Origin of the sequence: Kitasatospora humi, assembly GCF_020907985.1 — a bacterium.
Taxonomy (GTDB): Bacteria; Actinomycetota; Actinomycetes; order Streptomycetales; family Streptomycetaceae; genus Kitasatospora; species Kitasatospora humi.
Genome location: NZ_JAJJPA010000016.1, coordinates 1 through 56003 on the forward strand (window position 1 = coordinate 1; position 56003 = coordinate 56003).

At 72.3% G+C, this 56003-nt stretch carries 58 protein-coding genes (1 of these 58 running past the window's edge); 37 read left to right on the forward strand and 21 right to left on the reverse strand.

Features of this window, described 5'->3' with window-relative positions; all coding sequences use genetic code 11:
* Positions 1 to 58: 58 nt before the first annotated feature.
* A complete protein-coding gene (locus LN042_RS17110) occupies positions 59 to 1051 on the reverse strand; it encodes a hypothetical protein (protein WP_230052099.1) in 993 nt (330 codons plus the stop codon).
* A 516-nt stretch (positions 1052 to 1567) separates the two neighbouring features.
* On the opposite strand from LN042_RS17110, the gene LN042_RS17115 reads away from it, so the two are divergent.
* Positions 1568 to 1978, forward strand: a complete 411-nt coding sequence (locus tag LN042_RS17115) for a DUF4259 domain-containing protein (protein ID WP_230052100.1) — start codon at positions 1568 to 1570, stop codon at positions 1976 to 1978.
* 82 nt (positions 1979 to 2060) lie between these two features.
* Here LN042_RS17115 and LN042_RS17120 read toward each other — a convergent pair whose 3' ends face one another.
* Together LN042_RS17120 and LN042_RS17125 are read right to left on the reverse strand one after the other, a co-directional pair.
* Positions 2061 to 2645: a maleylpyruvate isomerase N-terminal domain-containing protein gene (locus LN042_RS17120; protein ID WP_308191817.1), complete on the reverse strand. Its 585-nt coding sequence runs from the start codon at positions 2643 to 2645 to the stop codon at positions 2061 to 2063.
* Positions 2639 to 3274 (reverse strand): TetR/AcrR family transcriptional regulator, encoded by a 636-nt coding sequence (locus tag LN042_RS17125; protein ID WP_230052101.1) that lies wholly within the window; start codon positions 3272 to 3274, stop codon positions 2639 to 2641. Before LN042_RS17125 ends, LN042_RS17120 begins: the two co-directional genes overlap by 7 nt.
* Positions 3275 to 3402: 128 nt before the next feature.
* Here LN042_RS17125 and LN042_RS17130 point away from each other — a divergent pair, with 128 nt between their 5' ends.
* Complete coding sequence (locus LN042_RS17130) at positions 3403 to 4521, forward strand: Gfo/Idh/MocA family protein (protein WP_230052102.1); 1119 nt, start codon at positions 3403 to 3405, stop codon at positions 4519 to 4521.
* 98 nt (positions 4522 to 4619) lie between these two features.
* On the forward strand, positions 4620 to 5483 hold the full coding sequence (locus LN042_RS17135) for a GNAT family N-acetyltransferase (RefSeq protein WP_230052103.1): 864 nt from the start codon (positions 4620 to 4622) through the stop codon (positions 5481 to 5483).
* A 12-nt stretch (positions 5484 to 5495) separates the two neighbouring features.
* On the opposite strand, the gene LN042_RS17140 is transcribed toward LN042_RS17135, so the two are convergent.
* Complete coding sequence (locus LN042_RS17140) at positions 5496 to 6173, reverse strand: alpha/beta fold hydrolase (RefSeq protein WP_230052104.1); 678 nt, start codon at positions 6171 to 6173, stop codon at positions 5496 to 5498.
* A gap of 201 nt (positions 6174 to 6374) precedes the next feature.
* Between LN042_RS17140 and LN042_RS17145 the strand changes: the two genes are divergently transcribed.
* A complete protein-coding gene (locus tag LN042_RS17145; RefSeq protein ID WP_308191818.1) occupies positions 6375 to 6674 on the forward strand; it encodes an SGM_3592 family protein in 300 nt (99 codons plus the stop codon).
* A gap of 57 nt (positions 6675 to 6731) precedes the next feature.
* Positions 6732 to 7145 (forward strand): (2Fe-2S) ferredoxin domain-containing protein, encoded by a 414-nt coding sequence (locus LN042_RS17150; RefSeq protein ID WP_230052105.1) that lies wholly within the window; start codon positions 6732 to 6734, stop codon positions 7143 to 7145.
* 118 nt (positions 7146 to 7263) lie between these two features.
* On the opposite strand, the gene LN042_RS17155 is transcribed toward LN042_RS17150, so the two are convergent.
* The 3 genes from LN042_RS17155 to LN042_RS17165 form a co-directional block, all read right to left on the reverse strand.
* On the reverse strand, positions 7264 to 8439 hold the full coding sequence (locus LN042_RS17155) for a globin domain-containing protein (RefSeq protein WP_230052106.1): 1176 nt from the start codon (positions 8437 to 8439) through the stop codon (positions 7264 to 7266).
* A gap of 129 nt (positions 8440 to 8568) precedes the next feature.
* On the reverse strand, positions 8569 to 9009 hold the full coding sequence (locus LN042_RS17160) for an RrF2 family transcriptional regulator (RefSeq protein ID WP_230052107.1): 441 nt from the start codon (positions 9007 to 9009) through the stop codon (positions 8569 to 8571).
* A 237-nt stretch (positions 9010 to 9246) separates the two neighbouring features.
* Complete coding sequence (locus tag LN042_RS17165) at positions 9247 to 9747, reverse strand: hypothetical protein (protein ID WP_230052108.1); 501 nt, start codon at positions 9745 to 9747, stop codon at positions 9247 to 9249.
* A gap of 48 nt (positions 9748 to 9795) precedes the next feature.
* On the opposite strand from LN042_RS17165, the gene LN042_RS17170 reads away from it, so the two are divergent.
* On the forward strand, positions 9796 to 10158 hold the full coding sequence (locus LN042_RS17170; protein WP_230052109.1) for a hypothetical protein: 363 nt from the start codon (positions 9796 to 9798) through the stop codon (positions 10156 to 10158).
* Positions 10159 to 10291: 133 nt separating this feature from the next.
* A complete protein-coding gene (locus tag LN042_RS17175; protein WP_230052110.1) occupies positions 10292 to 11089 on the forward strand; it encodes a DUF4389 domain-containing protein in 798 nt (265 codons plus the stop codon).
* Positions 11090 to 11107: 18 nt separating this feature from the next.
* Here the strand turns inward: LN042_RS17175 and LN042_RS17180 are convergent, their stop codons facing one another.
* Entirely contained in the window at positions 11108 to 11824 is a 717-nt protein-coding gene (locus LN042_RS17180; RefSeq protein ID WP_230052224.1) for a FadR/GntR family transcriptional regulator, read from the reverse strand.
* A 203-nt stretch (positions 11825 to 12027) separates the two neighbouring features.
* On the opposite strand from LN042_RS17180, the gene LN042_RS17185 reads away from it, so the two are divergent.
* The 7 genes from LN042_RS17185 (at position 12028) to LN042_RS17215 (ending at position 20550) form a co-directional block, all read left to right on the forward strand.
* Positions 12028 to 13575: an amino acid permease gene (locus LN042_RS17185; protein ID WP_230052111.1), complete on the forward strand. Its 1548-nt coding sequence runs from the start codon at positions 12028 to 12030 to the stop codon at positions 13573 to 13575.
* A complete protein-coding gene (locus LN042_RS17190; protein ID WP_230052112.1) occupies positions 13572 to 14930 on the forward strand; it encodes a glutamine synthetase family protein in 1359 nt (452 codons plus the stop codon). The genes LN042_RS17185 and LN042_RS17190 overlap by 4 nt, the downstream gene beginning before the upstream one ends.
* On the forward strand, positions 14927 to 15640 hold the full coding sequence (locus LN042_RS17195) for a gamma-glutamyl-gamma-aminobutyrate hydrolase family protein (protein WP_230052113.1): 714 nt from the start codon (positions 14927 to 14929) through the stop codon (positions 15638 to 15640). The genes LN042_RS17190 and LN042_RS17195 overlap by 4 nt, the downstream gene beginning before the upstream one ends.
* Positions 15637 to 17025: an aldehyde dehydrogenase family protein gene (locus tag LN042_RS17200; protein ID WP_230052114.1), complete on the forward strand. Its 1389-nt coding sequence runs from the start codon at positions 15637 to 15639 to the stop codon at positions 17023 to 17025. Before LN042_RS17195 ends, LN042_RS17200 begins: the two co-directional genes overlap by 4 nt.
* Positions 17026 to 17045: 20 nt before the next feature.
* Positions 17046 to 17816 carry a 3-oxoacyl-ACP reductase gene (locus LN042_RS17205; protein ID WP_230052115.1) on the forward strand — a complete coding sequence of 257 codons (771 nt, stop codon included), beginning with the start codon at positions 17046 to 17048 and terminating at the stop codon, positions 17814 to 17816.
* 206 nt (positions 17817 to 18022) lie between these two features.
* On the forward strand, positions 18023 to 19441 hold the full coding sequence (locus tag LN042_RS17210) for an aldehyde dehydrogenase family protein (protein WP_230052116.1): 1419 nt from the start codon (positions 18023 to 18025) through the stop codon (positions 19439 to 19441).
* A 29-nt stretch (positions 19442 to 19470) separates the two neighbouring features.
* A complete protein-coding gene (locus LN042_RS17215) occupies positions 19471 to 20550 on the forward strand; it encodes a Zn-dependent alcohol dehydrogenase (RefSeq protein ID WP_230052117.1) in 1080 nt (359 codons plus the stop codon).
* Positions 20551 to 20631: 81 nt separating this feature from the next.
* Here the strand turns inward: LN042_RS17215 and LN042_RS17220 are convergent, their stop codons facing one another.
* Entirely contained in the window at positions 20632 to 21216 is a 585-nt protein-coding gene (locus tag LN042_RS17220; protein WP_230052118.1) for a flavodoxin family protein, read from the reverse strand.
* A gap of 210 nt (positions 21217 to 21426) precedes the next feature.
* On the opposite strand from LN042_RS17220, the gene LN042_RS17225 reads away from it, so the two are divergent.
* Complete coding sequence (locus LN042_RS17225; RefSeq protein ID WP_230052119.1) at positions 21427 to 21843, forward strand: winged helix-turn-helix transcriptional regulator; 417 nt, start codon at positions 21427 to 21429, stop codon at positions 21841 to 21843.
* A 92-nt stretch (positions 21844 to 21935) separates the two neighbouring features.
* Here LN042_RS17225 and LN042_RS17230 read toward each other — a convergent pair whose 3' ends face one another.
* Positions 21936 to 22253, reverse strand: coding sequence for a hypothetical protein (locus tag LN042_RS17230; protein ID WP_230052120.1), 318 nt, complete (start codon positions 22251 to 22253; stop codon positions 21936 to 21938).
* A 76-nt stretch (positions 22254 to 22329) separates the two neighbouring features.
* Between LN042_RS17230 and LN042_RS17235 the strand changes: the two genes are divergently transcribed.
* Positions 22330 to 24351 (forward strand): NADPH-dependent 2,4-dienoyl-CoA reductase, encoded by a 2022-nt coding sequence (locus LN042_RS17235; RefSeq protein ID WP_230052121.1) that lies wholly within the window; start codon positions 22330 to 22332, stop codon positions 24349 to 24351.
* A gap of 43 nt (positions 24352 to 24394) precedes the next feature.
* On the opposite strand, the gene gcvH is transcribed toward LN042_RS17235, so the two are convergent.
* On the reverse strand, positions 24395 to 24772 hold the full coding sequence (gene gcvH, locus LN042_RS17240) for a glycine cleavage system protein GcvH (protein ID WP_230052122.1): 378 nt from the start codon (positions 24770 to 24772) through the stop codon (positions 24395 to 24397).
* A gap of 330 nt (positions 24773 to 25102) precedes the next feature.
* On the opposite strand from gcvH, the gene leuE reads away from it, so the two are divergent.
* The 8 genes from leuE to LN042_RS17280 all read left to right on the forward strand — a co-directional run bounded on the left by leuE (position 25103) and on the right by LN042_RS17280 (position 33378).
* Positions 25103 to 25798: a leucine efflux protein LeuE gene (leuE, locus tag LN042_RS17245; RefSeq protein ID WP_230052123.1), complete on the forward strand. Its 696-nt coding sequence runs from the start codon at positions 25103 to 25105 to the stop codon at positions 25796 to 25798.
* A 92-nt stretch (positions 25799 to 25890) separates the two neighbouring features.
* Positions 25891 to 26454, forward strand: a complete 564-nt coding sequence (locus LN042_RS17250) for a PadR family transcriptional regulator (protein ID WP_230052124.1) — start codon at positions 25891 to 25893, stop codon at positions 26452 to 26454.
* A gap of 347 nt (positions 26455 to 26801) precedes the next feature.
* Positions 26802 to 28757, forward strand: coding sequence for a S53 family peptidase (locus LN042_RS17255; protein ID WP_230052125.1), 1956 nt, complete (start codon positions 26802 to 26804; stop codon positions 28755 to 28757).
* Positions 28758 to 28918: 161 nt separating this feature from the next.
* Positions 28919 to 29293: a hypothetical protein gene (locus LN042_RS17260; RefSeq protein WP_230052126.1), complete on the forward strand. Its 375-nt coding sequence runs from the start codon at positions 28919 to 28921 to the stop codon at positions 29291 to 29293.
* Between the two features lie 191 nt (positions 29294 to 29484).
* On the forward strand, positions 29485 to 30003 hold the full coding sequence (locus tag LN042_RS17265) for a hypothetical protein (protein ID WP_230052127.1): 519 nt from the start codon (positions 29485 to 29487) through the stop codon (positions 30001 to 30003).
* 311 nt (positions 30004 to 30314) lie between these two features.
* On the forward strand, positions 30315 to 31610 hold the full coding sequence (locus tag LN042_RS17270; RefSeq protein WP_230052128.1) for a chymotrypsin family serine protease: 1296 nt from the start codon (positions 30315 to 30317) through the stop codon (positions 31608 to 31610).
* A gap of 278 nt (positions 31611 to 31888) precedes the next feature.
* A complete protein-coding gene (gene mscL / locus LN042_RS17275; RefSeq protein ID WP_230052129.1) occupies positions 31889 to 32281 on the forward strand; it encodes a large conductance mechanosensitive channel protein MscL in 393 nt (130 codons plus the stop codon).
* 194 nt (positions 32282 to 32475) lie between these two features.
* Positions 32476 to 33378: an adenosine kinase gene (locus LN042_RS17280; protein WP_230052130.1), complete on the forward strand. Its 903-nt coding sequence runs from the start codon at positions 32476 to 32478 to the stop codon at positions 33376 to 33378.
* 158 nt (positions 33379 to 33536) lie between these two features.
* On the opposite strand, the gene LN042_RS17285 is transcribed toward LN042_RS17280, so the two are convergent.
* Entirely contained in the window at positions 33537 to 34070 is a 534-nt protein-coding gene (locus LN042_RS17285; RefSeq protein WP_230052131.1) for a DUF3515 domain-containing protein, read from the reverse strand.
* Between the two features lie 42 nt (positions 34071 to 34112).
* A complete protein-coding gene (locus tag LN042_RS17290; RefSeq protein ID WP_230052132.1) occupies positions 34113 to 34667 on the reverse strand; it encodes a YceI family protein in 555 nt (184 codons plus the stop codon).
* 436 nt (positions 34668 to 35103) lie between these two features.
* On the opposite strand from LN042_RS17290, the gene LN042_RS37310 reads away from it, so the two are divergent.
* The 4 genes from LN042_RS37310 to LN042_RS17305 all read left to right on the forward strand — a co-directional run bounded on the left by LN042_RS37310 (position 35104) and on the right by LN042_RS17305 (position 38232).
* On the forward strand, positions 35104 to 35493 hold the full coding sequence (locus LN042_RS37310; protein ID WP_283843782.1) for a serine hydrolase: 390 nt from the start codon (positions 35104 to 35106) through the stop codon (positions 35491 to 35493).
* Entirely contained in the window at positions 35393 to 36433 is a 1041-nt protein-coding gene (locus LN042_RS17295; RefSeq protein WP_283843783.1) for a serine hydrolase domain-containing protein, read from the forward strand. Before LN042_RS37310 ends, LN042_RS17295 begins: the two co-directional genes overlap by 101 nt.
* Before the next feature lie 83 nt (positions 36434 to 36516).
* A complete protein-coding gene (locus tag LN042_RS17300; RefSeq protein ID WP_230052133.1) occupies positions 36517 to 37041 on the forward strand; it encodes a GNAT family N-acetyltransferase in 525 nt (174 codons plus the stop codon).
* Positions 37042 to 37140: 99 nt separating this feature from the next.
* Positions 37141 to 38232, forward strand: coding sequence for a monodechloroaminopyrrolnitrin synthase PrnB family protein (locus LN042_RS17305; RefSeq protein ID WP_230052134.1), 1092 nt, complete (start codon positions 37141 to 37143; stop codon positions 38230 to 38232).
* On the opposite strand, the gene LN042_RS17310 is transcribed toward LN042_RS17305, so the two are convergent.
* On the reverse strand, positions 38162 to 39025 hold the full coding sequence (locus tag LN042_RS17310; protein WP_230052135.1) for a class I SAM-dependent methyltransferase: 864 nt from the start codon (positions 39023 to 39025) through the stop codon (positions 38162 to 38164). The genes LN042_RS17305 and LN042_RS17310 overlap by 71 nt on opposite strands.
* A 141-nt stretch (positions 39026 to 39166) precedes the next feature.
* On the opposite strand from LN042_RS17310, the gene LN042_RS17315 reads away from it, so the two are divergent.
* The 4 genes from LN042_RS17315 (at position 39167) to LN042_RS17330 (ending at position 43179) form a co-directional block, all read left to right on the forward strand.
* Positions 39167 to 39817, forward strand: a complete 651-nt coding sequence (locus LN042_RS17315; RefSeq protein ID WP_372495759.1) for a transglycosylase SLT domain-containing protein — start codon at positions 39167 to 39169, stop codon at positions 39815 to 39817.
* A gap of 124 nt (positions 39818 to 39941) precedes the next feature.
* Positions 39942 to 41042 (forward strand): sugar ABC transporter substrate-binding protein, encoded by a 1101-nt coding sequence (locus LN042_RS17320; RefSeq protein WP_230052136.1) that lies wholly within the window; start codon positions 39942 to 39944, stop codon positions 41040 to 41042.
* An 11-nt stretch (positions 41043 to 41053) separates the two neighbouring features.
* Positions 41054 to 41833, forward strand: a complete 780-nt coding sequence (locus tag LN042_RS17325; protein ID WP_230052137.1) for an ATP-binding cassette domain-containing protein — start codon at positions 41054 to 41056, stop codon at positions 41831 to 41833.
* Positions 41834 to 41910: 77 nt separating this feature from the next.
* Positions 41911 to 43179, forward strand: a complete 1269-nt coding sequence (locus tag LN042_RS17330; protein WP_230052226.1) for a sugar ABC transporter permease — start codon at positions 41911 to 41913, stop codon at positions 43177 to 43179.
* Here the strand turns inward: LN042_RS17330 and LN042_RS17335 are convergent, their stop codons facing one another.
* Positions 43180 to 44562, reverse strand: coding sequence for an MFS transporter (locus LN042_RS17335; RefSeq protein ID WP_230052227.1), 1383 nt, complete (start codon positions 44560 to 44562; stop codon positions 43180 to 43182).
* Positions 44563 to 44753: 191 nt separating this feature from the next.
* Here LN042_RS17335 and LN042_RS17340 point away from each other — a divergent pair, with 191 nt between their 5' ends.
* The 3 genes from LN042_RS17340 (at position 44754) to LN042_RS17350 (ending at position 47052) form a co-directional block, all read left to right on the forward strand.
* On the forward strand, positions 44754 to 45140 hold the full coding sequence (locus LN042_RS17340; RefSeq protein WP_230052228.1) for a VOC family protein: 387 nt from the start codon (positions 44754 to 44756) through the stop codon (positions 45138 to 45140).
* 64 nt (positions 45141 to 45204) lie between these two features.
* On the forward strand, positions 45205 to 46095 hold the full coding sequence (locus LN042_RS17345) for a UTP--glucose-1-phosphate uridylyltransferase (protein ID WP_230052138.1): 891 nt from the start codon (positions 45205 to 45207) through the stop codon (positions 46093 to 46095).
* 210 nt (positions 46096 to 46305) lie between these two features.
* A complete protein-coding gene (locus tag LN042_RS17350; RefSeq protein ID WP_230052139.1) occupies positions 46306 to 47052 on the forward strand; it encodes a G1 family glutamic endopeptidase in 747 nt (248 codons plus the stop codon).
* A 54-nt stretch (positions 47053 to 47106) separates the two neighbouring features.
* Here the strand turns inward: LN042_RS17350 and LN042_RS17355 are convergent, their stop codons facing one another.
* The 4 genes from LN042_RS17355 to LN042_RS17370 all read right to left on the reverse strand — a co-directional run bounded on the left by LN042_RS17355 (position 47107) and on the right by LN042_RS17370 (position 51434).
* Positions 47107 to 48303, reverse strand: a complete 1197-nt coding sequence (locus LN042_RS17355) for a M20 metallopeptidase family protein (RefSeq protein ID WP_230052140.1) — start codon at positions 48301 to 48303, stop codon at positions 47107 to 47109.
* A gap of 81 nt (positions 48304 to 48384) precedes the next feature.
* The gene (locus LN042_RS17360) at positions 48385 to 49038 is read right to left on the reverse strand and encodes a GNAT family N-acetyltransferase (RefSeq protein ID WP_230052141.1); all 654 of its coding nucleotides are present in this window, start codon (positions 49036 to 49038) and stop codon (positions 48385 to 48387) included.
* Positions 49039 to 49236: 198 nt separating this feature from the next.
* Positions 49237 to 50574: a vWA domain-containing protein gene (locus LN042_RS17365; protein ID WP_230052142.1), complete on the reverse strand. Its 1338-nt coding sequence runs from the start codon at positions 50572 to 50574 to the stop codon at positions 49237 to 49239.
* On the reverse strand, positions 50571 to 51434 hold the full coding sequence (locus tag LN042_RS17370; protein WP_230052143.1) for an AAA family ATPase: 864 nt from the start codon (positions 51432 to 51434) through the stop codon (positions 50571 to 50573). The genes LN042_RS17365 and LN042_RS17370 overlap by 4 nt, the downstream gene beginning before the upstream one ends.
* A 160-nt stretch (positions 51435 to 51594) precedes the next feature.
* On the opposite strand from LN042_RS17370, the gene LN042_RS17375 reads away from it, so the two are divergent.
* A complete protein-coding gene (locus tag LN042_RS17375) occupies positions 51595 to 52797 on the forward strand; it encodes an ROK family transcriptional regulator (RefSeq protein ID WP_230052144.1) in 1203 nt (400 codons plus the stop codon).
* On the opposite strand, the gene LN042_RS17380 is transcribed toward LN042_RS17375, so the two are convergent.
* Positions 52783 to 54156: an APC family permease gene (locus LN042_RS17380; RefSeq protein WP_230052229.1), complete on the reverse strand. Its 1374-nt coding sequence runs from the start codon at positions 54154 to 54156 to the stop codon at positions 52783 to 52785. The two genes, LN042_RS17375 and LN042_RS17380, sit on opposite strands and share 15 nt — an antisense overlap.
* 283 nt (positions 54157 to 54439) lie before the next feature.
* On the opposite strand from LN042_RS17380, the gene LN042_RS17385 reads away from it, so the two are divergent.
* Entirely contained in the window at positions 54440 to 55561 is a 1122-nt protein-coding gene (locus LN042_RS17385) for a TIGR03364 family FAD-dependent oxidoreductase (RefSeq protein WP_230052145.1), read from the forward strand.
* A gap of 180 nt (positions 55562 to 55741) precedes the next feature.
* Here the strand turns inward: LN042_RS17385 and LN042_RS17390 are convergent, their stop codons facing one another.
* Positions 55742 to 56003, reverse strand: the 3' portion of a protein-coding gene (locus LN042_RS17390; RefSeq protein ID WP_230052146.1) for a DUF4188 domain-containing protein. 260 nt of this gene lie beyond the right edge of the window; the window shows 262 of its 522 coding nt (coding positions 261–522); the start codon falls outside the window, past its right edge; the stop codon is at positions 55742 to 55744.

Genomic DNA, 56003 nt, shown 5'->3' on the forward strand with positions numbered 1-56003 from the left:
CCCCGCAGGGGCGGCCCTGCGGGGACCGCGGCGCCCTGCCGACCGGGCGCCGGGCTGCTCAGCCGGACATGGCGCAGCCGCCGGCGTTGTTGCTCCAGGTGGGTTGCATCGCGAAGTCACCGGTGGGCAGCGAGACGGTGCCCAGGTTCTGCCAGGCACACAGGTCGCCGTCCTCCTCGCCGTCGGAGGCCACCCAGCCGCTGGACGGCTCCGGGTCGGTCAGCGACTCGGCGTACTCGTGGCCGCCGACGATGCTGAAGCCGTCGAGCTGGTTGGAGACCGAGTCGGCGCCGCAGCCGCTTCCGGCGTCGAGCACGTACGGCATGTTGGTGTAGGAGACGTTGCCGTTCCAGTCGTGCCAGGCGCAGAAGCCGCTGTTCGGGAAGCCGTCGGGGGAGGTGCCGCTCGGGCTCATCACCACGATCTGCACGTCGGGGCCGGACACACCGAAGTGCTGGGCACCGACGTTGGCTTCGGCGGCGATGTCCGCCTGGGCGGCCGAGGCGGGCGCGGCGGCCGAGTCGTCGACCCAGGTGCCGCCCAGCACGGCGCCGTTGAACGTCGGGCCGGAGCCGCTGTCGTCGGTGTACTGCGAGGTCACGGTGGACCAGGTGTCCTGCGAGGTGCCCAGACCGCTGAACAGGTTGGTCTGGTACTGCTGGACGCCGTTGCCGTCACTGTCCCACTGGTTACCCCAGAAGACCAGGTAGACGGTGACGTTGTGTTCCACCGGCCCGCCGTTGTAGGCCAGGTCGCCCGCATCGGCCGGGGAGGCGGCCTTGCCGGCGGAACCCTTGGCGGCGGAACCCTTGGCGTTGAAGCCCTTGCCGCCCTTCATCGGGACGATGCCGTGGCGGCCGTGGGTCTGGACTTCCATCCTCTGGCCGTGGGTGTAGACCGTGTGCACTCCGGCGGCGGTGCCGGCCGGGGCGGGCGCGGCGGTGCTGGCGGTGGCACCGCCGATCAGGCCGGCCACGGCGAGCGAGGCCACGGCGGCGGTGCGCCGCAGTCGACGGGAGGTGGGGGTACGGTGTTCGCGCGAGTCGCGCATCCCGGGGCTCCTTGGTGATTGGTGTGGGGGGCGCCGATGGGGGGTCGCGCGGTCGCAGGGGGTGCTTCCGGCCGCTGGGGGCCTGGACCCCTCCTGCCCATCGGCGGACGAGGAGGGAAGGCCCGCCGAGGTCATCGGCGGGGACCGCGCGGGTGCTGGGTGTGCACCGGTGGAGTGCCGGAGTCCGGCGGCAAGTCGGTGCGCCCTGGCGGGATTTCACGGTGGCCCGGTCGCTGCAGGGGGCCGGCAGTTGGGGTGCCGGGATGCTTCCGAGCCGTTTGACTGGTGTTCATCAAACAGCACGGGCGAACTCCCAGCAATACGTCAGGAAGTCTCACTTGGCAGATTTGGCGAACTGTTGACCGGGCTTGACCGGTCATTGAGCAACTGGTCTGGCCAGCCTGGCTGTTCGAATGCTCTCTGTGGGCGATGCGCGACGCGGACCGCTTTGACCGGCTGAATTGTCAGTGCAGAGTGACAGTCTGGAGGCAGTGCTTCGAACGGTGCGGAGGAAGTATGGGGACTTGGGACGTCGGCTCGTTCGACAACGACGCGGCGGCCGACTTCGCCGGTGAGTTGGACGAGGCTGCCGAGGGCGACCGCGCCGAGCTGGTGCGGGCGGCGCTGCGTGCGGTGCTCGCCGAAGACGGCTACCTGGACGGCGAATCCGGAGAGCGTGCGGTGGCTGCGGCGGCTCTGGTGGCCGCGTACTGCCCGGGTGGTGAACCGGTGAACCCTGTGTACGGTCCGCGAAGGTCAGTGCCAGGACTGGGGGGTGAGCTGCCCGCGTTGGCCGCGGCGGCCCTGGGGCGGGTGGTGGCGGGAGGTTCCGAAGTGGCCGAGCTGTGGGACGAGTCGGGCGAGGGGGAGCGCTGGCGAGGCCGGATCGCCGCACTTCAGGCCGTTCTGGCGGAGGGTGCCCGGTGACGCTGCCCGGAGTCTGACAGTTCGCTGAACGCCCGCGGCCTGACGGTGCGCCGGTGAAGCGCCGTCAGGCCGCGGTGGCCGCCTACGTCAGCGCGGCCTTCCAGACCCAGGAGGTGACCGGCTGATGGCCCGGCAGGTCACCGCGGCCGGTCTGCCAGAGCAGCACCGAGGCCGGGTCGCCCGCCGGCGCGTCCGGGAAGAGCCGGGCCAGCACCCTGGCGCACGGCTCGGCGGCCGGACGCCAGCCGAGCCCCAGGCCCTGTGCGATGTCATGGGTGTGCAGCAGCGTTTCCGCGGTGCCCATCGCGGCGAAGCCGGTCGGGTCGGTCGGCCCCCAGTGCCAGGCCCGCAGGCTCGGGTCGGCCGCGTCCAGTGCGGTGCTCAACAGCCGCCCGGCACCGGTGATGAGCTGCAGCAGCTGGTCGGGGCGGGCGGTCTCTCGCGCCTGGTAGTCGACGGGCAGATAGCCGTCCGGCGCGCCCGACGCGACTTGACCGGCGTAGGCGAGCAGGTCATGGGCGACGTGGGCGGCGGTCTCCCAGCAGCTCCAGGTCAGTTGACCGGCCGCCACCGTCCAGTCGGCGCCGGTGTGCGGGGTCAGCAGCTCGACCGCCTCGCGGACCGCGCGGTCGACGTCACGGGCGTCCATCGGGGTGTTGACTACCACGGGGCCCTCCCGGGCAGGGTGGTGGCGGTGGGGGTGCGCAGGCCGTCCAGGAGGACGCTCAGGGTGCGCCGCCACTGGTCCTCGGTGGCCTGCAGGCCCAGGGTGTGACGGCCGGTGGCGATCGAGGCCAGCAGGAACGGAACGTCCTGCCAGGCCACGTCGGAACGCATCACGCCCGCGCTCTGGACGCGCTCGACCAGCAGCCGGAACCGCTCGCGCAGTGCGGCCAGGGTGGCGTCCAGCCCTTCCCCGCAGGCGCCGCCGAGCGCCTCGCCGATGCCGCAACTCTCGCTCCGCAGCTTGACGTAGGCGGTCGCGAACTCGCTCAGCCCCTGCCACGGGTCCGGGTCGGCCAGCGCTCGGTCCGCCACCTCGATGGTCTCGCCGAGCACCTCGTCCAGCACGGCCAGCAGCAGCAACTCGCGGGACGGGATGCGGCGGTAGAAGGTACCGACCCCGACTCCGGCGCGGGCGGCGATCTCATGGGCGCCGGCGTCCACGCCGGTCTCGGCGATCGCCGCACGGGCGGCGGTGACCAGTCGTTCGACGTTCCGCCGTGCGTCCGCGCGCGGTTGACGACCCGAGGGGTCGATCAGCAGCCGGTCCACGGCGCTCATGGGCGTGTCCATGGGGCGAGTCTATCCGGCCGGGCAGATAACTGGACCGACTCTGTCCGCTTCGTTAGGCTCCCACTTGGAAGCGGACAAGTCCTGTCCGTTTGGCTGGGGCGCATAGAGCGATGGGTGGGGTTGCGATCATGGGTGAGAAGCGGATCCGGGTGGGCATCATCGGGGTCAACACCGAGCTGGGGTGGGCGAAGCGGGCGCACATCCCAGCGCTCCGGTCGCTGCCGGACTACGAGATCACGGCGGTCGGCACCAGCAGGATCGAGAGCGCCCGTGCGGCGGCCGAGTACTTCGGGGTGGCGCACGCCTTCGCCGACGCCCGGCGGCTCGCCGAGCACCCCGAGGTCGACCTGGTCGCCGTCACGGTTCGGGTGCCCCACCACTTGGCGCTGGTGCAGGCCGCGCTGGCCGCCGGCAAGCACGTCTACTGCGAGTGGCCGCTGGCCCGCACCACCGAGGAGGCCGAGGTGCTGGCCACGGCCGCCGAGGCGGCCGGCGTGCACCATGCGATCGGGCTGCAGGCCCGCTACGCGCCCGCGGTGCTGCGGGCGCGCCAGCTGATCGACGAGGGTTACCTGGGTGAACTCACCTCGGTGACCGCCCACGCAGGCCGCGCCAAGGGGGCGGGGGAGAGCATGTCCGACTGGGCCGTCTACACCCTGGATCGCGCCAACGGCGCCGGCACCCTGGAGGTGGCGGGCGGCCACACGCTGGACGCCGTGCAGCACCTGGGCGGCGAACTGACTCGTGTCCAGGCGGAGTTGGCCATCCGCCGGGCCTCCTACCCGGTGAGCGGGACGAACCAGCGGGTGCCGGTGACCAGCCCCGACCAGCTGCTGCTCGGCGGTGCGGTGGCCACCGGCGCCGTGGTTTCGGCGCACATCCACGACGGCAAGCTCGCCGGCGCCGGCACGCGCGTGGAACTCACCGGAACCGAGGGCGTGCTGCGGCTGGAGTCCACCGGACCGGCCGGGCCCGCCGGCATCCAGATGGGCGAGCTGCGGCTGCTCGGCTCCCGCGACCTCGGCGGCGAACTCGCCGAACTCCCGCTTCCGAACGAGCTTTTCGCGGTCGGCGCGGCGGACTCCGGTCCGGAGGGTTTCCATGTGGCGCAGCTCTACGCCCGGTTGGCCGCCGATCTGCGCAGCGGTGCGCGGACGGTGCCGGACTTCACGGACGGACTGCGCCTGCACCGACTGCTGGACGCGGTGCGTCGCTCGGACGCCACGGGGCGGCGGCAGCAGGTCTGACGGTCGAGTGGGCCGGGCGGAAAAGGAGTTCTCTCGGGGCTGGTCTGCCGTTGGGTACCGCACGACAGCCGTGCGTCACCCAACGCCCTGGAGCACTCTTGCGCATCATCCCCCTCGCCGACCCCGACCGCTCGCCGACCGGCCACCAGTTGGCCTGGCTTGCCGCGGCCGAGGCCGGCCATCCGCTCGGCTCGGCCTTCCTGCGGCTCCGCAGCGCGGCCAGCCAGGAGCACCTCGGTGAGCTGACGCTGGCGGTGCATCCCGCCGAACGCCGGGCGGGTGTCGGATCCGCCCTGCTGGCACAGGTGGTGGCGGCGGCCGGGGCCGAGCGGCGGCGGTGCGTGATCGCCCAGGCCGAGGAGGGCACGCCGGGTGACGCCTTCCTGGCGGACCGCGGGTTCCGGCGGGCGGCGACCCTGGAGTACGCACGCCTGGCGCTGGATCCGGCCGCGCCGTCGGCCGCGCCGGAGGGCCCGGACGGCTACCAGCTGCTGCACTGGGACGGCATGGTGCCGGACGAGCTGGCCGAGGCGTTCGTGGCCGGCCGTTCGGCGATGGACGACATGCCGGTCGGCGAGGCCGACTTCGGCCGGGTGGTCTGGGACGTGCCCCGGATGCGGGCGGCCGCCGACGCGGTGGCGGCCCGCGGTGAGCTGCTCTCCACCTTCGCGGCCGTCGAGGCGGCGAGCGGCGATTTCGTGGGCTTCACCGAGCTGGTGCTGGCCGGTGACGGCACCGGTGACGCCCAGCACTACGGCACGGCGGTGCGGCCCGATCATCGGGGGCGCGGGATCGCCCGCTGGCTGAAGGCGGCTCAGATCCACGCGGTGCGCGAGCGGTTCCCCCGGCTGGCCGGCCTGCTGACCGACACCGCCGAGGAGAACGCCGCGATGCGCCGGGTGAACGCCGCCCTCGGGTACCGCACCACCCACCGCACGTTCCTGTACCAGCTGGACATGTAGGCCGCGGTCCTCTCAACCCACCTGGGCGAGAAGGAGGTTCAGCAGGTGGTCGGGCGCGTCGCGGACGATGTCGTGCCCGATCGGCAGTGACTCCACCGTCCAGGACGGGTCCTGGCGCAGCCGCTCGTAGGTGGCCAGGAACGGGCTGCCCTCGAACTCGCTCGAGTGCACGTAGGTGCGGCGCTTCACCTGCTCGTACGCACCGGTCAGCCGGATGCGCTGGAGCTTGGTGGCCAGCGGGTGCGGGCTGACCCGGGCGTCCTTGGCGATGAGGAACGCCGGGGGGACCATGGCGAAGCCGTTGCCCGCCGCGGCCGCCAGCGTGCGCTGCCGCCAGTCGGCCGGGAGGAGGTCGATCTCCGCCTCGCCGTCGCGCGGGGCGAGCGAGTCCAGGTAGACCAACGAGGCGATCCGCTCCGGTCGGCGGTCGGCCGCACCGGTGATCGGCATCCCGCCGTAGCTGTGGCCGACCAGGACCGCGTCCTCGATGTCCTCGGTGTCGAGCAGCCGGACGATGTCCTCGATGTGGGTGTCCAGGTTGACCGAGGCGGTCAGCAGGTGGTTGCGCTCGCCGATGCCGGTCAGGGTGAGGGCGTGCACGGTGTGGCCGTGACCGCGCAGCCCGTCGGCGATCGGGCGGTACCACCAGCCGCCGTGGTAGGTGCCGGGGACGAGGACGAACGTGGCCATGGGGTGCTCCCTCACTCGATGGGTTCCGCTCTGTTCCTCGTCAACTCTGGCGCGGTGTCAGCCAGAAGTCCAAGAGCTGGATCATCTGAGTGCCATAATCAATGGTTATCGAGATCCTTGGAGGGCACTCGGAGCGGCCCGGTATCCGTTGACCCTGGAGACGGAGTGCGTGGCGATGGTGGTCCCGGGAGAGGTGCGCCGATGAGCAGTGTGGAGCCGCCCACCGAAGGCCAGTCGGGCCAGGGCGAGTCGGGCCAGGGCGAGCTGGGCGGCGGCGAGCCGGGGCAGGGCGAGCCCGGCGGGTCGGGGGACTGGGACGCCGTCGAGCTGGACGAGGCGTTCGTTCGCGCGGCCCCGGTGGTCGAGCCGTCCGGGCGGGCCCGGATGCTCGCCGCCCGCTGGCGCAGGGAGCCGCCCGAGCCGGAGCCGTGGCGTGCCGACCGGCCGCCGGCGGGTTGGTTCTGGAGCCGGGTGCGCCGACGCCGCTGGTGGCGGGGGTGATCGGTGACCGCTCGCTTACACTCCTCGCGGGACACGGAGCGGAGCGGAGCTGGCGGCATGGGACGGCGGGACAAGGCTGCGGACAAGCGCGCGGCCGGCGGTGGTGCGGCGCGCTGCACGGTGACGGTGTGCCGTGGCTGCTGCTGCGGTACACCGAAGGTGCCGGGCCTGGACCACGCGGCCCAGCTCACCGATCTGCGCGGCTCGCTGGCGGGTGTGGCCGAGGTGCGGCCGGTGGGCTGCCTGGATGCCTGCGACCGCGCCAATGTGATCGTCATACAGCCCTCGGCTGAAGGCCGGCGGGCCGGTGGCCGTCCGGTCTGGCTGGGCTTCGTCAACGACCCGGACGCCGCACGGGACATCACCGCCTGGGTCGAGGCGGGCGGTCCGGGGCTGGTGGACCCGCCGGACGTCCTGGAACTCTACGCCTTCAGTCCGTCGCGCCGGATCCGCGAGTCGCTGGGCGGCTGACCTCGACGCCGACCCCGCACTCGCGCACGCGTGCCCCGCATTCGCACCGCGCGCCCCCGGCGCCGGTCGGGCCCGCGTCAGGGGCGCGCGGTGCGAGCCGGTCGGGCCGGCCGCGGGATCAGGCACCGGCGAGCCAGAGGTCGGGGCCGAAGACCTCGTAGTGGATCGCCGCCGCGGGCAGCCCGGCGGCCAGCAGCTGGCCGCGGGCGGCGCGCAGGAACGGCAGCGGGCCGCAGAGGTAGGCGGTGGCGCTGGCGGGCAGCTCCAGCGTGCCGAGGTCGATCAGGCCGGTGCGGTCGGCCGGCCAGTCGCCCTCCGGCCTCTCGTACCAGACGTGGGCGGCGGCGTCGGGCAGCTTGGCGGTCAGCTCGGCCAGGTCGCCGCGGAAGGCGTGGTCGGCGGGCGAGCGGTCGGCGTGCACCGAGATCACCTGGCGCTGCGAGCCGGTCGCGACCAGGTGGTCGAGGATGCCGATCATCGGCGTGCAGCCGATGCCGGCGGAGACCAGCAGCACCGGCGAGTCGCTCTGCTCGTCCAGGTGCACGTCGCCGGACGGCAGGCTGACCCGCAGCTCACCGCCGACCTCGACGTGGTCGTGCAGGAAGCCGGAGACCTCACCGTCGCGCCTGACCGTGAAGCGCAGCTCGCCGTCCGACCGACCGGACAGGCTGTACTGCCGGATCTGCCGTGCGCCGTCCGGGAGTTCGACCTGCACCGAGACGTACTGGCCCGGCCGCACGGCGGGCAGCGCGCTGCCATCGGCCGGACGCACGCCGAAGGTCACCACCTGCGGCGTCTCACTGCGCCGGGTCACGACCCGGTTCTCCCGCCAGACCTCGCCCGCCGGCACGCCGGACTCCCGGTAGAGGCGGTCCTCGATGCTGATCAGGGCGTTCGCCATCAGCCAGTAGACCTCGTCCCAGGCGGCGGCGACCTCGGGGGTCACCGCCTCGCCGAGCACCTCGACGATGGCGCCGAAGAGGTGCTCCCGCACGATCGGGTAGTGCTCGGCGCGGATGCCCAGCGAGACGTGCTTGTTGGCGATCCGGCCGAGCATCACGTCCGGTCGGGTGTCGGGGTGCTCCAGCAGCACCGTGGCGAAGGCGGCGATCGAGCCGGCGAGTGCCTGCTGCTGGGTGCCGGAGGCCTGGTTGCCACGGTTGAACAGGTCGCGCTCGAGCTCCGGGTGGGCGGCGAAGAGGCGGCGGTAGAAGATCGAAGCGATCTCCCCGATGGCTCCGCCGACGACGGGCAGGGTGGCCCGAACGGTGACCGTGGCACTGGCAGACAGCATGTGGTGCTCCAAAGTGGTAGATCAGATTCGTATTCGACTCCATGGGCAGGCGCCGACGGTGCCGAGTACGCGGGCGTGCTGGCATCACCCCGGGCCGGACGGCACGGGGACTGCGCGGGTCCCGGCTGCTCAGTCGGTGGGACGGGGGCTCAGTGCGAGCAGCACCGGGCCGGTGGGCGGTGCCACCAGGTCCTGGATGGAGAGCGGGTCCAGCGAGGCGTAGAACGCCTCCTGGGCGCCGCGCAGCGCCCCGCGCAGCCGGCAGGCGGCGCGCAGCGGGCACGGCGGGTCGTCCTCGCAGCCGACCGGGTCGCCGACGCCCTCCAAGTCCCGCACCAACTGTCCGAGTGAGCCGGTCAGTCCCGCCTGGGTGAGGGTCAGGCCGCCGCCGTTGCCGCGGCGGGCCGTCACCACCCCGAGGCGCTGGAGCCGGCTGACCACCTTGGCGGCGTGCGTGTACGGCACGTCGACCGCGGCGGCCACCTCTCGCGTGGTCGGGTGCTGCTCCCGCAGGACCGCCAGTCGCATGGCGATCCGCAGGGCGATGTCCGTTCCCTTGGTCAGTCGCACGGTTACACCGTAGCAATTGGTATTTAACATTCGTATTAGGGGGCAGTGTGACGACGGCCGCTCGGGCCGCCACGACGGTCGCCCGGTTCGCCACGACGGTCGCCCGGGCCGCACGGGCTCCCCCGTGCGGGGGATCGGGATCCCCGGCCGGGGGGAGGTGTCCCCGGGGCGCCGCTGCGAGCGTGGGCGCATGCGATCGACACACCGGGCACTGGGTTGGGCACTGGCTTACGGCGGCTACGGGCTGTTCTGCGCGGTGCGCGGCACACCGCTCTTCTGGCGCGGCCCGCACCCCGGCCCGGCCGCACTGGACTGGGCGGTGGTCGCGGTGGCCGCCGTGGCCGCACTCGGCGCGCTCACCGTACGGCGCGCCCTGCTGCTCGCCGGCTGCGCGCTGACCGCTTTCGGCGCGTTCGGGCTGCTGCTGGAGGTGATCACCCTGATGGTGGGGGAGCAGGTGGACAGCTGGCCGGCCACCGGACAGCAGGTGCTCGCCGCCACGGGCACCCTGGTGCTCCGGCAGCTTGTCCGCGAGCAGCGGCCCGCCGCGCCCGCCTGGCTCGACCGCCGGCTGACGGTGCGTCGGCCCAGGCTGCTGGCGGCAGTCGGCACCGGCTGCTTCGTGCCGTACGTGGTGATGAAACTGACCTGGGCCACCGGTGGCACCTTCGCGGGCACCAGCGGCGCCGAGATGGTCGCCATCGCCCGGCGCAACGGAGCCTCGGGGATCTGGCTCACCCTGGAGTCCTGGGGCTGGACGTCACGGCCCTCCTGGCGGCGCTCGGCGTGGTGCTGCTCTGGGGGCTGGTGCGCCCCTGGGGCGAGGTGTTCCCGCGCCGGCTGCTCGGGCTGGCCGGCCGACGGGTGCCGCGCTGGCTGCCGCTCACCCCGGCGCTGCTCGGTGCCGCGACCCTGGCGCCGTACGGGGTGCTCGGCGGTGGCTACCTGCTGCTCACGATGGTCGGTGTGCTGCCGGCCAGTCCTCCCGGCGACTTCCACACGGCGGACGACGCACTGCTGGTCGCCTGGACCGGGATCGGCGCGTTCGGCGTCTACGGGGTGTCGCTCGCCCTGGCGGCCCGCTCGTACTGGCTGCGCACCCGCCGACCGCGGCCCCGGGCCGGGCTCGCCGCCGGAAACCGCGGCTGACCGCGGCCGCCCGCCGTCCGTGCGGTCGCCTGCGGATGCGGCGCACGGCCGGTGCTGCGACCCTGGCTGGCAGGAGTGCGGCCACCCGCGGTGCGTTCCACGTGGTGAGCCACGAGCGGTGAGGAGTGCGGCGATGGCCGAGGTTGCGGGCGGCTGGTCGATGCCGGTGGCGGCCGGGCCGCCGGAGTTCCTGCCGGTGCTGGACGTGCCCGGGCCGGGGCGCCAGCGCCGGCTCACCGTCCTCTTCCGCTGGCTGATCCTCGTCCCGCACTTCATCGTGGTCTGGGTGCTGTCGATCGCGGCGTTCTTCGCCGTCATCGTCGGCTGGTTCGCCGCCCTGCTCACCGCACGGCTGCCCCCGGCGATCGCCCGCTACCTGGCCGACTTCCTCGGCTACGACACCCGGTTGATGGCCAGCCAGTTCCTGCTGATCGACCGGTACCCGCCGTTCTCGCTGCGCCAGCCGCCGGAGTACCCGGTGCGGATCGAGGTGCGGCCGGGGCTCCTCAACCGGGCGGCGGTGTTCTTCCGGCTGATCCTGATGATCCCGGCGGCGATCATCAGCGGCCTGCTCAGCGCCGGATGGCTGGTGCTGGCCTTCTTCATCTGGCTGTGGACGCTGATCACGGCTCGGCTGCCGCGCCCGCTCTTCGAGGCCCAAGCGGCGCTGGTCCGCTACCGGATGCGGTTCATCGCGTACAGCCTGATGCTCACCTCGGCCTATCCGAAGCGGCTGTTCGGCGACCCGCCGACCGATGAGCCCCCACTGTCGGCCACCCGACCGCTGCTCGTCGGTACGGCGGGCAAGGCGCTGCTGGTGGTGTTCCTGGTGCTGGGGCTCGGCGCCGACATCGGCAGCTCGGCGAGCAGCCCGTCCAGCCCCAAGCAGCCCGCCGGTACCATCAACACGGCTCCGCATTACCGTCGTTGACTGGCAGACAGTCGATCGTCAACCCAGGAACCCGCGCAGCAGCGCGGCGGTTCCGGCCAGGTGCTCCTCGGTGGCCCGCCGGGCGCCGGCCACGTCGCCGGCCAGGATCGCCTCCACCATCGCCCGGTGCTGGTGGGAGGAGTGCTCGATGTTGCGGTCCAGCACCGGGATCGCGTTCAGCAGGTCGTTGAGCCGCATCCGGCTCTCGGCGACGCCCGCGGCCAGCGAGTGCGAACCGGTCACCTCGGCGATCGCCAGGTGGAACCGGGAGTCCAGGCGGCGGTAGTCGTCGGGCCCGGCGGTCTCCAACTCGGCCAGCCGGACGCGCAGGTAGCCGCACTGCTGCTCGGTCAGCCCGCGCCGGGCGGCCTGTTCGGCGGCACCGGTCTCCAGCACCAGCCGGTAGGTCAGCGCGTCCTCCAGCTCGGCGCCCATGTCCCGTACGGCCCGCCGCAGTTCGCCGAGATCGGGGGGCGGCAGCCGGTAGGTGACGAAGGTGCCGCCGTACCTGCCCCGGCGGACCTGCACGCAGCCGGCGGCCTGCAGCGAGCGCAGCGCCTCGCGCAGCGTTTCCCGGCTGATGCCGAGCCGGAGCGCCAACTCGCGTTCCGGCGGCAGCCGGTCGCCGTAGCCGAAGACGCCGAGCTTGACGGCCTCCAGGATGCGCTGGACGGTCTCCTCGAAGGCGTTGCCGGTCCGGACCGGACGGAAGATCGCACCGCCCTGCCAGTCCATCCGCGGGTCGCCGCCGCCAGCTATGTCCACGGCGAAATCGTACCCAGGTGCTATCTCGGTGACGGCTCGGCAGGTGCCCTTGACGCGGCCACCATGCAGGCGGGAGCATGCCAGGCAAGTCAATGGTCTGGTTCTGGGCCATTGCCGCCACAGTGCTGTGGGCGCATGTTTCGGATCCCCCACCGAACCCCCGAGGGGTGCGCATGTCCTCCGACCATCCAGCCGCCGACCACCCTTCCGCACAGGTGTTACCGGCGACCGCCACCGGTGTTTCCGCCGACGAACAGCGACTCCGCGAGTTGGGCTATACCCAGGAGCTGGCCCGCTCGCTCTCCGGCTTCTCCAACTTCGCGGTCTCCTTCTCCATCGTCTCGATCCTCTCCGGCTGCCTCACCCTCTACGGCTACGGCATGATCACCGGCGGCCCCGCGCTGATCACCTGGGGCTGGCCGCTGGTCGGGGCGATGACGCTCTGCGTCGGGCTGGCGATGGCCGAGATCTGCTCCAGCTATCCGACCGCCGGCGGCCTCTACTTCTGGGCCGCCAAACTCGCGGGCCGCAACGCCCCGGCGTACTCCTGGATCACCGGCTGGTGCAACTTCATGGGCGGCGTCGCGGTCACCGCCAGCGTCGACTACGGCGCCGCCACCTTCACCAACGCACTGCTCGACCTGCGCTTCGGGTTCACCGCCAGTGCGCTGCACACGGTGGAGATCTTCGCGGTGATCCTGCTGCTGCACGGGCTGCTCAACAGCTTCGGGGTCCGGCTGGTGGCCGTGCTCAACACCGTCAGCGTCTGGTGGCACCTGGTCGGCGTGCTGCTGATCGTCGGCGCGCTGGCCGTGCTGCCGCACCACCACGCCTCGGTGGGCTTCGTGTTCGGGCACTTCGTCAACGAAACCGGCTTCCACAGCCCGTTCTACGTGGCGCTGCTCGGTCTGCTGCTCGCCCAGTACACCCTGACCGGGTACGACGCCTCCGCGCACATGACCGAGGAGACCAGGGACGCCGCCCGGTCCGGGCCGCGCGGCATCGTCAACTCGATCGCGATCTCGCTGGTGGCCGGCTGGATCCTGCTGCTCGGGCTGACCTTCGCCATCCGCTCCTACGACACCGAGGTCAACAGCCCCACCCAGGTGCCGCCCGCACAGATCTTCCTGGACGCGATCGGCACCACCGGCGCCGAACTGCTGCTGATCATCGTGATCGGTGCCCAGTTCTTCTGCGGGATGGCCTCGGTGACCGCCAACTCCCGTATGGTGTATGCGTTCTCGCGGGACGGCGCACTGCCCGGCGCCAGCCTCTGGCACCGCATCGACCCGCGCACCCAGACCCCCAACAACGCCATCTGGCTCGGCACCGCCGGGGCGTTCCTGCTCGGCCTGCCCGCGCTGTGGAACTCCACCGCCTTCGCGGCCGTCACCTCGGTCTCGGTGATCGGCCTCTACCTGGCCTATGTCATCCCGGTGTTCCTGCGGCTGCGCCTGGGCGACGAGTTCGAGCGCGGCCCGTGGCACCTGGGGCGCTGGAGCCGGCCGATCGGGATGGTCGCGGTCGGCTGGACCGCGCTGATCACCGTGCTCTTCATGCTTCCCACCAAGTACCCGATCACCGCGGGGAACTTTAACTACACCTCCGTCGCGATCGCCGTGGTGCTGGGCTTCTCCGGGATCTGGTGGCTGGCCTCCGCCCGCCACTGGTTCACCGGACCGCGCATCCAGGGCCTCGCGACGAGTCAGGAGCAGCCTTGAGCGGTACCCGATTGACGCTGGACCGGCTCCGCGAGCGAGTCGCCGACGGAAGCATCGACACCGTGGTGCTCGCCGCCGCCGACATGCAGGGCCGACTACAGGGAAAACGGCTGGCGGCCGAGTACTTCCTCGGTGACGTGCTGCCGCACGCCGCCGAGGGGTGCTCCTACCTGCTGGCCGTCGACGTCGAGATGAACCCGGTCGACGGCTACGAGATCTCCTCCTGGGAGAACGGTTACGGCGACCTGGTGATGGTGCCCGACCTCAGCACCCTGCGGCTGATCCCCTGGCACCCGGGCACCGCCATGGTGCAGTGCGACCTCGCCACCCACGACGGCACCCCGATCTCGGTCTCGCCCCGGCAGGTCCTGCGCCGCCAACTGGACCGGCTCGCCGGCTACGGCTGGCAGGCCCACGTGGGAACGGAGTTGGAGTTCATCGCGTTCCGGGAGAGCTACGAACAGGCCTGGGACCGGGACTACCGTGAGCTCACCCCGGCCAACCAGTACAACGTGGACTACTCGATCCTGGGGACCGGCCGGATCGAGCCGCTGCTGCGCCGGGTGCGCAACTCGATGGCCGGCGCCGGCCTCGCCGTGGAGTCCGCCAAGGGCGAGTGCAACCTCGGCCAGCACGAGATCGCCTTCAAGTACGCCGAGGCGCTGACCACCTGCGACGACCACGTGGTCTACAAGACCGGCGCCAAGGAGATCGCCGCGCAGGAGGGCGTCAGCCTCACCTTCATGGCCAAGTACAACGAGCGCGAGGGCAACTCCTGCCACATCCACCTGAGCCTGCGCGACACAGCCGGCGCCCCGGTGTTCGCCGGCGACGGCCCGCACGGCTTCTCCCGCACCATGGAGCACTTCCTGGCCGGCCAACTCGCCTGCCTCGCCGAGTTCGCGCTACTGCTGGCCCCCAACGTCAACTCCTACAAGCGCTACGTGCCCGGCAGCTTCGCCCCGACCGCGATCGCCTGGGGACGCGACAACCGCAGCTGCGCGCTGCGCGTGGTCGGCCACGGCCCCTCGCTGCGGTTCGAGAACCGGGTGCCCGGCGGCGACGTCAACCCCTACCTCGCGGTGGCCGCGCTGATCGCCGCCGGACTCCACGGGATCGAGCACCAGCTGGAACTGGAACCGGAGTTCACCGGCAACGCCTACACCTCCAACGCCCCCCGGGTGCCCGGCACACTGCGCGAGGCGGTGACCGCCTTCGCGGAGAGCGAGTCGGCCGCGCAGGCCTTCGGCAAGGACGTGGTGCGCCACTACACCCATGCGGGCCGAGTCGAACTGGCCGCCTTCGAGGCGTCGGTGACCGACTGGGAGCGCCGGCGCGGATTCGAGCGGCTGTGACCGGGGCACCGCTGGTGGGGATCACCAGCTACCTGGAACCGGCCACCTGGGGCGGCTGGGAGCGGTCCGCCGCCGTGATCCCGCAGCAGTACGTGGACGCGGTCACCGCCGCCGGCGGCACCGCCGTCCTGCTGCCCGCGCAGCCCGGCGAGGCACCGCAGCGGCTGCTGCGCCGGCTGGACGCCCTGGTGCTCTCCGGCGGCCCCGACGTCGACCCGGCCCGCTACGGCAGCGAGCCGCATCCGCGCACCGGTCCGCCCCAAGCACTGCGCGACGATTGGGAGTCGGCGCTGCTGCGCGGTGCCCTCGACAACGACCTGCCGGTACTGGCGGTCTGCCGGGGCATGCAGGTGCTCAATGTGGCCTTCGGTGGCACCCTGATCCAGCACCTGCCGGACCGGGTCGGCGATGAGACCCACCAGATCGCCCTCGGCGAGTTCTACCGCCGCACCGTGACGGTGCGACCGGACTCCAGGCTCGGCACCATCCTGGGCGAGCGGCCCGAGGTGCTCTGCTACCACCACCAGGCCGTCGACCGGATCGGCACCGGCCTGCGCCCGGTGGCCTGGAGCGAGGACGGCACCGTGGAGGGCCTGGAGGTGCCCGGCGCCCGCTTCGCGCTCGGCGTGCAGTGGCATCCCGAGGCCGACCCGACGGACAGCCGGCTGTTCCGTGCCCTGGTCGACATCCTGGAGGAGAGGACAGCGTGACCCCGACCGACGCAACGACCTTCGAGGTGGTCAACCCCGCCACCGAGGAGGTGATCCGCAGCGTGCCGCTGGCCGGCCTCGCCGAGACCGACGCCGCCGTTGCCAAGGCCAAGGCGGCGTACGACGGTTGGCGCCGGGTGGCACCCGCCGACCGCGCCCGGCTGCTGCGCGCCTTCGCCGCCGCGGTGGACGCCGACCGGGAGCACCTGGCCGCGCTGGAGGTGGCCAATGCCGGGCACACCATCGGCAACGCCCGCTGGGAGGCCGGCAACGCCCGCGATGTGCTGGAGTACTACGCCGCGGCCCCCGAGCGGCTGTTCGGCCGCCAGATCCCGGTGGCCGGCGGCATCGACGTGACCTTCCAGGAGCCGCTGGGCGTGGTCGCCGTCATCGTGCCCTGGAACTTCCCGCTGCCGATCGCGGCCTGGGGCCTGGCCCCCGCGCTTGCGGCCGGCAACACGGTGGTGCTCAAGCCCGCCGAGCTGACTCCGCTGACCGCCCTGCGCCTGGCCGAACTCGCCCTGGCCGCAGGCCTGCCGGAGGGCGTGCTGCAGGTGCTGCCGGGCCACGGCCAGGTGGCGGGCCGGCGGCTGGTCGGCCACCCGGACGTCCGCAAGGTGGTCTTCACCGGCTCGAGCCCGGTCGGCAAGGAGATCGCCGCCATCTGCGCCCAGCAACTCAAGCCGGTCACCCTGGAGTTGGGTGGCAAGAGCGCCAACATCGTGTTCGCCGACGCCGATCTGGCCAAGGCCGCCGCCACCGCCCCCTACGCGGTCTTCGACAACGCCGGGCAGGACTGCTGCGCGCGCTCCCGGATCCTGGTGCAGCAGAGCGTCTACGAGGAGTTCCTCGGCCGGCTGGAATCGGCGGTGCTCGGTGTGCGGGTGGGCGATCCGGCGGACGAGCGGACCGAGATGGGGCCGTTGATCTCGGCCGCCCACCGCGACCGGGTGGCCGGCTTCCTGGCGACCGGCGGCATGGCAGTGCGACTGCAGGGCACCGTGCCGGACGGCAAGGGCTTCTGGTTCCCACCCACTGTGCTGGCCCCGGTCGCGCCGGACTCGCGGGTGGCCACCGAGGAGATCTTCGGCCCGGTGGTCGCCGTGCTGCCGTTCACCGACGAGGCCGACGCGGTGCGCCTGGCCAATGCCACCGACTACGGGCTCTCCGGTTCGATCTGGACCAGGGACCTGGGCCGGGCGCTGCGGGTGGCCCGCGCTGTGGAGGCGGGCAACCTCTCGGTCAACTCGCACTCCTCGGTGCGCTACTCGACACCGTTCGGCGGCTTCAAACAGTCCGGGCTGGGCCGCGAGTTGGGACCGGACGCGCTCAGCGCCTTCACCGAGACCAAGAACGTCTTCATCTCGACCGAGGAGACCCCCTGATGACAGTGGAAGGGACGGCCATGACGACGAACCGTCTGGACGGCCGCGTGGCCGTGATCACCGGTGCCGGCAGCGGGATCGGCCTGGCCAGCGCCCGGCGCCTCGCCGCCGAGGGCGCCAGGGTGGTCTGCGCGGACGTGGACGAGCGCACCGGCAAGGCGGCGGCCGCCGAGGTCGGCGGACTCTTCGTGCAGGTCGACGTCACCGACGAGGCGGCCGTCGAGGCGATGTTCCACACCGCCGTGGACACCTACGGCAGCCTGGACATCGCCTTCAACAACGCCGGCATCTCGCCGCCGGAGGACGACTCGATCCTCACCACCGGCCTGGACGCCTGGCGGCGGGTCCAGGAGGTCAACCTGACCAGCGTCTACCTGTGCTGCAAGCACGCGATTCCCCACATGCGGCGGCAGGGCAAGGGCTCGATCATCAACACCGCCTCGTTCGTGGCGGTGATGGGCGCGGCCACCTCGCAGATCTCCTACAGCGCCTCCAAGGGCGGGGTGTTGTCGATGTCCCGTGAACTGGGCGTGCAGTTCGCCCGGGAGGGGATCCGGATCAACGCGCTCTGCCCGGGCCCGGTCAACACCCCGCTGCTGCGCGAGCTGTTCGCCAAGGACCCGGAGCGCGCCGCCCGCCGCCTGGTGCACGTCCCGCTGGGCCGGTTCGCCGAGCCGGAGGAGATCGCGGCCGCGGTCGCCTTCCTGGCCAGCGACGACTCCTCGTTCATGACCGCCAACACCTTCCTGGTGGACGGCGGCATCTCGGGGGCCTATGTGACCCCCCAGTAGCCGGGTGCCTTCGGCACCCGGCAGCGGCCCGGGTGCCTCCCGTGGCTCACGGTAGCCCGGGCGCCTGCGGCACACCGTACGCCGCGGTAGCCCGGGCGCGGAACCCGCTCGGTAGCCTGGGCGCGTCCTTGCGTCGAGCGGGGGCCGGGGCGTTGACTAGCGCCGGTAGTCGACGCCCCGGTAGCAAGTGCTAGGAGAGGACAACCGTGCAGCAGCATGCGGACCAGTACATCGGCGGCGCCTGGCGGCCCAGCCAGGGCGGTGGCGCGCTGGCCGTGCGCAACCCGGCCACCGAAGAGGTGATCGCCACCGTGGCGGCGGGCACGGCCGCCGATGTCGACGCGGCGGTGGCCGCCGCCCGCGCGGCCGCCCGGGCGTGGGGCCGGACCACCCGCGAGGAGCGGCTGGCGCCGCTGACCCGGCTGCGGGACGGCCTCGAGGCGCGCCGGCAGGAGATCGCCGAGACCGTCGTCGCCGAGCTCGGCAGCCCGATCGGCTTCGCCAGCGGCGTGCAGGCCGCCCTGCCGCTGCTGGTGGCCTCCTCGTACCTGGAGCTGCTGGCCGGATACGAGTTCCAGCAGAAGGTCGGCAACTCCACGGTGTACGCCGAGCCGGCCGGGGTGGTGGCCGCGATCACGCCGTGGAACTACCCGCTGCACCAGGTGGTCGCCAAGGTGGTCCCGGCGCTCGCCGCCGGCTGCACCGTGGTGCTCAAGCCCGCGGAGGACACCCCGCTGGTGGCCCGGCTCTTCGCCGAACTGGTGCACGAGGCGGGCTTCCCGGCCGGCGTCTTCAACCTGGTCACCGGCGTGGGAAGCGAGGTCGGTGCCGCGCTGGCCGCACACCCCGGGGTCGACCTGGTCTCGTTCACCGGCTCCACCGCGGTCGGCCGCTCGATCGCCGAGAGCGCCGGGCGCGGCATCAAGAAGGTGGCGCTGGAGCTCGGCGGCAAGTCGGCCAACGTGGTGCTGCCCGGGGCCGACCTGGGCCGGGCGGTCAACGTCAACGCGGCCAATGTCTTCGCCAACTCCGGCCAGACCTGCACTGCTTGGACCAGGCTACTGGTGCACCAGGACCAGTACGAGGAGGCGGTGGCGATCGCCGCCAAGGCTGCCGCCAAGTACCAGCCGGGCGACCCCACCAAGCCCGAGACCCGGATGGGCCCGCTGGTCAGCGCCAAGCAGCGCGAGCGGGTGCGCGGCTACATCCGCTCCGGGGTCGAGCAGGGCGCCCGCCTGGTGGCCGGCGGCACCGAGGCCCCCGACGGCCTGCCGACCGGCTACTACGTGCGGCCCACGGTGCTCGCCGACGTCACTCCCGAGATGACGGTGGCGCAGGAGGAGATCTTCGGCCCGGTGCTGTCGATCATCGCCTACCGCGACGAGGAACACGCCCTGGAGATCGCCAACGGCACCGAGTACGGGCTGGCCGGCGGTGTCTGGGCTGCCGACGAGGCGACCGCCGCCGCCTTCGCCCGCCGGATGGACGCGGGCCAAGTGGACATCAACGGCGGCCGGTTCAACCCGCTGGCGCCGTTCGGCGGCTACAAGTCCTCCGGTGTCGGGCGGGAGTTGGGCCGGCACGGACTGGAGGAGTTCTTGCAGACCAAGTCGCTCCAGTTCTGACCGGATCACCAACCACCCCAAGGATCACCATGGTTCGCGCTGCCCTGCTCACCGCCGTGGGCGCCCCGCTGGAACTGGCCGAGATCGAACTGCCGGCGCCCGGGCCCGGCCAGGTGCGGGTCCGCCTGGCCGCGGCCGGCGTCTGCCACTCGGACCTGTCGTTGGCCCACGGAGTGCTCCGGGCGCCGGCCCCGGTGGTGCTCGGCCACGAGGGCGCCGGCACCGTGACGGCCATCGGCGAGGGCGTCGGCACCGTCCGCCCCGGCGACCAAGTAGTCCTCAACTGGGCACCTTCCTGCGGAAGTTGCCACTTCTGCCAGCTCTCCGAGCCATGGCTGTGCGAGCGCGCCGCGGACGCCTACGGCCAGACCTACGGCACCCTGGCGGACGGCACCGGTGTCTACCCGGGCCTGGGGGTGGCCGCCTTCGCCGAGGAGACGGTGGTCGCCGAACGGGCCCTGCTGCCACTGCCCGACGGCGTGCCGCTGGCCTCGGCCGCGCTGCTCGGCTGCGCCGTGCTCACCGGCTACGGCGCGGTGCACAACGCGGCCCGGGTGCGGGAGGGTGAGTCGGTGGTGGTCTACGGGCTCGGCGGGGTCGGCCTCGCCGTGCTCCAGGCGGCCCGGATCGCCGGCGCCGGACCGATCATCGCGGTGGACGTCAGCCCCGGGAAGGAGGAGCTGGCCCGCCGCCACGGCGCCACCGAGTTCCTCCTCGCGGACGAACAGACCGCGCGCGCCGTACGGAAGTTGACGGACGGCTACGGCGCCGACCACGCCATCGAGTGCGTCGGGCGGGGCAGCACCGTCCGGGCCGCCTGGTCCACCACCCGGCGCGGCGGCCGCACCACGGTGGTCGGTATCGGCGGCAAGGAGGACACGGTTTCCTTCTCCGCCCTGGAGCTGTTCCATTTCGCCCGGACGATCAGCGGCTGCGTCTACGGCAACAGCGACCCCGCCCGTGACCTCCCGGTGCTGGCCGAGCACGTCCGCGCCGGCCGGCTGGACCTGGAGGCGCTGATCACCGACCGGATCGCGCTGGCCGACATCCCGGCCGCGTTCGAACGGATGGCGGCGGGACGCGGCGGGCGCTCGCTGGTGGTGTTCTAGCGTCACCGTGCTGATGGACCGCTCCCCACTGCGGCGGTTTCCAGGGAGCGGCCCGTCAGCGTTCGCCCGGCCGGGTGCGGCTCAGGCCGCGGCCTTGCCGGCGACGAAGATCTTGGCCTGCTCGGCGACCCGGCGGCCCAGGTGCTCGGCGGTGGCCACATCGGACTTGTGCACGCCCTCCGGGCCCTGGTCGGTGTTGGACTGCGCACCGGCACCGAGGAAGAAGCCCAGCCGGTTGAGGTCGCTCTCGGTGCCCTCGCTGCTGTTCCAGCCCGGGAGCAGGCCCAGGTTCACCCAGGTCATGCCGTGCTGGGCGGCCAGGCCGGAGAGGAACTGCAGGGTGGCCAGCTTGTCGCCGCTCTTGGAGCCCGAGTTGGAGAAGCCGGCGGCCAGCTTGTCCTGCCAGCCGCGCTCGAACCAGCGCCCGGAGCTGGCCTCGGCGAACGTGTGGAAGGCGCTGGAGGCGCCGCCCATGTAGGTGGGGGAGCCGAAGACGATGGCGTCCGAGCCGTCCAGCAGCTGCCACTGCTCCTCGGTGATCTCATCCACCTTGATCAGGTGCACGGTGGCACCGGTGCTCTCGGCACCTTCGCGGACAGCCTCCGCGAGGACGGCGGTGTGGCCGTAGCCGGAGTGGAAGGCAATGGAAACGACAGGGGTGGTCACTGAGTGCTCCTGGGAAACGGTGTGCGTCAAATACCGCGACTCGCTGCGTGCCGGCCCGCCGGCGTGCCGGTGTACTGGCGTGCTGTGCGTGCCGGCGGGCTCGCTGCGCGGCGCTGACGTAAGGAAAGCACTGCATTTTCGAAAGCGCAACCCGAATGGGTGACGCTGTCGCATGGGTCGTGCCAGCCGTTCGGGACATAGACTGTTCGGATGGCGACTGAACCCTGCGCCGGATCCCCCGCCGGCCTCGACCAGCACTCCGACGAGCTGCCCTATGACGTGTTCGCGCGCAACTGCCCGTCGCGGCACGTGCTCAAGGACGTCACCCACGCCTGGGGCAGCCTCACCCTGGCCGCGCTGCTGGACGGCAGCTTCCGCTTCAACGAGCTGCGCCGCCGGGTCGACGGGGTGAGCGAGAAGATGCTGTCGCAGACGCTGCACGCGCTGGAGCGCGACGGCCTGGTGCACCGCGAGGCGCAGCTGACCAACCCGCCGCGGGTGGACTACCAGCTCACCGAGCTGGGCACCACGGTGGCCCGGCAGCTCCAGGAGCTGATCGCCCTGGTCGAGGGCCGGCTGCCCGAGGTGCTGGCCGCGCAGCAGGCCTACGACGCCCGCCAGCGCTGACCCGCGAGCGCTGACCCGCCAGCGCTGACCCGCGAGCGCTGACCCGCCAGTGCTGACCCCGGAGGGGCTGCCGATCCCGGTGGCGTCGCTCGTCAGGGGTGGTCCCAGGGGCAGGGGGCGCCCGGAGGTTCGAGCACGCCGCCTCGCCCCGGCTGACCATCGGCGGCGGACGCCTTGACGGCCGGCCAGGCGGGCGCGGTGCTCGGCCAGGCCGCACCGCAGCGGTGGGCCGCCGTGTCGGAGCTGGTGCACCAGGCGTTCGTGGCCGGGCTGCGCGACGCGTTCCTGGTCTCGGCGTGCTGGGGCTGCTCGCGGCGGTGCTGGTCTTCGCGCTGGTCGGGCGTGCGCGGGGAGGTGGTGAGACCGCTCGTACGGCGGCGCTGCCGGCGGAGGCGCCGGCGGCGGGCCAAGCTTTTATGAAACTGGTTGCACAGTAGGCGCCCCCGCGCCTACTGTTCAGTAACCACACTCGCGCGAGGAGTCCGGATGACCGCCTACCCCCACCTGCTCAGTCCGCTCGACCTGGGCTTCACCACGTTGCCCAACCGAGTGCTGATGGGCTCCATGCACGTGGGGCTGGAGGAGGCCGAGAACGGCTTCGCACGGATGGCCGAGTTCTACGCCACCCGGGCCCGCGGCGGGGTCGGCCTGATCGTCACCGGCGGCATCGCGCCCAACGAGGCCGGCCGGCCGTGGGGCGGCGGCGCCAAGCTCACCACCGAGGAGGAGGCGGCCGAGCACCGGGTGATCACCGATGCCGTGCACCGCGAGGGCGGCCGGATCGCCCTGCAGATCCTGCACTTCGGCCGCTACGCCTACCACCCCGAGCTGGTCGCCCCGAGCGCCATCCAGGCGCCGATCAGCCCGTTCGTGCCGAACGAGCTCACCGCGGAGCAGATCGAGCAGACCATCGAGGACTTCGCCCGCACCGCCGAGCTCGCCAAGCAGGCCGGCTACGACGGCGTGGAGATCATGGGCTCCGAGGGCTACCTGATCAACGAGTTCATCGCCGCGCCGACCAACCAGCGCACCGACGACTGGGGCGGCAGCCACCGCAACCGGATGCGCTTCCCGGTGGAGATCGTCCGGCGGGTGCGCGAGCGGGTCGGCGCCGAGTTCATCATCATCTACCGGCTCTCGATGCTCGACCTGGTTCCCGGCGGCTCCACGCTGCCCGAGGTGATCGAGCTGGCCCAGGCCGTCGAGCAGGCCGGCGCCACCATCATCAACACCGGAATCGGCTGGCACGAGGCCCGCATCCCCACCATCGCCACCTCGGTGCCGCGCGGTGCCTTCGCCTGGGTCACCAAGAAGGTGATGGGCTCGGTCTCGATCCCGCTGGTCACCGTGAACCGGATCAACACCCCCGAGCTCGGCGAGCAGCTGCTCGCCGACGGCTACGCCGACATGGTCTCGCTGGCCCGTCCGCTGCTGGCCGACCCGGACTTCGTCAACAAGGCGGCGACCGGCGCCCCGGAGGCGATCAACACCTGCATCGGCTGCAACCAGGCCTGCCTCGACCACACCTTCCAGATGAAGATCACCTCCTGCCTGGTCAACCCGCGGGCCTGCCACGAGACCGAGCTGGTGCTCTCACCGACCAAGCTGCGCAAGCGGATCGGTGTGGTCGGCGCCGGCCCGGCCGGGCTCGCCTTCGCCGTCAGCGCCGCCGAGCGCGGCCACGCCGTCACCCTCTTCGACGCCGCCGACGAGATCGGTGGGCAGCTCAACGTCGCCCGCCAGGTGCCCGGCAAGCAGGAGTTCGACGAGACCCTGCGCTACTACCGGCACCAGCTGGCCGCACACCGGGTCGAGCTGCGGCTCGGGGCGGAGGTGACGGCCGAGCAGCTCGCCGCCGAGGGCTACGACGAGGTGGTGCTGGCCACCGGTGTGACCCCGCGCGACCCGGAGATCCCCGGCAGCGACCACCCAAGCGTGCTCAGCTACCTCGACGTGCTGCGCGACAAGGCACCGGTCGGCGAGCGGGTGGCGATCATCGGAGCCGGCGGCATCGGGTTCGACGTCGCCGAGTACCTCACCGACCCCGGCAAGGGCGCCAGTCAGGACCCGGCGGTCTTCTTCGAGCAGTGGGGCGTGGACACCGAGCACACCACCCCCGGCGGCGTGACCCGCCCGGTCCGCGCCGCCTCCCCGCGCACCGTCCACCTGCTGCAGCGCAAGACCAGCAAGGTCGGCGCCGGCCTCGGCAAGACCACCGGCTGGATCCACCGCACCGAGCTCAAGCACCGCGGCGTCACCATGGTCGCGGGCGTCAGCTACCAGCTGATCGATGACGCGGGCCTGCACCTGCTGGTCGACGGCGAGCCGCAGCTGCTCCCGGTGGACACCGTGGTGCTCTGCGCCGGACAGCTGCCGCGCCGCGACCTCCTCGACGGCCTGCGGGCGGCGGGCATCGAGCCGCACCTGATCGGCGGCGCCGACGTGGCCGCCGAGCTCGACGCCAAGCGCGCCATCGACCAGGGCACCCGCCTGGCGGCGGCGCTGTAGCCCACGCAGTCCCGGGCGGGGTCGTCCCGCCCGGGAACCGCGGTCACTCTCCGGCGATGTAGGCCTCGTACTGCTCGGCGGTCAGCAGTCCGTCCGCGGACTTCGGGTCGGCGACCTGGAGCTTGATGAGCCAGGTGCCGTGGGCGTCGTCGTTGATGAGCTCCGGCTCGCCGCTCAGCTCGTCGTTCACCTCCTTGATGGTCCCGGCGACCGGCAGGAACAGATCGCTCACGGACTTGACCGATTCCACCGTGCCGAAGACCTCGCCCTGCTCGAGCTGCCCGTCCGTCGGCGGAATGTCCACGAACACGATGTCCCCGAGCTGCTTCTGGGCGAACTCGGTGAGGCCCACGGTCCCCACCTTTCCGTCGAGCATGATCCACTCGTGGTCTCTGGTGTAGCGGTAGGTCGTGGGGTACATGCGGGCCTCCCAGGGGGTCGGTGGGTATGACCGGGAGGCTACTGACGGGCCGCCAGTGGATCACCGTCGGCGCGAGGGGAAACATCCGAACGAGTGATCCCGCTACTCTGCTCATCGTTCGACGACTACGATGTGGCGGCCCCGGTGGCCTGCATGCCCGGGCCGATCGCAGCCTGGCCGTCGGCCGCGCTGCGGCCGCTCGTCGGTGAACGGGTGCGGGTGCGCCGCCCGGGAGGGTGACGAGCACCACTCTTCGGCCGCCGTTCACCAACCGTACGCTGGGCAACTGAACGCCAGTCCGATTGACGCCCCAGGAAGCGAAAACCGCCTGTGTTCGGAGTGCACCACCTGGCCACGTACGTGCTGGGCGCCCTTGTGATCATCCTGCTGCCCGGCCCGAACTCGCTCTACGTGCTCTCGGTGGCTGCCCGCAAGGGCGTGCGGACCGGGTTCCGGGCGGCGGCGGGAGTGTTCACCGGCGACCTCACGCTGATCACGCTCACCTCGCTGGGAGCCGCCTCGCTGCTGCGGACCGATCCGGCGGTGTTCGCGGTGGTGAAGTTCGGCGGTGCGGGCTACCTGCTGTGGATGGGCGTGGGCATGCTGCGCTCGGCGCGCGGGCTGTGGCGCCAGCGGGCCGGGGGTGTGGCCGCGGCCGCCCCCGCGGCGGCGGCCCCCGCGGCGGAGGCGGCCGCGGCGGCCACCGCCGAGCCCGTCTCCGGTGAGCGTCCGTTCCGGCGGGCGCTGGTGATCAGCCTGCTCAACCCCAAGGCGATCCTCTTCCTGCTGTCGTTCTTCACCCAGTTCGTCGACCCCTCCTACGGTCTGCCGGCGCTCTCCTTCACGCTGCTGGGCGCCGTCCTGGAGACCTTCAGCGTGCTCTACCTGACCACGCTGATACTGGTGGGCACCTCGCTGGCAGCGGCGTTCCACCGCCGCAAGCGGCTCTCGGCGACCATGACGAGCAGCGTCGCGGTGCTGTTCGCCGGCTTCGCGGCCAAGTTGGCGCTCTCGTCGGCCGCTTGAGCCGCCCAGCCGGGCCTGCCGCCTGCCGCCCCGCGTCGTCCCCCGTCGGCCGCCCAGCCGGGCCCTCCAACGGCCGTCATTAGAATCGGCCCATGTCGCTGCCGCACGCCATCCTCACCGCCCTGCTGGAGAAGCCGTCCTCGGGGCTGGAGTTGACGCGGCGGTTCGACAAGTCGATCGGGTTCTTCTGGTCGGCCACCCACCAGCAGATCTACCGCGAACTCGGACGGCTGGAGCAGTCCGGCCTGATCCGCTCGCTGCCGCAGCCGCCGAGCCGGGGGCAGCGCAAGGAGTACGAGGTGCTGCCGGCCGGGCGCGCGGCCCTGGTCGAATGGGTCGCGCAGCCGCAGGACCCGAAGCCGATCCGGGAGCCGCTGCTGCTGCGGCTGCGGGCGGCGGCCACGGTCGGCGGGCGCGGGCTCGCCGAGGAGCTGGAACGACACCTGGCACTGCACGAGCGCCAGCTGGCCGAGTACCTGGAGATCGAGCAGGACGACTTTCCCGTCGAGCGCGTCGACGAGGAGAACCGCCTGCAGCACCGGGTGCTCAGCGCGGGCATCGGTCTGGAGCGGTTCTGGGTGGCGTGGCTGCGGGAGACCCTGAGCGTCCTGCGGGAAGAAGGGCCAGGGGCTCTGCGGGCGGACGGGCGGGGGTGACTCGGGCCGCAGCCGCCCGGCCCGGACCCGCAGGCCACCGCTCGGCGGGACCCGCAGCCGCCCGGCCCGAACCCGCAGGCTACCGCTCGGCCGGACCCGCAGGCCACCGCCCGTTCAGGCAACGCGGGGCAACTCCCCGGTAACTCCGAGGCAGAGCTACGAATTGTGAGCAAACGTCTGGAAAATTGGGGGGTATTGGTCACGGCCCGTCGCCGCTATGCTCGGCTCCTGCCAAGCGAGGCACACCCCATCCACAGCCGGTCCTCCGGTGGCTGACGCCTGCGCGCGCACCTGTGCGCGGCCTGACGGGGTGGTTGCTCGCGAACCTTTCCAATGCAGGGGGGTACATGACCATCAATCGTGCCCAGTGGCGTGTTGCGACGAGCGTTGCGGCGATCCTGCCGCTGGTCGCCGGCGCGCTCGTGATCGGCATGCCGTCCGCACAGGCGGACTCCGCGCCGCACGGCCGGGCCGCACTGAACAACACCAAGCCGGCCTGGGCGACCAGCACCGCCGACAAGGGCGCCACCGCGGACTCCACGCAGGTGACCGCCCGGGTCTACCTGGCCGGCCGGGACGCGAAGGGCCTGACCGCCTACGCGCAGGCCGTCTCGGACCCGCACTCGCCGCTCTACGGCAAGTACCTGACGCCCGAGCAGGCGCAGGCGCGGTTCGGCGCCACCCAGGCGCAGATCGACGCCGTCACCAACTGGCTGAAGTCGTCGGGCCTGACGGTCACCGACACCAACCAGCACTTCATCTCGGTCACCGGTGACGCCGCCGCCGTGCAGAAGGCGTTCGCCACGCCGCTGCACGAGTACAGCAAAGACGGCAAGACCTACCACGCGCCCCAGAACGTCGCCTCCGCTCCGGCCGCGCTGGCCGACGCGGTGCTGACGGTGACCGGCCTGGACAACGCGCCGCACCAGTCCACCCCGCAGGACACGCTGCCCGGCCCGACCGCCGGATTCCGCAACGCCGGCCCGTTCTCCACCTACTACGGTCAGAACGTCGCCACCACGCTGCCGGACGCCTACGGCAGCAAGGTGCCCTACGCCATCCACGGCTACACCGGCGAGCAGCTGCGGGCCGCGTACGGCGCCGGCCAGTACACCGGCAAGCACGTGACCGTCGCGATCACCGACGCCTACGCCTCGCCGACCATGGCGGCCGACGCGGCCAAGTACGCGCAGCGCAACGGTGACGCGCCCTACCGCAAGGGCCAGTACAGCGAGGTGCTGCCGTCCGCCTGGACCAGCACCGACTCGTGCGGCGCGTCCGGCTGGTACGGCGAGGAGTCGCTGGACGTCGAGGCCGTGCACGCGGTCGCCCCGGAGGCGGACATCAAGTTCGTCGCCGCGGCCTCCTGCAACGACCCCGACCTGCTCGACGCCCTCAACAAGGTCGTCGACAAGCACCTGGCCGACATCGTCTCCAACTCGTGGGGCGACGTGGAGGCCAACGAGACGCCGGACCTGGCGGCCGCCTACGACCAGACCTTCAAGCTCGGCGCGGTCGAGGGCATCGGCTTCTACTTCTCCTCCGGTGACAACGGCGACGAGCTGGACAACACCGGCAAGAAGCAGGTCGACAGCCCGGTCAACTCGGCGTGGGTGACCGCGGTCGGCGGCACCTCGCTGGCCGTCGGCAAGAACGACAACTACAAGTTCGAGACCGGCTGGGGCACCGGCAAGGCGCTGCTCTCGGACGACGGCAAGAGCTGGGGCACCCTGCCCGGCGCGTTCACCGGCGGTGCCGGCGGCGGCACCAGCTCGCTGACCCCGCAGCCGGCCTACCAGGCCGGCGTCGTGCCGGACGCGCTGGCCAAGGCCAACGGCAGCACCCCGATGCGCACCGTGCCGGACATCGCGGCCGTCGCCGACCCCAACACCGGCTTCCTGGTGGGCCAGACCCAGTCGTGGCCCGACGGCACCGTCTCCTACGACGAGTACCGGATCGGCGGCACCTCGCTCGCCGCGCCGGTGATCTCGGCCATCCAGGCGCTGGCGCAGCAGGCGCAGCACTTCCCGATCGGCTTCGCCAACCCGGCGATATACGCCCGCTACGGCTCCCCGCTGTTCCACGATGTGACCGACCACCCGCTGGGTGCCGGCCGTGACATCGCGGAGGCCCGGGTGGACTTCGCCAACGGTGTCGACGCCTCCGGCGGTCTGAAGACCTCGGTGCGCACCCTCGGCAAGGACTCCTCGCTGCAGGCGACCGAGGGCTACGACGACGTGACCGGCGTGGGTTCGCCCGCCCCCGGCTACGTCGCCTCGTACGGCCCGTGGTTCAAGCACTGACCGTCGCACTCCGAGCGGAGCGGCCCCTGGACCCTCGCGGTCCAGGGGCCGCTCCGCGCTCAGGAGCCGATGTGGGGTCAGAACCGCCGGAAGCCTTGCCCGGTGGCCCCCGGGGCTCGATCGTTGGAGCTGAACCAGTTCTGCGAAGGGGGACGCGGACCATGGGACGGGGGAGTGCCGCGCGCTCGCGGCGCGGTGACTTGCTGCGCGCCGCGCTCTGGGGCGGCAGCGCGCTGGCGATCGACGGGATGCTGTTGTGGGCGACGTGGCTGCCCGGTCTGCGGGTGGGTGCGGTGGACGGCCCGCTGGCCGGGCTGGAGGTCCATTCGTCGGTTAACCGGACGGCGCTGCTGCTCCTGCTGGTGGGGGCCGGCGCCGGGATCGGGGCGCTGGCGGCCGGCTACTGCCCCTCCGGAGCCCGGCGGCTGCGCTGCGCGGCGGAGGGCGCGCTGCTGGTGCACCTGGCGATCCCGGTCTTCCTGCTGGTCCGCTGGATGATCTACCCGCCGGCCCTCGCTCCCTTCGACCACCTCTAGCTTCGACCACCTCTAGCCGCAACGCCGTTCCTGTCGTTCGGACAGCAGCCGGCGAGCAGGGGAGGACCGACGGTCCGACCGGATCCGCGTACAATCACGAGGCGTCGCCGATGAATTGAGGCTGAACCATGTCCCGTGCCCGTCTGTCGAGGCGCACGACCGCTGCCGGCTTGGCCGTGGCGTCCGTTCTGGTGTCCGCGGCATGCGCCGCGCGGGCCGGCACCGCGCCGGCCGCCGCGCCCGCGAGGACGAGCCCCACGGCGTCCCCCGCTCCGGCGAGCTCCGGCCCGGCGGGCCAGCAGCAGTTGGACGCGGCTGCGGACTCGGTGTCCGGTCTCGCCCGCTCCTACCAGAACGCCTTCACCGGTCTGACCGTCGATGTCCCGAAGGGTCGCCTCAGTGTCTACCGGAAGCCGGGCACGGACTTCGACAGCGCCCTCGCGCACCTCGCCCTGGGAGTGCCCGTCGACCTGGTGGACGCGCCGCGCTCGATCAGCGACCTGGCCGCCACGCGCTCGCAGGTGGAACCACTCATCGGGCACACGGCCGGATACAGCATCGTGACCGTGGGCAGTGGCTCCGTGGTGAGTTTCACCCAAGGTGTGGTGGAAGTCGGGGTCACCGGGGACCTGAACCGGGCGAAGCAAGACCTGGGTGTCCGTTTCGGGAACCTGGTCACGGTTTCGGCCACCGAACAGCCGGTGGGGTGACGGTCCCGGCCGGGCCGGCGCCGACCGCCGGTTTCACAGTTCTTCACCAGCTCGACCATTCGGCCTCCGAATGCTTGAAAGGTGCAGGAACGCCCCTTGTGCCGCTCGAGTCCGCTCGATAAGGTGCGAGGTCTGTCTAATTCCTTCATGGATCCAACCAGTGAACATTTCCCCCGGGGGGAACAGTGAATCGTAGGGCTGCGGGCTCCGGAATGAGGCGGCTCCTTGTCGCCGGTCTAGTGGTCGCCGCTGCTGTGGCGCCGACTGCCGCCGCGGCAGTGCCATCCAAGCCCAGTGCGGGAGCCGCGGCGGTGACCCCGAACGCCGTCGGTGTGTCTGCCCGAGAAATGAGCTTGCAAGACATCAAGCTGATGAACGACCAGGCGGTGCTGGACAAGGTCGTCGACCAAATCACCGGCGGCCGTTCCGAGTCTGACCGGGCGCAAATTCCCGGCTTTTCCGAGGTCGAAGTCAACGCCGCTCAGAAGCGGATCGTCCTGCACTGGAAGGGTGACGTTCCCGGCTCGGTCAAAAAGGTTCTGGCGAACCTGCCGCAGGGTGTCTCCGTGCAGATCGTTCCGGCCAAGTACTCGAAGGCGGAACTCCACGCGGCCAGGGACAAGCTCCTGGCCGCCAACACGTCCGGCGGCGGCAAGCAAAGGGCCCTGGCCTCGAACGTGACCTCGACCGCCACGCGCATCACCAGCATCGCCCCGGCCGTCGACGGCAGCGGCCTGGACGTCACCTATGACGAGGACCGCGGCACGGGCCAGCGCGACACCCGTGACCCCCTCGTCCCCACCGTGCGGCAGAACAAGACGCGCGAGGTCAAGTCGATCGCGGACGCCGTTGCCGGCGTGGACACCCATGTCAGCTACCAGCCGCTGAGCGTCGACGCGCAGAAGACCCGCCAGTACGACACCCCGTCCTGGTACGGGGGCGCCGGTCTGCGGACGCCGCACACCGGCCAGTACTACGGAATCTGCTCCACGGGATTCGGGGTGACCCGCCAGGACGGGAAGAAGCTCATCACGACCGCGTACCACTGCGGCCAGGGCACCTTCACCACCTTCGGCGGCAACCTGTTCGTCGGCAGCACGTCGACCCAGAACGAATCGAGCACGGACGACATATCGGGCCTCGACCCGGGCTCCAACAGCTCCGGCAACCGCATCTACGACGGGAGCGGGCCGGACGATCCGAGCGGTTTCGCGAAGGTCGTCTCCGGCTGGGGCAACAACAACGTCGGCGACCAGGTCTGCACCTCCGGGGCCAACTCCGGCATTCACTGCGGAATCTACATACAGCAGACGGACATCGGCGTCACCGGCGAGAACGGCATTTACCGGCCGGACGTGGACTTCGCGGTCTCGAACAGCGTGGCAGTCGCGAACGGTGACAGCGGAGGCCCGGTCTTCACCGGTGCCAACGGCTGGACCACCGACCAGGCGCGCGGGGAAATCACCGCCCTGGACTACACGACGGACTGTGCCGGAACCGTCACCGCCGATGCCTGGGAGCGGCCGGCGTGGTGCCTCCGGGGCGTCTACTACGTGCCGATCGGCAAGATCCTGAGTGACATGAAGTGGACCCTGAACACCGGGTGATGTCGCGAGCAGGACTGAACCAAGCCCTGATGACCGTGCGCAGGCTCAGGTCGGGACCGGCCGGCAGCTGACGGCCGACCACCGCCCCGATGACCGGCGCCGAGAGAGGCAGTGCCGTTCACCTCGAGCACGAGGTGAACGGCACTGCCTCTCTTGCTGAGCGGCCTTCAGGCGCTGCTCCGAACGGCATCGTCACCTCACTCGGACGGCTGCGCTGACGCGCCGTCCGGTGGTCGGCGCTGAAGGCTGGAGGGGTCGCGACACCGAGGAGGCTGCAGATGCTCAAGGGCTTCAAGAAGTTCATCATGCGCGGGAACGTGGTCGACCTGGCGGTCGCCTTCGTGATGGGCGCAGCCTTCGTGGCCGTGGTGAACAGCCTGGTCAACGATCTGCTGACGCCGCTGATCGCCGCCATCTTCGGCAAGCAGGACTTCTCCGCGCTCACCTTCACGCTCCACCACAGCGTCTTCCGCTACGGCGCGTTCATCAACGCGCTGATCTCGTTCATCCTGATCGCCGCCGCACTCTACTTCTTCGTGGTCGCACCGATGAACGCGTACAACGACCACAAACGCCGCAAGGCGGGGTTGCCGCCGGCCGAGGATCCACTGACCGAGGTCGAACTGCTCACCCAGATGCGCGACTTGCTGCGCACCCCGCCGCGCGTCTGATCCGCCTCCGCTTCCGTCCGCGTCTGATCCGCGTCCGTCCGCGTCGGGTCCGCGTCCGATCCGCCGGTGTCCACGCCGGGCCCGCCCGGCCACGGGTGGGCCCTCGCCACGTCCGGGGCTGGGCCGGGCATCTAGGATGCGCAATTGCTTGCGGAAGGTTTCCGCAAGCAATTGCTTCATCTGGAGGCGCCCTGATGGAACGCCAGACCGATGTGCTGGTGCTGGGCGGCGCGGGGGTGGACAGCATCGTCCAGGTCCCCGAACTGCCGCTGCCGTACGCGGACAGCTACCCGGTGCCGCGCATCGAGACCCGCGCCGGGCAGACCGGGGACTTCGTCGCGCTGGGGCTGCAAGCGCTCGGCCTGCGCACCCACCACCTGGACCTGCTCGGCGACGACCCCGAGGGCCGGCTGGTCCGGAGGCTGCACCAAGACCGGGGGCTCCCACTGACCACCTTCCCGCTTCCCGGGGGCACCCGGCGCGCCGTCAACCTGGTCGGTCCGGACGGACGCCGGCTCTCGCTCTACGACGCCTCCCGGACCGCCCCGGCGGACCGGCTGCCCGCCGAGGCCGTCCGCGCGCTGGCCGCCGCCAGCCGGCACGTGCACGTGTCGATCACCCAGCCGTGTGCCGACGCGCTGCCGGACCTGCGTGCGTCGGGAGCGACGATCTCCACCGATCTGCACGACTGGGACGGCAGCGAGCCCTACCACCAGCCGTTCGCCGAGGCGGCCGACCTGGTCTTCGTCTCGGCCGCCAAGCTGGCCGACCCGGAGCGCACCATGCGGCGGATCACCGAGCTCGGCCGGGCCGCGGTGGTGGTCGCCACGGCCGGTGCGCAGGGCAGTTACCTGCTGGCGGAGGGCGAGCTGACGCACACACCGGCCGTGGCGCCGCCCGTTCCGGTGGTCGACTCCAACGGGGCGGGGGATGCGTTCGCCGCCGGATTCCTGTTCGGCTGGCTGGCGGGGGAGCCGCTCGCGCGGTGCGCGCGCTACGGCGCGATAGCCGGGGCCCACGCCTGCACCGTGCCGGCCACCGGGGTGGATCCGCTCACCCGGGCCGAACTGCTGGCCCGGGCAGCCCAGTTGGACTGAGCCCGGTCGCCCGCCCGCAGGGCAGCCGGGTGGCGGCGGGCCGCGGGGGAACCCGGGGCCGCCCGGCGGGCCGGTGGTGCGCGAGCCCGCCTGCTGTCCCCTCGGCACGAGGCTGGTTGACGTGCCCCGGGCCGGGCGGTCCGCGGTGGTGAGCGACCTCAGTCGATCGGGTCGTTGAGGTTCCCGCTGATGTCGGGGATGGTCGCCAGCACCACCGGCGAGACCGGCCCCAGCGGGTCGGTCGGGTAGGGCGTCGCGCCCTTGGGGGCGGCGACCTCGACGTACAGCTGGTGCAGGGTGAGGGTGAACTTGTTGCCCCCGTGCCCGTCGCCCTCCATGTACCACTGGACGCCGTCCACGTTCGGCCCGCGGTCCGACGCGTGCGCGTCGAGCGAGGCCGGCCGCGGCACCCCGCAGCGCAGCACGGTGCGCGGTGAGGTGGCCCACACCGCGACGTACGGCGACGGGTCGGTGCGCGGATGGCCCTCGAACTGCGCGGGCAGCTGCTTCATCAGTGCCTGGCAGGGTCCGACGGCGTCCGCGGGCGGCTTCGGCGCGCTGGTCGGCGGCTGGTAGGGGCCGGTCATCATCACGGCGGCGACGCAGCCCAGCAGAACCACCGGGGGCGCCAGCCAGCGCACCGGCGCCGGAACGGCCCGGAGTGCGCGCAACGGACGGCTGGATTCGGACACCGATCGATGGTAACCGCCGTCCGCTGCGCGCTCCGGCCCGGGTCACTCCTGGCGGATCGCGGAGATGTCGAACTCCAGCACCACCTTGTCGCCGACCAGCACACCGCCGCCCTCCAGCGCGGCGTTCCAGTTCACCCCCCAGTCCCTGCGGTTGATCGTGGTCGACCCGGTCAACCCCAGCCGCAGATTGCCGTACGGGTCGCGGGCCGCGCCGTCGTACTCGACGTCCAGGGTGACCGGCCTGGTGGTTTCCTTGATCCTCAGGTCGCCGGTGACCCGGAAGGCCTCACCGCCCTTGGACTCGATGCCGGTCGAGGTGAAGACGATGTCCGGGTAGGTCGGGGCGTCCAGGAAGTCATTGGTGCGCAGGTGCTGGTCGCGCTGGTCGACGCCGGTGTTGATGCTGGCGGTCTTGATGGTGACCGTGGCGCGCGACTTGGTGGGGTCGGTGCCGTCGATGGTGGCGCTGCCTTCGAACTCGCCGAAGTAGCCGCGCACCTTGGTGACCATGGCGTGGCGGGCCACGAACCCGATCCGGGTGTGGGCCGGGTCGAAGACGTAGCGCCCGCTCAGCTCGGCGGGGGGAATGGTGGTCATGCGAGAGCTCCCTGGGCTCGTGGGTTCGGGCACCCACGACCGTAGGCCGCCCGCCCGTCGCCCGCGCGGCTACGGCGCGGACCGCCGGGCGAGCCGCCCCGGATGGGTCAGCGCGTCCGGGGTGGCGGTTCCGGAGGGCGGTTCGGGTCGGGGCCGCTCGGGTCCGGCGGTGGCACCGGCGAGGGTGGTGGCACCGGGCCCGGCTCCGGCGGCAGCGGTTCGGGAGGAATCGGCGGGTGCGGTTGCGGCGGCGCCGCGTCCGGGTCGGCGGGGAAGGGGATGGTCATGATCTGTCACCTCACGATTGGTGCCTACCCGGCGACCCCGCGCCGAACCGCGCGCCGGCGGTCCGACGGTCGGCCCCATGCGCTGACAAAGAGCGAGTAAAGATACGCTCACGGTCACATGTTCATGTCGACCTGGGGGTGGGTCCGGAATGCTCGACGGACTGACGGAGTTCTGCACGAAGGCGCTGGTGGAGCACGACTGTCCGTCGGTCTCGATCGCGGTGGTCCGGCGCGATGAGGTGGTACTGGAACGCGCCTACGGCTGGGCCGACATCGAGGGCCGGCGGGCGGCGACCACCGGAACTGCCTATGCCGTGGCCTCGATCAGCAAGTCGATCACCGCAACCGCCGTCTGCGCCGCGACAGATGACGGCCTGTTCAGGGCTGGACGAAGCGGTGCCGGGGCCGGACGGCGATCCGTCGCCCACGGTCCGTCAGTTGCTGCAGCACCGCGGCGGGCTGGCCGCCTACTACGACTTCCACTACGCGGACACCCCGCGGCCGATCCACAGCGACCGCTACCAGGTGCGGTTCCGTGAGCCGGGCAGCGGCTTCGAGTACGCCAACCTCGGCTACCACCGGCTCGGTCGACTGCTGGAGCGGGCCGACGGCGGCAGCCTGGCCGACTGCTTGCGGGAGCGGGTCTTCGAGCCGCTCGGCATGGCCGACAGCCACTTCGCCGACCGCTACCCGGGCAGCGCCCCCGCCGCCCGCCGCTACACCGCGGACGGCCGGGCCTACCCGCTGTGCGCGAGCGGCGGCACGCCGGCGGCCAGTGCGGTCTGGGCCACCGCCGCCGACCTGGCCCGGTTCGGCCACCGGGCGCCGGGCCTGCTGCGCCCGGAGACCGCCGCGGCGACGGTCAGCGCCCCGCCGATCACCGACCACGTCGGTTACGGCCTCGGCTGGATCGTCTCCACCGGCCCCGGCCCGCAGATCCGCAGCCACGGCGGCGGCATGGGCGGGGTGGCCGCGCTGCTGATCGCCGCACCGGAGCAGGACCTCTCGGTCGCCGTGCTGACCAACAGCACCGACAAGGCGGCCCGGGACGCCATCGTCGAGCACGTCATGACCGAGCTGGTCCCCGGCTACCGCACCGAGCAGATCACCCCGTTCGCCGCCGACCCCGCCGGCCCGCTCACGCTGGCCGTGGGCAGCCGCTGGGCCGGGCGGATCGCCACGACCGATGACGAACTGCCCATTTCCATAGTCGTCATGACTGAACATCAGATACTCCTCGCGGTGGGCGGTGAAGCCGTCGCGGTCGCGGCCGGCGCCCACGCGGCGGCCGGGCTGCGCGCTGTCGCACGGATCCAGCTGCCCACTGCCGACGCCCGGGTCAACAGCCCTGTGCTGGGGCTGGAGTTGAACGAGCAAGACGGCCGGCTGGTCGGCCGTGCCGTCGCCCACAAGGCGGGTGACAGCACTGGCTGGCTGGGCAACTTCCTGCCTCATTCCTGTGAGTTGGCACGAATCTGACGTCGCACGACCCAATGGACTTGATCGGATAGTTGCCGGCCCGCGGTCGCGGTGTTCAGGTCAAGCGCTGAACAATGGTCACCATGCCTACCGTCTTTGTCACTCCCGGCGTCACGCACGCCGCCGAGCTCGGCCGTCTCCTCGTGACCGCCTGGCTCGAGACCTATCCCGATCCCCACGCGGGGATCGACGAGGCGTGGATCCGGGCCGCGCAGGGCCACCAGTTGACGGAGCAGGGCATCGAGCGCTGGCGGGCCTTCCTGGCCGAGGTCCAGCGGGCGCCGGCCGACCACTTCTGCCGGGCGGTGCGCAGCGCGCCGGACGGCCCGCTGGTCGGGGTGGTCTGCGGACTGCGGGCCGAGGAGGTCAGCTTGGGACCGATGTACCTGCTCGGCTCGGCGCAGGGGCGCGGAACCGGCAGTGCGTTGATGGCCGAGTTCCTGGCCTGGGCGGACCCGGATCCGGTCGCCCTCTGGGTCACCGAGTACAACCGGTCGGCCGTGCGGTTCTACGCGCGGCACGGCTTCACGGCCACCGGTGAACGCACGCTGTGGAAGGGGCGGCTGCCCAATCTGCGGATGGTGCGGCCGGCTGGTGGCGTGCGGTGATGACCTTGTGCCGCAAGGTCATCACCATGATCAACAACTTGGGGGCGGTTCCGACCTGCCCGGATGCACGTGCGAGAGTTGAGGGCAGAAGGGGACGAGATGACCGTGCAACTGTCTGAAGATTTCTGTGCCGCGGTGGCCACCGCCGACCCGCTGGGCGCCGACCCGGTTCTCGCCACCCTGCCGGAGGTGAACGAGCAAGGTGACCTGCGCCGGCTCGCCGCCATCCTCGCCGACCTCGGTGAGGCCGCCGCCCGGACCGAACCGGTCACGCCGGTGGACCGGTTGGCCGCGATGCGTGACCTCGGGATGACGCTCGGTTCGTTCAAGCGGCACGGCGTGGAGCCGCTGGCCGCCGTCCCCGCGGTCGAACCGCTGCTGCTGCGCCTGGGCCAGACGACCGACATGGTGCCGCGCGACACCGTCTTCCACTACGGCGCCTGGAATCCGCGCGGCGCCCGACAGCGGATGTACACCGGTGATTTCGAGGAGGACGTGCTGATCGAGTCGGTGCGGCTCGGCGCGATGGGCCTGGAGCGGTCCGCGCTGGCACTGGCCGAACTCGACTGCCTCGAACCGGCGGATCCGCAGTACGCCGACAGCCTGGCGCGGGCCGTCGAGGGCCTCACCGTGCTGCCCGACCAGATCGGCCGGGTGGCCGAACTGGTGCCCCCGGCCCAGTTCTTCATGGTCCGGCTACGGCCCTACATGGAGGACGTGGTGGTCGGCGGCCGGTCGTTCTACGGCCCGGCCGCCGCCCATGTGCCGCTCTACCTGGTCGACCACCTGCTCTGGTCCAGTGACCGGGTGGATCCGGAGCACGCCGCCCTCCAGCAGGGACTGCTCGACTACGGCCTGCCGGAGTGGGGCCGGATCTACCGCAAGCGGCAGGGCTGCGAGTCGGCCGTCAGCCAGGTGGTGCGGGCGCTGCTGACGGCCGGGCAGGAGGCCTCCCCGCAGGTGCTGGCGGCCGGTCACGCGGTGGCCGAACTGCTGCGCTCGCTGGTGGTGTTCCGCGGCCGGCACCTGCGGCTGGTCCGCGAGGCCTACACCATCGAGAGCCCGTACACCACCGGCAGTGCGGGCGCCGCACCCGAGGTGGTGAAGATGGTGCTCGACCTCACCCGGGAGTGCGAGCGCCAGTTCGTCGGTCCGGTCGGCTCGGCCGCCGACCCCACGCCGTTACCATGAAGTTCGGCATGTACCGCACCTCCTGACGCTGGATCAACTCCACCGTCGCATCCAACTCCTGGGCGGTGATCCGGCCAGTGGCCAGCAGTGGTGTGCGCAGTTGACGAAGGGTCAGCACCAGGAACGGGGTGCCACCGGGCAGCACCGGTGCGTGCACCAGTGCGCCGACCTCGGCCAGCCCGGCGTCCGCGAGGGCGTCGGGCAGCCACCGGCCGCAGCCGGCGTACCCGCCCGCGTTCCCGAAGGCGGCCTGCAGCGCCGCGTACAGGCGGTCGGCCAGCTCGCCGTGGCCGACCGGCCAGTACCGGGCCACCGCGGCCGCCATCGCGCCCTCGATGTCGAAGTCCTCGACCATCACCCAGCCCCCCGGCCGGGTCGCGGTCACCAGTCGGTGCAGCGCCTCCTCGCGGGCCGGCAGGTGCTCCAGCAGGGCACGGGCGTGCACCAGGTCGTAGGCGTCGGCGGGCAGCGGATCGGTCAGTACGTCCTGCCGCCGCACCGTGAGGTTGGGCAGGCCGTGGCCGTCGGCGAACCGCGGGTCCAGGTCGATCGCCTCCACCGAGCCGGTGGCGCCGACCCGCCCGGCCAGCCAGCGGGCCACGCTGCCGGCCCCGCAGCCCACCTCCAGGCATCGCCAGCCCTCCGCCACGCCGAGCCCGGCCAGCCGGTCCAGGGTCACACCGTCGTAGACGGCCTCCAACGCGGCCAGTCGCTCGTGTTCGCGCTCCCACGCGCGGTCGAAGACATACCGGTCGGCGGTGTCGAGCCGGCTGTCATGGGTGCCATCGGTCACCGGTGTTGTCCCTCCGGGGGTGTCGGGCCCGTAGTTGTTGATCTTCGACTCTAGACCCTGCCGCCCGCGCCCGCTGCGATCTTTCGACATCGGGCAAGATGGCCGGGAAGACCGGGCGGATGAGGAGCGGAGGGCGGTCAGGTGCGCCGATTCGGGCGAGTGGTGGTCGGCACGGTGGCCGTGCTGGTACTGGGTCTGGTCGTGCACGGGGTGAAGCACGACGGCGGAACGGGCCGACCGGGTGCCGCCGCGCCGACCGCGGGGGCCGCGGCGCCGGGCAGCCCGTCGGCGAGCCCCTCGTCGGACCCGTACGACCCGGCGCACTTCGCGGCACCGGTCAAGACGCGGGCCGGGCAGGCCGGGATCGACCCGCAGCTACTGATGGCGATCCTCTACAACGAGAGTTACAAGCCGCACGACCCGGCCGCGGAACGCGCCTGGCAGGCGCTCAAGCCGGACGCGGCGTTCGGCATCGCCAACATGCACCGCGCCGCCTTCGACGACACCAAGGCCGGCCGGGACTTCGCCGACCGGCGTTGGGAGGAGCTGCCCGACGACCCGGACCTGGCCATCGAGGCGGCCGCCTGGTTCCTGCACGACCTGGCCGCCCAGCTGCCCGCGCACCCCGCCGCCGGCCTGCCCCGCAACGACCTGCTGGCCATCGGCTACAACGCGGGCGCCGGAAACATGCTGGCCATCGCCCGCGGCACCGCACCCGGCCCGGCCGCCCGCTCCTACCTGGACCAGCTCCACGGCAACTGGGAGAAGGCGGCCCGCGCGCTGGCCGGCTGACCCCGTTGGAGCAATTGCTCCCAACGGGTGTGCTTCAGCCCGTTCGGCGCAGTCCGCCTCGTGGCGGGCGGCGAACGGTTCGCAGACTCACGGCAGGGGGTGAACTCGGACCGGGAGGTTCCTCGTGAACAAGGTTCTGCGCCACACCGCCGTCACGGCCGGGACGACCGCCCTCCTCCTCGGGACCGCTGCCTGCGGCAGCGCCAAGCAGTCCGGCAGCGGTGGCGGTGCCACCGGTGCGGCGGCGACGATCACGATCGGCCTGCTGCTGCCGGAGTCCAAGACCACCCGGTACGAGCAGTTCGACCGTCCGCTGATCGAGGGCCGGATCAAGGCGATGGCCCCGCACGCGACCATCGACTACTACAACGCCAACCAGGACGCCACGGTCCAGCAGACCCAGGTGGACACCGCGCTGACCAAGGGCGACAAGGTGCTGATCCTGGACGCGGTGGACGCCAAGGCGATCCAGTCCTCGGTGCAGAAGGCGCATGCCGCCGGGGCCAAGGTGGTGGCCTACGACCGGCTGGCCCAGGGCCCGGTGGACGCCTACGTCTCCTTCGACAACCGCAAGGTCGGCCGGCTGCAGGGCCAGGCGCTGGTGGCGGCGGTGGGCAGCAAGGCGTCCAGCGGCCAGATCATCATGATCAACGGCTCGCCCACCGATCCCAACGCGGCCGAGTTCAAGGCCGGCGCGCACAGCGAGATCGACGGCAAGCTGAAGATCGGCAAGGAGTACGACACGCCGAACTGGGATCCGAACAACGCCAACCAGGAGGCCAGCGCCGCGATAACCGCGATCGGCGGGCAAGAGGTGGTCAGCGTCTACTCGGCCAACGACGGGATGGCCGCCGGCGTCGCGACCGCGCTCCGGGCGGCCAACCTGACCGTGCCGCTGACCGGTCAGGACGCCCAGCTCGACGCGGTGCAGCGGATCCTGGCGGGCACCCAGACCATGTCGATCTACAAGCCGTACAAGCCGGAGGCGGAGACCGCGGGCACCATGGCGATCACCCTCGCCAGGGGCGAGGCGCTCGACGCCTCGGTGGCGCCCACCACCGCCACCAACGGCAGCCACACCACGGTCAAGGCCGAGCTGGTCGCCCCCACCGTGCTGACCAAGGACAACATCAAGAGCACCGTGGTCGCCGACGGTCTCTACACCGTCGCCCAGATCTGCACCCCGGACTACGCGGCCGCCTGCAGCGCGGCCGGCCTGCGCTGAGGCGGCGCGCCATGACGGCGGGCCCGGTTCTGGCGCTGCGCGGGGTGTCCAAGCGGTTCGGTGCCGTGCAAGCACTGACCGCCATAGAACTGGAGGTGAACGCGGGCGAGGTGCTGGCCCTGGTCGGCGACAACGGCGCCGGCAAGTCGACGCTGGTCAAGGCGATCGCCGGGGTGCACCAGCCGGACGACGGCGTGATCGAGTGGCAGGGCAGCCCGGTCACCGTCCACCGGCCGCAGGACGCCCAGCAGCTGGGCGTCGCCACCGTCTACCAGGACCTGGCGCTCTGCGACAACCTCGACGTGGTCGGCAACCTCTTCCTCGGCCGCGAGCTGAAACGTTTCGGCGTGCTGGACGAGGTGGCGATGGAGAAGCGCTCCCGGGCGCTGCTCGACACCCTGTCGATCCGGATCCCCAGCGTGCGGATCCCGATCGCCTCGCTCTCCGGCGGCCAGCGCCAGGTGGTCGCCATCGCCCGCTCGCTGATCGGCTCGCCCAAGGTGGTGCTGCTCGACGAGCCCACCGCGGCGCTCGGCGTGGAGCAGACCGCCCAGGTGCTCGACCTGGTGGAGCGGCTCCGGGACTCGGGCCTGGCCGTGCTGCTGATCAGCCACAACATGGCCGATGTGATGGCCGTCGCGGACCGCGTCGCGGTGCTCCGGCTCGGCCGCAACAACGGGGTTTTCGCCCGGCGGTCGACCACCCAGGAAGAGATCATCTCGGCCATCACCGGCGCCACGGACAACGCCGTGACCCGCCGGCAGGCCCGTGGCACGGAGGGTTCCGCATGATCGACGACCCCAACGCCCCGCTCCAGGAGAGCCGCCAGGAGGACGGCTCGCCGCGGCAGCGCCTGCCCGAGGAGTCGATGCCCATCGGCGGGGTCAACGCACCCGTCCCGGTCGCCGCGGAGGCCACTCCGGCGGTGGACCCGCGGCTGATCGTCCGCCAGGAGGGCGTCAAGGGCTACCTGGGCGAATTCCGGCGCCGGCTGAGCAGCGGTGAGCTGGGCTCGCTGCCGGTGATCCTGGCCCTGATCGTCATCTGGGCCGTCTTCGGCAGCATGAACAGCAGCTTCCTGTCGGCGCAGAACATCTCCAACCTCTCGCAGCAGATCGTCGGCACCGGGCTGATCGCGATCGGCGTGGTCTTCGTGCTGCTGCTCGGCGAGATCGACCTCTCGGTCGGCTCGGTCAGCGGCCTGTGCGCGGCGATCTTCGCGGTGCTGGAGGTCACCCACGGGGTCAACCAGTGGGTGGCGCTGGCCTGCGCGCTGGTCAGCGGCGCCGGGGTCGGCCTGGTGCAGGGCTTCTTCTTCGCCCGGGTCGGGGTGCCGGCCTTCGTCGTCACGCTGGCCGGCAACCTCGGCTGGAACGGCCTGATGCTGCAGATCCTGGGGGCCAGCGGCACCGTCAACCTCAGCGGCCGGGACATCGTCTCGCGGCTCTACAGCACCGTCTACGGGCAGCAGATCGCCGCCTACGGGCTGGCCACCGCCGGGGTGGCGCTGTTCCTCGGCGCTTCGCTGGTCGACTGCGGGCGGCGGCGGGCCGCCGGCGTGCCGTACCGGCCGGTCACCGACATCGCCCTGCGCACCGTGCTGCTGGCGGCGGTGGCCTACGCGGCGGCCTACACCCTCAACCAGTACAAGGGGCTGCCGCTGGCGCTGGTGGTGTTGCTGGCGTTCATCGTGGTGCTGGACTTCGTGCTGCGCCGCACGGGATACGGGCGCCAGGTCTTCGCCCTCGGCGGCAACATCGAGGGCGCCCGGCGGGCCGGCATCAACGTGGCCCGGATCCGGATCACGGTCTTCATGATCTGCTCCACCATGGCGGCGATCGGCGGGCTCTTCCTGGCCGCGCAGATCCAGTCGGCGAGCCAGACCTCGGGCGGCGGCAACCTGCTGATGAACGCGATCGCGGCGGCCGTGATCGGCGGCACCAGTCTGTTCGGCGGCCGGGGGTCCACCTGGTCGGCGCTGCTCGGCGCCCTGGTGATCGGCTCGATCCAGTCCGGCATGAACATCGAGGGCCTCAGCAACGCCATCCAGTTCATGATCACCGGTGCGGTGCTGCTGGCCGCCGTGGTGATCGACTCGCTGGCCCGGCGCACCCAGAAGGCGGCGGGGCGGGTCTAGCTAGGCCGCCGCTCGCGGAGGGCGGCGGGTGGTGGCGAGCGCGAGGACGGCGAAGGCGAGCAGGGTGGCCGCGGCGGCCCGCGGGCCGGCGGCCGGTCCGGGCACCAGGTGCAGCGCCAGGGTGACCGCCGCGACGCCGACGGCGGTGCCCAGGCTGCGGGCCATGTTGACCATGCCGCCGCCGGTGCCGGCCGCGGTGCTCGGCACCGCACGCATCACCTGGGTGTTGTTGGCCGGGACGTAGACGCCCAGCGACAGCCCGAGCAGGGCGAGCGGCAGCGGCAGCAGTGCGGCCTCGGCGGGCAGCACTGCCAGCAGGACCAGCGCGGCGACGCTGCCCAGCGCGCCGACCCGGCCGCGCTGCCGGTCGCTCCCATCGAGCGGGAGTATTCGCTCCGCCGCCGTCGCGGCCAGCGCGAACCCCAGCGGCAGCGCGGTCAGCACCAGCCCGGTGGCCAGCGGTGAGCCGCCCCGGGGCGTCAGCGCGGCCGGCACCAGCACCAGCGGGCCGAACAGCACCAGGTAGCCGCAGAGCCCGCCGAACAGGCCGGGGCCGAGCCGCCGCTCCCTGAGCAGCGCCAGATCGATCAGCGGATGCGGGCTGCGGGCCTGGCGACGCAGGAACGCCCAGCCGGTGACCAGCGCGGCCACTGCGAGCACCAGCGCCGACCAGGCCGGCACGCCCAGCCCGGCGGCCACCGAGAGGGCGAGCAGGGCGGCGGTGCTGGAGCCGGCCAGCAGCAGCACGCCCAGCCGGTCGATCCTGGTGGCGGCGGCGCACTGCCGGGTGCGCGGCAGCAGGTAGTGGCCGGCGGCCAGGGCCAGCACGCCGACCGGCACATTGACCCAGAAGACCCAGCGCCAGCCGAGCGCGCCGACCAGCACGCCGCCGACCGTCGGACCGAGCGCCAGCCCCAGCGCCTGCCCGGCCGCCTGCATGCCGAGTGCGGCGCGCATCCGGGCCGGCGGCGCGCTGGTGCTGACCAGGGCGACGCTGTTGGCCTGGAGCAGCGCCGCGCCGACCGCCTGCACCACCCGGAACAGCACCAGCGCGGCCAGCGTGGGGGCCAGCCCGCAGGCGGCGGAGGCGGCGGTGAAGACCGCGAAGCCGTAGAGGTACATCAGCTTGCGGCCGCGCACGTCGGAGAGCCGGCCGATCGGGACCAGCAGGGCGGCCAGGGTGAGCAGGTACGAGAGCGAGACCCACTCCACGGCGGCCGGGCCGGTGTGGAAGTCGGTGCGCAGCGGCTGGTAGGTGAGGGTGACGATGCTCGCGTCCAGCTGGCCCATGAAGGCGCCGAAGCAGACCGTGCCCACGGCCAGCCGCCAGGCCCACCGCGACTCCCGGACCGCCTCGGGCCGGGCGCGCTCGGTGGTGAGCAGAGTGCGCACCGCGTTCACGGATCGACCCCCGTCATCTCGTCCGGTCCTGACTGTCCTGTCGGAGACAGAGTACATCTGTTGCCGACATAATCGGGAGGGGAGCTGTTCGGCTGAACGGTTTTCAACGGTTGGCCCTGCCCGTGCCCCGTGTTCGGGCGAAGCGGTAGCGTTCGGCCGTGATCGATTCCACCATGGCCGTCCGGGTGGCCAGGCCGTCCCGGGACCTGGCCGCGGCCGAACGCTTCTACGTCGACGGGCTCGGCCTCCCCGTGCTGTGGCGGACCACCGAACGGGTTCCGGGCGAGCACGATCTGCTGATGGTCGGCCCGGCCGGTGGCGCCTGGCACTTCGAGCTCACCCGCGATCCGGAGGATCCGCTCGACCCGACGCCCACGGTGGACGACCTGTTCGTGGTCTACCTCGGGGCGCCGGTCGACGAGCGGCTGATCGAGCGCCTGCTCGCCGCGGGCGGCACCAGGGTGCCCGCGCACAACCCGTACTGGGACCGCCACGGCGTCACCGTCGCCGACCCGGACGGCTACCGCCTGGTGCTCTGCTCGCGCGGCTGGTCGGCCTGACGAGCCGTCAGCTCGCCTGCGCGGCGCCCGCCTGACCGGCCAACACCGCTGGTAGCGTCGGGACATGACCACCACAATCCGCCGGGCCGTGATCCCCGCCGCCGGTCTCGGGTCCCGGCTGCTGCCGCTCACCAAGGCCACCCCCAAGGAGATGCTGCCGGTCGGCGACAAGCCGGTGATCGAGCACACCGTGCGCGAGCTGATCGCCTCCGGGATCACCGACATCACCATCGTCGTCTCCGACAACAAGGACCTGATCCAGCGCCACTTCCGGCCCAACCCCGCACTGGTGGACCAGTTGCGGGCCGCCGGGAAGGACGCCTACGCGGACGCCGTCGAGGAGGTCGGCGAGCTCTCCCGGGCCGGCCACCTCACCTACCTCGACCAGCACGGCCCGTACGGCAACGGCACCCCGGTGCTGAACGCCGCCCGCAACCTCGGCGACGAGCCCATGCTGGTGCTCTGGCCGGACGACGTCTTCGTCGCCGAGGTGCCGCGCGCCCAGCAGCTCATCAAGGCCTTCGAGGAGACCAACTGCCCGGTCCTGGCGCTGATGCCGATGGAGCGCTCGGAGTCCCACCGCTACGGCGTGCCGGTGGTCAAGGAGGACCTGGGCCGCGGGCTGCTGCGGATCACCGGGCTGGTGGAGAAGCCGGAGCCCGCCGCCGCGCCCTCCGAGTACGCGGCGATCGGCGGCTATGTGATCACGCCGGCCGTCATCGAGGAGCTGCGCCGGCAGACCTCGCGCTGGTACGAGCAGCGGGCCGGCGAGGTCTACCTGACCGACGCGATCGCCGCCTACGCCGCCGAGCGCGCCGTCTACGGCCAGGTGATCCAGGGGCGCTGGTACGACACCGGCAATCCGCTGGCCTACCTGACCGCGCAGTTCGCCGCCGCCCTGGCCGACCCCGAGTACGGCCCGGCGCTGCGCCGGCTGGCTGCCGAGCTGAGCTGAGGGGGCCGTCGGACTTCACGACCACTTCCTGCGGCCCGCCCCGGCCCGCGGTGGCCCGGGGTCTGCGCGGTGTCCCGGTTCGGGCGGCTTTCCGGTGACGAGGATCTACCCACTTCCGTCGAACTCGCCTAGCCTTTGACGGCACCTCATCAACACGGTTGCTTCCCCCGCCTGTTGAGCGATCGGCAGATCCCCCACGAGGAGTGAGCCATGCCCGCAGCACGCCGCACCTTGGCCGCCACCACGACCCTTCTCGCCCTCCTGACCACCGCGGCACCCGCCGTCGCCGCCGCCCCCGCGGTGGTTCAGGCGCCCAACGCCACCTCGCACCTGCACGGTGGCGGGGTCCTGAACAGCACCAGCGGCAACTGGTCCGGCTATGCCGCCACCGGCGGCAAGTTCACCAGCGTCAGCGCGAGTTGGGTGCAGCCGTCGGTGAGCTGCAGCGGCACCAGCACCTGGTCCAGCTTCTGGGTCGGGATCGACGGCGACGGCAGCAACTCGGTCGAGCAGACCGGCAGCGAGGCGGACTGCTCCGGCGGCAGCCCGGTCTACTCCTCGTGGTACGAGATGTACCCCGCCTACCCGGTCAACTTCAGCGGCACCGTCCGCGCCGGTGACCACTTCACCGCGAGCGTCACCACCAACGGCTCCGGCTCCTTCACGCTCACCCTCGCCGACACCACCGAGGGCTGGAGCCACACCGTCAACAAGAGCCTGAAGAGCGCCGCGCTGGCCTCGGCCGAGGTGATAGCCGAGGCGCCGTCCAGCTCCACCGGCGTGCTGCCGCTGAGCAAGTTCGGCACGGTCGCCTTCACCGGCTCCTCGGCCAACGGGCAGGCGATCGGCACCTTCAGCCCCGACCGGATCACCATGGCCTCCGGCGGCACCACCAAGGCCAGCACCTCGTCGCTGAGCGGCGGCAGCGCCTTCTCGGTGACCTGGAAGCACAGCTGACCCCGGCACCGGCGGAGCGGGCCCGGCGACGGGCTCGCTCCGCCGGTGCGAGCATCAAGTCAGCGGGTTGAGGGCGAGCGCGGCCAGCAGCGCCGCGCCGTCGGCGAGCACCGCCTCGTCGAAGGCGGCCTCGGGGGAGTGGTTGTAGGGCGCGGTGGCCAGGTCGCGGCCGGGCAGCAGGGCACCCAGGAAGAAGTAGGCGCCGGGCACCCGCTGCAGCACGTAGGAGAAGTCCTCGGCGCCCGCCTGCGGGTGCCCGAGATCGGCCAGCCGGTCGGCGCCGAACAGCGTGCGCACGGTCCCGGCGACCCGGTCCGCGTGCTCCGGATGGTTGACGGTGACCGGGTAGCCCTGGTGGTACTCCACGTCGGCGGTCAGCCCGTGCGCCGCCGCGACGCCGTGCACCACCGGCGGCAACACCGCCATCGCCCGCTCCCGCGCCGCCGGGGAGAAGGTGCGCACGATGGCCGTGAACCGCGCCTCGTCCGGGATCACGTTGGCCACCTCGCCGGCGTGGAAGGTGCCCACGCTGACCACCACCGGGTCGAAGATCGAGAAGGACCGGGTGACCGCCGTCTGCAGGGCCGTCACCGCCTCGCAGGCGGCCGGCACCGGGTCGAGCGCGGCGTGCGGCGCCGAACCGTGCCCGCCGCGCCCGCGCACCACCACCCGCAACTGGTCGGCCGCCGCCATCGCGGTGCCGCGCCGCACGGCGACCTGCCCGCTGGGCAGCAGACCCGAGAAGACGTGCAGGGCGTACGCGGCGGCCACCGGGCGGTCCGCGCCGGCGGCGGTGAGCACCCCCTCCTCGATCATCAGTTGGGCGCCGCCGTCGGTCTCCTCGGCGGGCTGGAACATGAACACCACGTCGCCCGGCAGCTCGGCCCGCCGCGCGGCGAGCAGCCGGGCGGCGCCGACCAGCATGGCGGTGTGCAGGTCGTGCCCGCAGGCGTGCATCCGGCCGGGGATTGACGAGACCGGACCGCCGGGCTGCGGACGCTCCGGCACCGGCAGCGCGTCCATGTCGCCGCGCAGCAGCACCGTCGGCCCGTCACCCGCGCCGCGCAGGACGGCGGTCACCGAGTCCAGCCCGCGGCCGCGGGTCACCTCCAGCGGCAGGCCGTCCAGCGCCGCCAGCACCAGCCGCTGGGTGCGGGGCAGCCGCAGGCCCAGCTCGGGCACGGCGTGCAGGTCGCGGCGCAGGGCGACCAGGTCGGGTTGCAGGGCGGCGGCACTCTCCCGCAGGTCCATTCGTCGACTCCCTTGGGTTGACGGGTCAACGCACGTGTGTGGCTGTCCTCCAGCCTGCCACCGCAGGTCGCCGAAGCACCGTCACCCGGCCTGCGGCAGGCCGAAGAGTGGCAGGCAGCGGTCCAGGCCGTCGATCGCCACCGGGATGGTCCGGTGCCGCTCCCAGCCGGCGCGGTCGATCCGCAGCCGCGTGTTGGCCACCCTCGCGCCCCGCACCACATGGTGGTCCACGCCGTCCTCGCGGTAGCCGAGCTTGCGGGAGACGGCGAGCGAGGCCGCGTTGTCGGCCATCGCGCCGGAGACCGCCTCCAGCGCACCCAGGCCGGTGAACGCCAACTCCAGCACAGCGGCCCGCATTTCGGTGCCGATGCCCTGGCTGTGGAAGCGCATGCCGAGCCAGGAGCCGGTGCCGACCTCGCGCCGGACGGCGAAGTCGCGGCCGGTGACGGCCTGCAGGCCCAGCACCTCGCCGTCCCGGAACACCGTCAGGGTGAGCGCCCAGTCCTGCGGGGTCCAGGTGCCCCGGCGCAGCCAGTGGTGCTGCACCACGGAGCGGGCCCGCTCGGCGGGCGGCAGATCGCTCCAGGGCACCAGGAAGGGCATCCGGTCGGGCTCGTGGACACCCTCGGCGGCGACGTCGGCGAGTCGACCGAGCTCGTCCTCGGTGGGGAGTCGCAGTTCGAGCCGGGGGGTGGTCAGGCGCAGGCCCAGCAGGGGCCAGTGGTCGCTCAGCATGTCGGCATTGTGGTGAGCGGCCACGCCGGCCGTCATCCGGTTATTCGGCTCGCAGCGGAAGCCGCCGCCCCCGGTCGTGCTGCCGTGCTGCCGCGCGCGGAAGCCGCCGCCCTCGGGCGGGCTGCCGTGCTGCCGCGCGGCCACTCGCCGCGAGCCCGCGCAGGGTGATCCGGACCGGGATCCGTGCCCGGAAGGCGCTCATACCGGCAGCAACCTCTCGATCAGTGCGCCCAGTTGGCGGGCGTTGCGGCACGGGTACATGGGGACCACCGAGCCGTAGCGGGTGGCGGCCGAGTCGCCGCCGTCCCAGAGCGAGGGCGGCTCCGGGTTGAGCCAGAAGACCCGGCGGGCCCGGGCGGCGATCAGGCGCAGGGCGGGCAGGTTGGGATCGCGGCGGTTGGTGCGGGCGTCGCCCAGGATCAGCACCGAGGTGCGCGGGCCGACCGCGTCCAGCCAGCGATCGGCGAACTCGCCCAGGGCGGTGCCGTAGTCGCTGTTGCCGTGCAGCCCCATCACCGGGGCCTCGGTCAGGATCCGCTGCGCCGACTCGCCGAGCGCCGGGCTGATCAGCTCGGTCACCTCGGCCATCCGGTTGACGAAGGCGAACACCCGGACCCGGCTGAACTCCGCGCGCAGCGCCTGCACCAGCAGCATGGTGAAGTCGGCGAACCCGGCCACCGAACCCGAGACATCGCACAGCAGCACCAATTCCGGTCGCTGCGGCCGCCGATGGCGGTAGGCCGGGCGCAGCGGCACCCCGCCGGTGGAGAGCGAGCGGCGCAGGGTGCGGCGCAGGTCGATCTCGCCGTGCGAGGCCCGGCGGCGGCGCGCGGCCAGCCGGGTGGCCAGCTTGCGGGAGAGCGGGCGGACGGCGCGGCGCAGCTCGGCGAGTTGGTCCCGCCCGGCGTACAGGAAGTCGATCCGGTCGACGGTGGGCGCCACCGCGCGGCGCGCGATCCGGTCGGTGCCGCGCAGTTCGGCGATCCGGCGGCGGGCCTCGGTGCCGACCATGTCGCGGAAGGCCTGGATCCGGCGGCGGATCTCGTCGGCCTGCAGCCGCTCGGTGAAGTCGGGCGCGGTGGCGCGGTCCGCGCGCAGCGCGGCCAGCACGCGGGCCAGCAGGATCTGCGGGCGCAGCCGGTCCAGGGTCTGGGAGGCCGAGTAGCCGTCCGAGGCGGGGGAGTTGCCGTAGCGGCCGAGCGCCTGCACCGCTTCGGCGGCCACCGCCGCCATCGCGGCCTGGTCGCCCGCGGTCAGCGCGGCGGCCAACCGATCGCGCAGCTCGGTGACTTCGGCGGTGGGGGTGGCGGGCGCGCCCACCCGCAGCGGGAAGTACAGGTCGAACGTCGCGTCGAAGACCGCCCGTTGCCGCTCGCCGCGCAGCAGTGCGGCGGCCAGGCCCTCGCGCAGCCGCTCCCGGTGCGCCAGACCCAGCACCTCGACCACCGCCGCCGCGTCCACGGTCTCGCTCGGGCCCACCCGCACCCCGTTCGCCCGCAGCGCGTGGACGAAGGCGGTCAGCCGCTCGGCGATCACGCGAGCGCCAGCTTCTCGGTGGCGTGCCCGATGTCCTCCTGGTGCTTGAGCAGCACCCCGAGGGTGGCGCGGACCACGGCGTCGTCCAGGGTGTCGGCGCCGAGCGCCAGCAGGGTGCGGGCCCAGTCGACGGTCTCCGCCACCGAGGGGTGCTTGCGCAGCTCCAGGGCACGTAGCGCGCCGACCACCGAGACCAGCGACTCGGCCAGCGCGGCGTCCAGCCCCGGTACCCGCAGCCGCACGATCCGCTGCTCCAACTCGGCATCGGGGAAGTCCAGGTGGAGGAAGAGGCAGCGACGGCGCAGCGCCTCGGAGAGCTCCCGGGTGGCGTTGGAGGTGAGCACGACGAACGGCCGGCGCTCGGCGGTGATGGTGCCGAGCTCCGGGACGGTCACCTGGAAGTCGCTGAGCACTTCCAGCAGCAGGCCCTCGACCTCGACATCGGCCTTGTCGGTCTCGTCGATCAGCAGCACGGTCGGCTCGCTGCCGCGGATCGCGGTGAGCAGCGGGCGGGGGAGCAGGAACTCCTCGCTGAAGATGTCGGTGCGGGCCTGGTCCCAGGTCTCGTCGCGGCCGGCGGTGATCCGCAGCAACTGCTTGGCGTGGTTCCACTCGTAGAGCGCCCGGGCCTCGTCGACGCCCTCGTAGCACTGCAGCCGCACCAGCCGGGCGTCGGCCACGGCGGCCACCGCCTTGGCGAGTTCGGTCTTGCCGACGCCCGCCGGGCCCTCGACCAGCAGCGGCTTGCCCAGCCGGTCGGCCAGGAACACCGTGGTGGCGACCGCGGTGGAGGCCAGGTAGCCGGCCTCGGCCAGTCGTGCCGCGACCTCGTCCACCGAGGTGAAGAACCCAGTTGCCATGCCGTCAACTCCCGCCCGTCGGTCCTGCCGTGCGCTCAGCTTAGCCATGTGCCGAGCCGGATGTTACTGCTCGGTAGTCCATGGGCCGCCCAGGTACCCGTCGGCTGCCTGCATAGAGTGGGCGTCGCACCGACGACGTCGACGGCCCGGAGGTTTGTGGATGGATGCCCGCCCGGTGACGCTGCCCGGACCGGAGGGCGGCTCGGGGCAGAGCCAGCCGTGGAACCGGCAGCGGTTGCGCAGCAACAACGAGTGGCTGCTGCTGGAGCGGCTGCGCACCGCCGGTCCGGTGTCGCGGGCCCAACTCGCCCGGGACACCGGGCTCTCCAAGCCGACGGTGTCGGCCGCGCTGGCGGCGCTGGAGCAGGTGGGGCTGGTGCGCGAGGCCGGGCGGCTGACACCGGAACGCGGGCGGGTGGCGGTGCTCTACGAGCCGGACCCGGCGGCCGGCCATGTGCTCGGGGTGGACATCGGGCGGGCCCGGCTGCGGGTGGCCGTGGCGGACCTCTCCGGTCGGATCACCGCCCGGCGGGACGTGCCCAACCGGGGCCGCAGCGCCAACGCGGTGGCCGACGCGGTGGTGGCCGCCGCCCGTGAGGCGATCGCCGAGGCGGGCCTGGCGTCCGGCGACGTGGTGCACGCGGCGGTCGGCTCGCCGGGCGTCTGGGACGAGTCGCAGCGGCGGGTGCACTACGCCACCAAGCTGCCCGGCTGGGGGCGGCGCGGGCTGTTCGAGCGGATCGCGGCCGGTCTCGGCACCCGGATCAGCGTGCACAACGACGCCAACCTGGCCGCGCTCGGCGAGTACGCCGGTGGGGCCGGTGCCGGCAGCCGGGTCTTCGTCTACCTGCTGATCGGCTCCGGGCTCGGGATGGGCGTGGTGGTGAACGGCGAGATCCAGCAGGGCGCCCACGGTGCCGCCGGGGAGATCGGGTTCCTGCCGCTGCCGGGCAGCGGGGTCGACCTGGAGCAGGCGGCGGCGGCCGAGTCGGTGGTGCGCGAGGCCAGGGCGGCGGGGATGACCGGGCCGCTGACCGCCAAGCGGGTCTTCGCGGCGGCCCGGGCCGGTGACTCGCGGGCGATGGCGGCGGTGCTCCGGGAGTCCGAGCAACTGGCCTTCGCGGTGGCGGTGGTGGCGGCCGTGCTGGACCCGGACCTGGTGGTGCTGGGCGGCGGCCTGGGCAACGGCGCAGACCTGCTGATCGGCCCGGTGGAGCAGGCCCTGCACCGCCTCAGCCCGCTGCGGCCCCGGCTGGCCGCGAGTCTGCTGGGGGACGAGGCGGTGCTGCGCGGCGCGCTGGCGACGGCGCTCGGCACCGCCCGGCCCGAGGTCTTCGAAACCCTCACGTCAAACCTCTGCTGACTGCACGTCACGTGGCAGGTACTCCTCGCGGATCTCCTGCGGGCCGAACGGCCAGGCCTTCTCCACCTTCGACCAGAGCAGGAAGGCCAGCACCCCGGCCGCCACCCAGGCCAGCGACCATTCGATCGGATGGTAGCCCGGCGCGTTCCGGTCGGCGTAGCCGTAGACGACCAGCCAGCCGATCGCGGCCACCACGCTCGGCGCCGGATAGAGCCACATCCGGTACGGGCGCGGCAGCTCGGGCTGGCGGCGGCGCAGCACGGTGACGGCCAGGATCTGGGCGAAGGCCTGGACGATCACCATCACCGTGGTGAGCAGGTTGATCAGGGTGTTGAGGTCGGTGTGCCGGCCGATGAGGAAGCCGGCCGCGGTGACGGCGCCCATGGTGACCAGCCCGAGCACCGGAAAATCGTGCCTGGCATGCAACTTGGCGTAGGAGCGGAAGAACACCCGGTCCCGGGCCGCGTCGTAGGGCACTCGGGAGCCGCCGAGCAGCCCGGTCAGCACCGAGGCGAACGCGGTGACCAGGATCAGCACGGTGACCACGTCGGCGGCCTTGGTGCCCCAGGCCAGTTCCAACGCGGCCGAGGCGACCGACTGGGAGGCGACCGAGTTCTTGTCCAGCATGTCATGCCAGTTGATCGCGCCCAGGACGCCGATCTGCAGCAGCAGGTAGATCACCATGATGCCGAGGATCGAGAGCACGATGGAGCGCGGCAGCACCTTGCCCGGTTGCTTGACCTCGGCCCCCAGGTAGGCGGCGGTGTTGTAGCCGAGGTAGTCGTAGATGCCGATGGTGAGGCCGGCGGCGAAGCCCAGCCAGAACTGACCGTGCGTCAACTCCACTGCGTGCGCGGGCCAGGTGAACGCCCGGCCGGCCGAGAAGCGGCTGTAGGAGGCGATCAGCACGGCGGCGACCGCGACGAGCATCACGCCCCACATCGCGGTGGCGAGCCTGGCGATCCGGTCCACCTTGCGCCAGAGCAGCAGGACCACTGCCACCACCACGGCCAGGCCCACCAGATCGCCCTGGCTCCTCGTCATCTGCGGCCACAGGAAGCCGAGGTACTGCACGAAGCCGACCACGCCGGTGGACATGATCAGTGGGATGAAGAGCATCGCCGTCCAGACGAACAGGAACGGCATCAACCGCCCGGAGCGGTACTGGAAGGCCTCGCGCAGATAGACGTAGGAGCCGCCGGCGCCGGGGAGCGAGGCGCCCAGCTCGGCCCAGACCAGCCCGTCCATCAGGGCCAGTACGGCTCCGGCGATCCAGCCGATGATCGCCTGCGGGCCGCCGAACGCGGCGACCATCAGCGGGATGGTGACGAACGGCCCGATGCCGCACATCTGGCTCATGTTGATCGCGGTGGCCTGGAACAAGCCGATCCGCCTACTGAGGGTGCCGGACACGGGCGACTCCGTGGGCTGGAGGGGCGGGGCGGGTGGGGGTGTCGCGGGGTGACCATAAGTTAGGTTTCCTAACTTGCCCCGTCAAGACCTGGGGGCACGGTTGGGACCGGTGCCGTGGTGTGCGGCTGAGTTCACCCGACGTTCACCGCCCGTGCGCCGGGCGGTCCAGCGGCTGCTCGTATGTTTCCGTTGAAGTAAGTTGTCCATACAACTCAGCGATGGGAGCAATGTGAGCAGCACGCTGGACTCGGCCGATGTGGTGATCGTCGGCGCCGGCATCGTCGGCCTGGCGCACGCCTTCGAGGCGGTGGAGCGCGGTCTGACGGTCGCCGTGGTGGAGCGCAACGACCGGGCCGTCGGCGCCTCGGTGCGCAACTTCGGACACGCCTGTGCGACCGGGCTGGACGGCGACGGGCACCGCTACGGTCTGGCGGCGCGGTCACGCTGGCTGCGGCTGGCCGAGGAGGCGGGCTTCTGGGCCCGGCGCACCGGCACCGTCATGGTCGCCCGGGCCGCCGATGAGTTCGCCGTGCTGACCGAGTTCGCCGAGCTGCGCGGCACCGCTCAGGTCCGCCTGCTCACCCCCGCCGAGCTGGCGGAACACGTGCCGACCGGCCCGGACGTGCTCGGCGGCGCGCTCTTCCCCGAGGACCTGCGGGTCGACCAGCGCGCCGCCGTCGGCGCCATCGCCCGGTACCTCGCCGGCCGGGGCGTGCGCTTCCACTGGGCGACCACCGCCCACGCGGTGGACAGCGGCACCGTCCGCACCAACCGGGGCGAGGTGCGCGCCGGCACGGTGATCATGTCCACCGGGCACGACGTCGACCGGCACTTCCCCGAACTGGCCGACCGGGCCCGGATCAAGCGCTGCGTGCTGCGAATGCTGCGGGTGGCCAACCCGTTCGGCGACCGCGTGATCGAACCGGCCGTGCAGACCGGCTTCTCGCTGCTGCGCTACGGTGGCTTCGGCGCCTGCCCAAGCCTGGAGGCGGTGCGCGCGCGGCTCGCCCACGAGCATCCGGAGCTGCTCGGCATGGGCCTCAACCTGATGTTCACCCAGCGCCCCGACGGCACCCTCACCATCGGCGACACCCACGCCTACGACACCACCCCGGAGTTCTTCGAGGAGGAACGCCTGGACGCCGCCGTGCTCGGCGCCACCGCCGGCCTGCTCGGGGTCGACCGCCTCGACGTGCTGGAGCGCTGGCGCGGCGTCTACGCCTCCGCCACCGAGCCGTTCCTGATCGCCGAGCCGCGCAAGGGCGTGCACGTCGTCTCGGTCACCTCGGGCGTGGGGATGACCACGGCCCTGAGCCTGGGCGCGGAGGTGGTGGCGAGCATCATGGGGTGAGGGAGTGGGTGTGCCGGAGGAGGTGGTCCGCTTCGGCGGCACGGTGGATCACCTCATCCGCCGCCGTCCCGCCGGTGCTCGCCGAGCACCGATTCGAAGATCGCGCGGTTGACGCTGCTCGGGCGCGGGTGGGCCGGATGGACACCGATCCGTACCACGGGGACGGAACCTGACGAGCCGTCAGGAGTTCGGCGGCCGGCGGCCGCGGTCCAGGCGCTCCTGTGCGGTGGCACCGCGGCGGCCGATCGGGAGGACACCGGTGGCGGCGGCCAGTCCGTAAGGCGGCATGTCGGCGTAGACGGACTCGTAGTTGCCGGCCGGCACGAGGTAGGTCTCGTGCCAGATCCCCACATGGCGGCCGGACCTGTGCTCCATCCGGTTGATCATCGCCCACGCCTTGCGGTGCAGCCGCGCGGGGTCGACGGCGTACTTCAGCAGCTGC

Coding starts and splice junctions, on each gene's coding strand:
- LN042_RS17250 (WP_230052124.1), top strand. CDS start 25,891: ATGTCGCTGCCGCACGCCATCCTCACCGCCCTGCTGGAGAAGCCGTCC.
- LN042_RS17175 (WP_230052110.1), top strand. CDS start 10,292: ATGGCCGAGGTTGCGGGCGGCTGGTCGATGCCGGTGGCGGCCGGGCCG.
- LN042_RS17355 (WP_230052140.1), bottom strand. CDS start 48,303: ATGGACCTGCGGGAGAGTGCCGCCGCCCTGCAACCCGACCTGGTCGCC.
- LN042_RS17330 (WP_230052226.1), top strand. CDS start 41,911: ATGCCCATCGGCGGGGTCAACGCACCCGTCCCGGTCGCCGCGGAGGCC.
- LN042_RS17375 (WP_230052144.1), top strand. CDS start 51,595: ATGGATGCCCGCCCGGTGACGCTGCCCGGACCGGAGGGCGGCTCGGGG.
- LN042_RS37310 (WP_283843782.1), top strand. CDS start 35,104: ATGCTCGACGGACTGACGGAGTTCTGCACGAAGGCGCTGGTGGAGCAC.
- LN042_RS17150 (WP_230052105.1), top strand. CDS start 6,732: ATGGGACGGCGGGACAAGGCTGCGGACAAGCGCGCGGCCGGCGGTGGT.
- mscL (WP_230052129.1), top strand. CDS start 31,889: ATGCTCAAGGGCTTCAAGAAGTTCATCATGCGCGGGAACGTGGTCGAC.
- LN042_RS17305 (WP_230052134.1), top strand. CDS start 37,141: ATGACCGTGCAACTGTCTGAAGATTTCTGTGCCGCGGTGGCCACCGCC.
- LN042_RS17325 (WP_230052137.1), top strand. CDS start 41,054: ATGACGGCGGGCCCGGTTCTGGCGCTGCGCGGGGTGTCCAAGCGGTTC.
- LN042_RS17370 (WP_230052143.1), bottom strand. CDS start 51,434: ATGGCAACTGGGTTCTTCACCTCGGTGGACGAGGTCGCGGCACGACTG.
- LN042_RS17205 (WP_230052115.1), top strand. CDS start 17,046: ATGACGACGAACCGTCTGGACGGCCGCGTGGCCGTGATCACCGGTGCC.
- LN042_RS17185 (WP_230052111.1), top strand. CDS start 12,028: ATGTCCTCCGACCATCCAGCCGCCGACCACCCTTCCGCACAGGTGTTA.
- LN042_RS17125 (WP_230052101.1), bottom strand. CDS start 3,274: ATGGACACGCCCATGAGCGCCGTGGACCGGCTGCTGATCGACCCCTCG.
- LN042_RS17235 (WP_230052121.1), top strand. CDS start 22,330: ATGACCGCCTACCCCCACCTGCTCAGTCCGCTCGACCTGGGCTTCACC.
- gcvH (WP_230052122.1), bottom strand. CDS start 24,772: ATGTACCCCACGACCTACCGCTACACCAGAGACCACGAGTGGATCATG.
- LN042_RS17130 (WP_230052102.1), top strand. CDS start 3,403: ATGGGTGAGAAGCGGATCCGGGTGGGCATCATCGGGGTCAACACCGAG.
- LN042_RS17155 (WP_230052106.1), bottom strand. CDS start 8,439: ATGCTGTCTGCCAGTGCCACGGTCACCGTTCGGGCCACCCTGCCCGTC.
- LN042_RS17180 (WP_230052224.1), bottom strand. CDS start 11,824: ATGGACTGGCAGGGCGGTGCGATCTTCCGTCCGGTCCGGACCGGCAAC.
- LN042_RS17360 (WP_230052141.1), bottom strand. CDS start 49,038: ATGCTGAGCGACCACTGGCCCCTGCTGGGCCTGCGCCTGACCACCCCC.
- LN042_RS17110 (WP_230052099.1), bottom strand. CDS start 1,051: ATGCGCGACTCGCGCGAACACCGTACCCCCACCTCCCGTCGACTGCGG.
- LN042_RS17290 (WP_230052132.1), bottom strand. CDS start 34,667: ATGACCACCATTCCCCCCGCCGAGCTGAGCGGGCGCTACGTCTTCGAC.
- LN042_RS17380 (WP_230052229.1), bottom strand. CDS start 54,156: ATGAGCCAGATGTGCGGCATCGGGCCGTTCGTCACCATCCCGCTGATG.
- LN042_RS17115 (WP_230052100.1), top strand. CDS start 1,568: ATGGGGACTTGGGACGTCGGCTCGTTCGACAACGACGCGGCGGCCGAC.
- LN042_RS17340 (WP_230052228.1), top strand. CDS start 44,754: ATGGCCGTCCGGGTGGCCAGGCCGTCCCGGGACCTGGCCGCGGCCGAA.
- LN042_RS17280 (WP_230052130.1), top strand. CDS start 32,476: ATGGAACGCCAGACCGATGTGCTGGTGCTGGGCGGCGCGGGGGTGGAC.
- LN042_RS17215 (WP_230052117.1), top strand. CDS start 19,471: ATGGTTCGCGCTGCCCTGCTCACCGCCGTGGGCGCCCCGCTGGAACTG.
- LN042_RS17350 (WP_230052139.1), top strand. CDS start 46,306: ATGCCCGCAGCACGCCGCACCTTGGCCGCCACCACGACCCTTCTCGCC.
- LN042_RS17255 (WP_230052125.1), top strand. CDS start 26,802: ATGACCATCAATCGTGCCCAGTGGCGTGTTGCGACGAGCGTTGCGGCG.
- LN042_RS17260 (WP_230052126.1), top strand. CDS start 28,919: ATGGGACGGGGGAGTGCCGCGCGCTCGCGGCGCGGTGACTTGCTGCGC.
- LN042_RS17225 (WP_230052119.1), top strand. CDS start 21,427: ATGGCGACTGAACCCTGCGCCGGATCCCCCGCCGGCCTCGACCAGCAC.
- LN042_RS17145 (WP_308191818.1), top strand. CDS start 6,375: ATGAGCAGTGTGGAGCCGCCCACCGAAGGCCAGTCGGGCCAGGGCGAG.
- LN042_RS17300 (WP_230052133.1), top strand. CDS start 36,517: ATGCCTACCGTCTTTGTCACTCCCGGCGTCACGCACGCCGCCGAGCTC.
- LN042_RS17140 (WP_230052104.1), bottom strand. CDS start 6,173: ATGGCCACGTTCGTCCTCGTCCCCGGCACCTACCACGGCGGCTGGTGG.
- LN042_RS17345 (WP_230052138.1), top strand. CDS start 45,205: ATGACCACCACAATCCGCCGGGCCGTGATCCCCGCCGCCGGTCTCGGG.